Annotated in this window: 55 protein-coding genes (2 of these 55 running past the window's edge); 26 read left to right on the forward strand and 29 right to left on the reverse strand. The window is 64.3% G+C overall.

What is annotated here, in order from left to right:
• The 6 genes in view from AC1D0I_RS00300 to AC1D0I_RS00325 are tightly spaced (at most 29 nt apart) and all read left to right on the forward strand, a layout consistent with a single transcriptional unit that may run on beyond the window.
• Positions 1-944: the 3' portion of an ABC transporter ATP-binding protein gene (locus tag AC1D0I_RS00300; protein WP_477392308.1), read on the forward strand. It extends 130 nt beyond the left edge of the window; the window shows 944 of its 1074 coding nt (coding positions 131-1074); its start codon lies beyond the left edge, outside the window; its stop codon occupies positions 942-944.
• Between the two features lie 12 nt (positions 945-956).
• Positions 957-2231 (forward strand): glycosyltransferase, encoded by a 1275-nt coding sequence (locus tag AC1D0I_RS00305; protein ID WP_477392310.1) that lies wholly within the window; start codon positions 957-959, stop codon positions 2229-2231.
• Positions 2228-2578, forward strand: a complete 351-nt coding sequence (locus AC1D0I_RS00310) for a cupin domain-containing protein (RefSeq protein WP_477392312.1) — start codon at positions 2228-2230, stop codon at positions 2576-2578. The genes AC1D0I_RS00305 and AC1D0I_RS00310 overlap by 4 nt, the downstream gene beginning before the upstream one ends.
• 18 nt (positions 2579-2596) lie before the next feature.
• The gene (locus AC1D0I_RS00315; protein WP_477227587.1) at positions 2597-2938 is read left to right on the forward strand and encodes a cupin domain-containing protein; all 342 of its coding nucleotides are present in this window, start codon (positions 2597-2599) and stop codon (positions 2936-2938) included.
• Positions 2939-2967: 29 nt separating this feature from the next.
• A complete protein-coding gene (locus AC1D0I_RS00320) occupies positions 2968-3312 on the forward strand; it encodes a cupin domain-containing protein (protein WP_477392314.1) in 345 nt (114 codons plus the stop codon).
• A 20-nt stretch (positions 3313-3332) separates the two neighbouring features.
• The gene (locus AC1D0I_RS00325; RefSeq protein WP_477392316.1) at positions 3333-4841 is read left to right on the forward strand and encodes an aldehyde dehydrogenase family protein; all 1509 of its coding nucleotides are present in this window, start codon (positions 3333-3335) and stop codon (positions 4839-4841) included.
• 41 nt (positions 4842-4882) lie between these two features.
• Here the strand turns inward: AC1D0I_RS00325 and bla are convergent, their stop codons facing one another.
• The gene (gene bla / locus AC1D0I_RS00330; protein WP_477392318.1) at positions 4883-5770 is read right to left on the reverse strand and encodes a class A beta-lactamase; all 888 of its coding nucleotides are present in this window, start codon (positions 5768-5770) and stop codon (positions 4883-4885) included.
• A gap of 104 nt (positions 5771-5874) precedes the next feature.
• Between bla and AC1D0I_RS00335 the strand changes: the two genes are divergently transcribed.
• Positions 5875-6798 carry a LysR family transcriptional regulator gene (locus AC1D0I_RS00335; RefSeq protein WP_477392320.1) on the forward strand — a complete coding sequence of 308 codons (924 nt, stop codon included), beginning with the start codon at positions 5875-5877 and terminating at the stop codon, positions 6796-6798.
• Here the strand turns inward: AC1D0I_RS00335 and AC1D0I_RS00340 are convergent.
• From AC1D0I_RS00340 to AC1D0I_RS00360, 5 genes are all read right to left on the reverse strand, one after another.
• The gene (locus AC1D0I_RS00340) at positions 6742-7503 is read right to left on the reverse strand and encodes an SDR family NAD(P)-dependent oxidoreductase (protein ID WP_477392322.1); all 762 of its coding nucleotides are present in this window, start codon (positions 7501-7503) and stop codon (positions 6742-6744) included. The two genes, AC1D0I_RS00335 and AC1D0I_RS00340, sit on opposite strands and share 57 nt — an antisense overlap.
• 10 nt (positions 7504-7513) lie before the next feature.
• Positions 7514-8326 (reverse strand): ABC transporter permease, encoded by an 813-nt coding sequence (locus AC1D0I_RS00345; RefSeq protein WP_477392324.1) that lies wholly within the window; start codon positions 8324-8326, stop codon positions 7514-7516.
• A complete protein-coding gene (locus AC1D0I_RS00350; RefSeq protein ID WP_457150210.1) occupies positions 8326-9189 on the reverse strand; it encodes an ABC transporter permease in 864 nt (287 codons plus the stop codon). The genes AC1D0I_RS00345 and AC1D0I_RS00350 overlap by 1 nt, the downstream gene beginning before the upstream one ends.
• 64 nt (positions 9190-9253) lie before the next feature.
• On the reverse strand, positions 9254-10417 hold the full coding sequence (locus tag AC1D0I_RS00355; RefSeq protein ID WP_477392326.1) for an ABC transporter substrate-binding protein: 1164 nt from the start codon (positions 10415-10417) through the stop codon (positions 9254-9256).
• Positions 10398-11534: an ABC transporter ATP-binding protein gene (locus AC1D0I_RS00360; protein ID WP_477392327.1), complete on the reverse strand. Its 1137-nt coding sequence runs from the start codon at positions 11532-11534 to the stop codon at positions 10398-10400. The genes AC1D0I_RS00355 and AC1D0I_RS00360 overlap by 20 nt, the downstream gene beginning before the upstream one ends.
• A 114-nt stretch (positions 11535-11648) precedes the next feature.
• Between AC1D0I_RS00360 and AC1D0I_RS00365 the strand changes: the two genes are divergently transcribed.
• Positions 11649-12455 (forward strand): helix-turn-helix transcriptional regulator, encoded by an 807-nt coding sequence (locus tag AC1D0I_RS00365; RefSeq protein WP_477392329.1) that lies wholly within the window; start codon positions 11649-11651, stop codon positions 12453-12455.
• Positions 12456-12459: 4 nt separating this feature from the next.
• On the opposite strand, the gene AC1D0I_RS00370 is transcribed toward AC1D0I_RS00365, so the two are convergent.
• The 8 genes from AC1D0I_RS00370 to AC1D0I_RS00405 all read right to left on the reverse strand — a co-directional run bounded on the left by AC1D0I_RS00370 (position 12460) and on the right by AC1D0I_RS00405 (position 22376).
• The gene (locus tag AC1D0I_RS00370) at positions 12460-14526 is read right to left on the reverse strand and encodes a 3-hydroxyacyl-CoA dehydrogenase NAD-binding domain-containing protein (protein WP_477392331.1); all 2067 of its coding nucleotides are present in this window, start codon (positions 14524-14526) and stop codon (positions 12460-12462) included.
• A gap of 165 nt (positions 14527-14691) precedes the next feature.
• Positions 14692-15639: an ABC transporter permease gene (locus tag AC1D0I_RS00375; protein ID WP_477392333.1), complete on the reverse strand. Its 948-nt coding sequence runs from the start codon at positions 15637-15639 to the stop codon at positions 14692-14694.
• 2 nt (positions 15640-15641) lie between these two features.
• Positions 15642-16622 carry an ABC transporter permease gene (locus tag AC1D0I_RS00380; protein ID WP_477392335.1) on the reverse strand — a complete coding sequence of 327 codons (981 nt, stop codon included), beginning with the start codon at positions 16620-16622 and terminating at the stop codon, positions 15642-15644.
• 1 nt (position 16623) lies between these two features.
• Positions 16624-18093 (reverse strand): sugar ABC transporter ATP-binding protein, encoded by a 1470-nt coding sequence (locus AC1D0I_RS00385; RefSeq protein WP_477392336.1) that lies wholly within the window; start codon positions 18091-18093, stop codon positions 16624-16626.
• 49 nt (positions 18094-18142) lie between these two features.
• Complete coding sequence (locus AC1D0I_RS00390) at positions 18143-19156, reverse strand: substrate-binding domain-containing protein (RefSeq protein WP_095084081.1); 1014 nt, start codon at positions 19154-19156, stop codon at positions 18143-18145.
• Positions 19157-19250: 94 nt separating this feature from the next.
• Entirely contained in the window at positions 19251-20141 is an 891-nt protein-coding gene (locus AC1D0I_RS00395) for an SMP-30/gluconolactonase/LRE family protein (RefSeq protein WP_477392338.1), read from the reverse strand.
• Between the two features lie 214 nt (positions 20142-20355).
• Complete coding sequence (locus AC1D0I_RS00400; RefSeq protein WP_477392339.1) at positions 20356-21090, reverse strand: response regulator; 735 nt, start codon at positions 21088-21090, stop codon at positions 20356-20358.
• On the reverse strand, positions 21090-22376 hold the full coding sequence (locus tag AC1D0I_RS00405; RefSeq protein ID WP_095084078.1) for a sensor histidine kinase: 1287 nt from the start codon (positions 22374-22376) through the stop codon (positions 21090-21092). Before AC1D0I_RS00405 ends, AC1D0I_RS00400 begins: the two co-directional genes overlap by 1 nt.
• 152 nt (positions 22377-22528) lie before the next feature.
• Between AC1D0I_RS00405 and AC1D0I_RS00410 the strand changes: the two genes are divergently transcribed.
• The 7 genes from AC1D0I_RS00410 (at position 22529) to AC1D0I_RS00440 (ending at position 31528) form a co-directional block, all read left to right on the forward strand.
• Entirely contained in the window at positions 22529-24961 is a 2433-nt protein-coding gene (locus tag AC1D0I_RS00410; protein ID WP_477392341.1) for a glucan 1,4-alpha-glucosidase, read from the forward strand.
• Between the two features lie 34 nt (positions 24962-24995).
• Positions 24996-26009: a phosphogluconate dehydrogenase (NAD(+)-dependent, decarboxylating) gene (gnd, locus tag AC1D0I_RS00415; RefSeq protein ID WP_095084076.1), complete on the forward strand. Its 1014-nt coding sequence runs from the start codon at positions 24996-24998 to the stop codon at positions 26007-26009.
• 22 nt (positions 26010-26031) lie between these two features.
• Entirely contained in the window at positions 26032-27408 is a 1377-nt protein-coding gene (zwf, locus tag AC1D0I_RS00420) for a glucose-6-phosphate dehydrogenase (RefSeq protein WP_477392343.1), read from the forward strand.
• A gap of 14 nt (positions 27409-27422) precedes the next feature.
• The gene (locus AC1D0I_RS00425) at positions 27423-28127 is read left to right on the forward strand and encodes an ROK family protein (RefSeq protein ID WP_095084074.1); all 705 of its coding nucleotides are present in this window, start codon (positions 27423-27425) and stop codon (positions 28125-28127) included.
• Between the two features lie 214 nt (positions 28128-28341).
• Positions 28342-28803 (forward strand): Ros/MucR family transcriptional regulator, encoded by a 462-nt coding sequence (locus AC1D0I_RS00430; RefSeq protein WP_095084073.1) that lies wholly within the window; start codon positions 28342-28344, stop codon positions 28801-28803.
• Between the two features lie 122 nt (positions 28804-28925).
• The gene (locus tag AC1D0I_RS00435) at positions 28926-30026 is read left to right on the forward strand and encodes an aminotransferase class I/II-fold pyridoxal phosphate-dependent enzyme (protein ID WP_477392345.1); all 1101 of its coding nucleotides are present in this window, start codon (positions 28926-28928) and stop codon (positions 30024-30026) included.
• Positions 30027-30289: 263 nt separating this feature from the next.
• A complete protein-coding gene (locus tag AC1D0I_RS00440) occupies positions 30290-31528 on the forward strand; it encodes an MFS transporter (protein ID WP_457150194.1) in 1239 nt (412 codons plus the stop codon).
• Positions 31529-31531: 3 nt separating this feature from the next.
• Here the strand turns inward: AC1D0I_RS00440 and AC1D0I_RS00445 are convergent, their stop codons facing one another.
• From AC1D0I_RS00445 to hemC, 6 genes are all read right to left on the reverse strand, one after another.
• On the reverse strand, positions 31532-32248 hold the full coding sequence (locus AC1D0I_RS00445) for a glutamine amidotransferase (protein ID WP_477392347.1): 717 nt from the start codon (positions 32246-32248) through the stop codon (positions 31532-31534).
• 17 nt (positions 32249-32265) lie between these two features.
• Complete coding sequence (locus AC1D0I_RS00450) at positions 32266-32745, reverse strand: tellurite resistance TerB family protein (RefSeq protein ID WP_477392349.1); 480 nt, start codon at positions 32743-32745, stop codon at positions 32266-32268.
• A 36-nt stretch (positions 32746-32781) separates the two neighbouring features.
• Entirely contained in the window at positions 32782-34383 is a 1602-nt protein-coding gene (locus tag AC1D0I_RS00455) for a heme biosynthesis HemY N-terminal domain-containing protein (RefSeq protein WP_477392350.1), read from the reverse strand.
• Between the two features lie 10 nt (positions 34384-34393).
• Positions 34394-35878 carry a COG4223 family protein gene (locus tag AC1D0I_RS00460; RefSeq protein ID WP_477392352.1) on the reverse strand — a complete coding sequence of 495 codons (1485 nt, stop codon included), beginning with the start codon at positions 35876-35878 and terminating at the stop codon, positions 34394-34396.
• Positions 35879-35989: 111 nt separating this feature from the next.
• A complete protein-coding gene (locus AC1D0I_RS00465) occupies positions 35990-36706 on the reverse strand; it encodes a uroporphyrinogen-III synthase (protein ID WP_477392354.1) in 717 nt (238 codons plus the stop codon).
• 1 nt (position 36707) lies between these two features.
• Complete coding sequence (hemC, locus tag AC1D0I_RS00470) at positions 36708-37634, reverse strand: hydroxymethylbilane synthase (protein ID WP_477392356.1); 927 nt, start codon at positions 37632-37634, stop codon at positions 36708-36710.
• A gap of 100 nt (positions 37635-37734) precedes the next feature.
• Between hemC and tsaD the strand changes: the two genes are divergently transcribed.
• Genes tsaD through AC1D0I_RS00500 form a run of 6 tightly spaced genes read left to right on the forward strand, consistent with a single transcriptional unit; the run spans position 37735 to position 41772 of the window.
• Positions 37735-38823, forward strand: coding sequence for a tRNA (adenosine(37)-N6)-threonylcarbamoyltransferase complex transferase subunit TsaD (gene tsaD, locus AC1D0I_RS00475; protein WP_477300159.1), 1089 nt, complete (start codon positions 37735-37737; stop codon positions 38821-38823).
• Positions 38820-39851 (forward strand): NAD(P)H-dependent glycerol-3-phosphate dehydrogenase, encoded by a 1032-nt coding sequence (locus AC1D0I_RS00480; RefSeq protein ID WP_477300160.1) that lies wholly within the window; start codon positions 38820-38822, stop codon positions 39849-39851. Before tsaD ends, AC1D0I_RS00480 begins: the two co-directional genes overlap by 4 nt.
• Positions 39852-39888: 37 nt before the next feature.
• Positions 39889-40185 carry a YciI-like protein gene (locus tag AC1D0I_RS00485; protein WP_095084062.1) on the forward strand — a complete coding sequence of 99 codons (297 nt, stop codon included), beginning with the start codon at positions 39889-39891 and terminating at the stop codon, positions 40183-40185.
• Positions 40186-40227: 42 nt separating this feature from the next.
• The gene (locus tag AC1D0I_RS00490) at positions 40228-40653 is read left to right on the forward strand and encodes an EVE domain-containing protein (RefSeq protein ID WP_095084061.1); all 426 of its coding nucleotides are present in this window, start codon (positions 40228-40230) and stop codon (positions 40651-40653) included.
• A 53-nt stretch (positions 40654-40706) separates the two neighbouring features.
• On the forward strand, positions 40707-41306 hold the full coding sequence (locus tag AC1D0I_RS00495) for a class I SAM-dependent methyltransferase (RefSeq protein ID WP_477392819.1): 600 nt from the start codon (positions 40707-40709) through the stop codon (positions 41304-41306).
• 49 nt (positions 41307-41355) lie between these two features.
• Positions 41356-41772 (forward strand): DUF1761 domain-containing protein, encoded by a 417-nt coding sequence (locus AC1D0I_RS00500; RefSeq protein ID WP_095084059.1) that lies wholly within the window; start codon positions 41356-41358, stop codon positions 41770-41772.
• A gap of 137 nt (positions 41773-41909) precedes the next feature.
• On the opposite strand, the gene gcvA is transcribed toward AC1D0I_RS00500, so the two are convergent.
• Entirely contained in the window at positions 41910-42824 is a 915-nt protein-coding gene (gcvA, locus tag AC1D0I_RS00505) for a transcriptional regulator GcvA (protein WP_477392358.1), read from the reverse strand.
• Positions 42825-42954: 130 nt separating this feature from the next.
• Between gcvA and AC1D0I_RS00510 the strand changes: the two genes are divergently transcribed.
• The gene (locus AC1D0I_RS00510; RefSeq protein WP_477392360.1) at positions 42955-43206 is read left to right on the forward strand and encodes a hypothetical protein; all 252 of its coding nucleotides are present in this window, start codon (positions 42955-42957) and stop codon (positions 43204-43206) included.
• 149 nt (positions 43207-43355) lie between these two features.
• Here the strand turns inward: AC1D0I_RS00510 and AC1D0I_RS00515 are convergent, their stop codons facing one another.
• A complete protein-coding gene (locus AC1D0I_RS00515; protein WP_477392362.1) occupies positions 43356-43871 on the reverse strand; it encodes a L,D-transpeptidase family protein in 516 nt (171 codons plus the stop codon).
• Between the two features lie 165 nt (positions 43872-44036).
• On the opposite strand from AC1D0I_RS00515, the gene AC1D0I_RS00520 reads away from it, so the two are divergent.
• Together AC1D0I_RS00520 and AC1D0I_RS00525 are read left to right on the forward strand one after the other, a co-directional pair.
• Complete coding sequence (locus AC1D0I_RS00520; protein ID WP_023760937.1) at positions 44037-44720, forward strand: response regulator transcription factor; 684 nt, start codon at positions 44037-44039, stop codon at positions 44718-44720.
• 119 nt (positions 44721-44839) lie between these two features.
• Positions 44840-45295 (forward strand): Crp/Fnr family transcriptional regulator, encoded by a 456-nt coding sequence (locus tag AC1D0I_RS00525; protein WP_095084055.1) that lies wholly within the window; start codon positions 44840-44842, stop codon positions 45293-45295.
• A 66-nt stretch (positions 45296-45361) separates the two neighbouring features.
• Here AC1D0I_RS00525 and AC1D0I_RS00530 read toward each other — a convergent pair whose 3' ends face one another.
• The 3 genes from AC1D0I_RS00530 to AC1D0I_RS00540 form a co-directional block, all read right to left on the reverse strand.
• Entirely contained in the window at positions 45362-46168 is an 807-nt protein-coding gene (locus AC1D0I_RS00530; RefSeq protein WP_477392363.1) for an exodeoxyribonuclease III, read from the reverse strand.
• 298 nt (positions 46169-46466) lie between these two features.
• Positions 46467-47147, reverse strand: coding sequence for an outer membrane lipoprotein carrier protein LolA (locus tag AC1D0I_RS00535; RefSeq protein WP_477392821.1), 681 nt, complete (start codon positions 47145-47147; stop codon positions 46467-46469).
• Positions 47148-47273: 126 nt separating this feature from the next.
• Positions 47274-49946, reverse strand: coding sequence for a DNA translocase FtsK (locus AC1D0I_RS00540; RefSeq protein ID WP_477227825.1), 2673 nt, complete (start codon positions 49944-49946; stop codon positions 47274-47276).
• A 215-nt stretch (positions 49947-50161) separates the two neighbouring features.
• Here AC1D0I_RS00540 and AC1D0I_RS00545 point away from each other — a divergent pair, with 215 nt between their 5' ends.
• A complete protein-coding gene (locus tag AC1D0I_RS00545) occupies positions 50162-50533 on the forward strand; it encodes a hypothetical protein (RefSeq protein ID WP_477392365.1) in 372 nt (123 codons plus the stop codon).
• 329 nt (positions 50534-50862) lie between these two features.
• Here AC1D0I_RS00545 and AC1D0I_RS00550 read toward each other — a convergent pair whose 3' ends face one another.
• From AC1D0I_RS00550 to tesB, 3 genes are all read right to left on the reverse strand, one after another.
• Positions 50863-52218, reverse strand: a complete 1356-nt coding sequence (locus AC1D0I_RS00550; RefSeq protein ID WP_095084052.1) for an ammonium transporter — start codon at positions 52216-52218, stop codon at positions 50863-50865.
• Positions 52219-52249: 31 nt separating this feature from the next.
• The gene (locus AC1D0I_RS00555; RefSeq protein WP_095084051.1) at positions 52250-52588 is read right to left on the reverse strand and encodes a P-II family nitrogen regulator; all 339 of its coding nucleotides are present in this window, start codon (positions 52586-52588) and stop codon (positions 52250-52252) included.
• 218 nt (positions 52589-52806) lie between these two features.
• Positions 52807-53682, reverse strand: coding sequence for an acyl-CoA thioesterase II (gene tesB / locus AC1D0I_RS00560; RefSeq protein WP_477227558.1), 876 nt, complete (start codon positions 53680-53682; stop codon positions 52807-52809).
• A 99-nt stretch (positions 53683-53781) separates the two neighbouring features.
• Between tesB and AC1D0I_RS00565 the strand changes: the two genes are divergently transcribed.
• Complete coding sequence (locus AC1D0I_RS00565) at positions 53782-55041, forward strand: ubiquinone biosynthesis hydroxylase (protein WP_477392366.1); 1260 nt, start codon at positions 53782-53784, stop codon at positions 55039-55041.
• Positions 55042-55094: 53 nt separating this feature from the next.
• Here AC1D0I_RS00565 and AC1D0I_RS00570 read toward each other — a convergent pair whose 3' ends face one another.
• Positions 55095-55590: the 3' portion of a hypothetical protein gene (locus AC1D0I_RS00570; protein WP_095084049.1), read on the reverse strand. It continues 32 nt past the right edge of the window; 496 of the gene's 528 nt are visible here — the last part of the coding sequence; the start codon falls outside the window, past its right edge; it ends in the stop codon at positions 55095-55097.

Below are 55590 nucleotides of genomic sequence, written 5' to 3' on the forward strand. Positions count from 1 at the left end.
GCGGCAAGACCACGCTGCTGCGCATGCTGGCCGGTTTCGAAACGCCGAATGACGGCCGCATCCTGCTGGATGGCCGCGACATCGCCAGGACCCCGCCCAACAAGCGGCCGGTCAATCTGATGTTCCAGTCCTACGCGCTGTTTCCGCATATGAGCGTCAGGGCCAATGTCTCCTACGGCCTGGAAATGGAGCGTTTGCCGGCTAGCGAAATCCGTTCCCGAGTCGATGCCATCCTGGCGACGACCGAACTCGTCCCCTTCGCCGACCGCAAGCCGGAGCAATTGTCGGGCGGACAGAAGCAGCGTGTCGCGCTCGCCCGGGCTCTGGTCAAGCGGCCCCGGCTGCTGCTGCTCGACGAGCCGCTCGGCGCCCTCGACAAGAAACTGCGCGGCGCCATGCAATTGGAATTGAAGCGCCTGCAGCACGAGGTCGGCATTACCTTCGTCATCGTCACCCACGATCAGGAAGAATCGCTTGTCATGGCCGACCGCATGGCCGTGCTCAAGGACGGCAGGCTGCTGCAATGCGACACCCCGCATGCGGTCTATGAGCATCCGGCCGGCCGTTTTGTTGCCGACTTCATCGGCGTGATGAATTTCGTGCCGGGCAAGGCCGCCGCCGATGGCGTGATGGCCGGCAATGGCACGCTGATCGCCGGCAAGGTACCCGCCACGCTTGCGCCCGGTGCGTCCGCTGTCGCCTCGGTGCGGCCCGAGCGCATCCGGCTTTTCCCGTCGGTGGAAACCGCCAACCGCACCACCGGCGCGGTCGAGGCATTGGCCTATCAGGGGCTCGACCTGCAACTGCATGTCCGCACCCCCCTGTCGCCAAAACCGTTCCTGGTGCGCGTCACCGCCGATGCCGCGGACCGCCGGCCGGTCTCGTCGGGCGACCAGGTCGAACTCGGCTGGGATGCCGCCGATGTCAGAATTTTCGCAGAGTGAAGGAGAAGCTTGATGGCGCAGAAGACGATCGCGTTTTTTCCAGAAGCGGCCTATGGCCCGGCGCTCAATTCCGTCGGCATCGCCCAGGCCGTCGAAGCGCGTGGACACAAGGCCGTGTTCCTCTCCGATCCCGGCTTCGTCGACGTCTATAAGGGCTACGGCTTCGAAGCCCATCCGGTGAACCTGTCCGAACCGATGCCGCCCGAGCAGATGGCCAAGTTCTGGGAGGACTTCATCAATGGCCACATCCCGAATTTCCGCAAATCGCCCTATGACCAGGTCGACAATTACGTCAAGGATTGCTGGACGGCGATCGTCGACAGCGCCAAATGGGCGCAGAAGGATCTGCCACGCGTTCTGGCTGACATCAAGCCGGACGTCATCTGCGTCGACAACGTCATCCTGTTCCCGGCAATCAAGCAGTTCGGCAAGCCGTGGGTGCGCGTGATCTCCTGCTCGGAAAACGAGATCGAGGACGAGGACATCCCGCCGCATCTGTCCGGCTGCGGCGAGAACGACCATGCCGGCCACCAGCGCTACCGCGACCATTTCAACGCGGTGATCAGGCCGATCCATGACGACTTCAACGCCTTCCTCACCGCCAACGATGAGGCGCCCTATCCGATCGGCCAGTTCTTCGAAGCCTCGCCCTACCTGAACCTGCTGCTTTATCCCGAGGCGGCAAAGTTCAAGCGCCGCCATCCGCTCGACCCGGCAAAATTCCAGTATCTCGAAGGCTGCGTGCGGCAGGAGAAGCCCTACACAGTGCCGACCTTCGCGAAAAACAATGACGGACCGCTGCTCTATGTTTCCTTCGGCAGCCTCGGCGCCGGTGATGTCGACCTGTTGAAGCGCATCATCGCGACGCTGGGCAAGACGCGCTACCGGGCGTTGGTCAATGTCGGCGGCTACAAGGACCAGTACACGGACGTGCCCGGCAACGTCATCGTCGAGAGCTGGTTCCCGCAGCCCTCGGTCATCCCACAGGTCGATGCGGTGATCCACCATGGCGGCAACAACTCATTTACCGAGTGCCTCTATTTCGGCAAGCCGGCCATCATCATGCCCTATGTCTGGGACGGCCACGACAACGCCACCCGCGTCGAGGAAACCGGCCACGGCTTCGGCATGCCGCGCTACGACTGGAACGATGCCGAGCTCGTCGCCAAGATCGAGGCCTGCCTGACCGATCCGGCGATGAAGGCCGGGCTGGCGAAGACCTCGGCGCAGATGCACGCGCAGAACGGCCCGGAAAAGGCAGCTGGGTTGCTGGAGGCGCTGCTATGAGCTCCTCCGCACCACACCTCCATCAGGCCTCGACCCGCACCGATCTCGTCGACTGGGGCGCCCAACCGGATGCACTGGACGGCGCGTCCCATTCCACCGGCAGGCTGGTGCACAAGGGGCCGAACAACCAGCCGGAATCCGGCATCTGGGTCTGCACGCCCGGCCGATGGCGCCTTAGCATCCCGCGCGATGAATTGTGCCATTTCGTCGCCGGCCGCGCGACCTACAGGTCGAATGTCGGCGAAGTGATAGAAGTCAGTGCTGGAACCGTGGTCATGTTCCCGGCCGGCTGGGCGGGCGAATGCACCGTGCATGAGACCATGCGCAACGTCTACATGCTTGCCTGATCCTCGGAGCTTCACGATATGCCGACACCGCACTGGCAAAACGCCTCGACAGTGGACCTGGACGATTGGGGCGCGGGCACCAACACGCTCGCCGGCGCGCCGCGCGCCGCGGGCAAGATCCTGTCGCAGAACCCGGACGGATCGAGCGAATGCGGCCTGTGGTCATGCACATCGGGCACGCGAAAGGTCACCTTCCCTGCCGACGAGTTCTGCCATTTCCTGTCGGGACGCGGCAGCTATGTCCATGAGAACGGCGAAGAGGTTCCGGTCGAGGCCGGCACGCTTGTGTTCTTCCCCGCCGGCTGGACCGGCATCTCCATCATCACCGAAACGCTGACCAAGGCCTTCATGTGCCGGTGAGCACCAAGGCCACCCCAGGGAAAATCGATATGACAACACCGATCATGAAGTCCCCGCTCGCTATTACCGACCTCGTCGACTGGGGCGTCATCCCGACGATGATCGAGGGCGAATCCCACACTTCGGGCAAGCTGCTGTACAAAGGGCCTGAAGGCCGTTCCGAATGCGGCCTGTGGGTGTGCACTCCAGGCAAATGGCACTGCCACGTCACCCGCGACGAGTTCTGCCACTTCCTCGAGGGCCGCTGCACCTATGTTCATGAATCCGGCGAGATCATCGAGATCGAGCCGGACACGGCGGCGTTCTTTCCGCAGGACTGGAAAGGCGTCTGCACCGTCCATGAGACCATCAAGAAGGTCTACATGATCCGCTGAGCGGATCTGAGAGGATGTCCATGCATTTCGCCCCTGACCGGCCGGCCTTCTTCGTCAATCCGGACTACCGGCCGATGACCGCCGCGAACAAACCGGTGATCGATCCGGCAACGCTGGAGACAGTTGGGGCCATCGCGTCGGCCAGCGATGGCGAGATCGACGCCGCGCTCACCGCCGCGACCAAGGCGCAGGCCACCTGGAAAAGGCTCGACGCCAAGAGCCGCGCCAGGCACCTCCATGCCGTCGCCAATGCCATCGAAGCGGCCGACTTCACGCATTGCGCCGAGCTGATGGTGCGCGAGATGGGCAAGCCCTATCCGGAAGCCATCGGCGAGATCGCCAACTGCGCGCCGATCTTCCGCTATTATGCCGAGATGGCACGCGACGATGCCGGCAAGATCGCCGGCACGACGCAGGCCGGGTCGTTCCAGTATGCGCGCTACGAGCCCTATGGCGTCTCCGTCCACATCATGCCTTACAATTTCCCGATCTTGCTGATGTGCTGGACAGTCGCGGCATCGCTCGCCGCCGGCAACGCCTGCGTCATCAAGCCGGCCGAGGCGACGACGCTGTCGACGCTCGATTACATGACCGTGTTCCGCTCGCTGCCGGAGGGGATGGTCTGCTGCCTGCCCGGCGGCGCTGCCACCGCGCAAGCGCTGATCGTTTCCGACCGCACCCACGCCGTCGCCTTCACCGGCTCGGTCGCCGCCGGCAAGGCGGTGGCGATGGCTTGTGCCGAGCGCATGAAGCCATGCGTGATCGAAGCTGGCGGCAGCGATCCGCTGATCATCAGCCAACACGCCCCGCTCGATGTCGCCGCGTCCGGCAGTGTCACCGCCGCCTTCCACCTCACCGGCCAGGTCTGCACCTCGGCCGAGCGCTTCTTCGTCGTCGACGCCGTGCATGACCGCTTTGTCGACCTGTTCGCCGAAAGGACACGCGCGCTGCGCATCGGCAACGGCATGGACAAGACCGAGATCGGCCCGCTGGTCAGCGAAGGCGCGCGGGCGAAGGTGATGCGCCTCGTCGACGATGCCATTCGCAACGGCGCCACGGCCGTCACCGGCGGCCGCATTCCGCCAGCGCACAACACCGGCTGGTTCTACGAGCCGACCATCCTCACCGGCGTGACCCCTGATATGGCCATCGTGCGCGAAGAATGCTTCGGGCCGGTCGCCGCGATCTGCCGGGTCCGGGATTTCGACGAGGCGATCCGGCTTGCCAATGACAGCCCGTTCGGGCTTGGCGCCTCGGTGTTCACCACCGATCTGGCCGAGGCGCATGAGGCCGCCGAGCGGCTCGAGGCCGGCATGGTCTGGGTCAACAACCCGCTGATCGACAATGACGCCTTGCCCTTCGGCGGCTGGAAGGCCTCGGGCCTCGGCCGCGAACTTGGCCGCCAGGGCCTCGACGCCTTCCGCCGCTCGAAGATGGTGATCATCGACCACAAACCGACGATCCAGGACTGGTGGTATCCCTACCCCGACAGCTGGTTCCGCGAGACCGGTGGCCGCAAACATGTATGAGGGCAGCGGCGCGGCAACACCGCGCCGCCCGATACAAGGATTTACGCCGCGATCGCTTCGACCAACGCGCGCGAGACATGGGCAATGACGGCGTTGCGTTTGGCCAGGCTCTGTGTCGTGCCCGTCAGGTAGACCGACATCAAAATCGGGTTGCCGGAAGTCTGCCAGATGACGGCTGCGTCGTTGGTGCTGCCGCGCGCGCCGGTTCCGGTCTTGTCGCCGCATGTCCAGCCTTTCGGCAGTGCCGCCCTTATGCGCTCGTCGCCGGTCTTGTTCGCCACCAGCCAATCGACAAGCTGCGCCCGGCCCTTCTTCGACAGGCTGTTGCCGATCGTCAGCCGTTCGAAATTGTCGGCCATGGCCAGCGGCGAGGTCGTGTCGCGCGCGTCACCCGTCAACGACTCGTTCAACTCCGGTTCGATCCGGTCCAGCCTGGTCACCTTGTCGCCGATCGAACGCAGATAGGCTGTGAGCTGCGCCGGCCCGCCAAAGGACTCCAGCAACAGATTGGCCGCCCCATTGTCGCTGACTGTCACGGCGGCCTCGCAAAGCTGCGCCACCGTCATCTCGCCGCCGGCATGTTTCTTGGTCGTCGGAGAGTTCGCGATGACGGCGTCGTGCGGGATCTTGATGCTGCGGTCGAGCTGCTCGATGCCGCCATCGACGCGATGCAGGATGAACGCCGCCGCGAGTGCCTTGAAGGTGCTGCACATGGGGAACAGCTCGTCCTCACGATAGCCGAATTGCGCGGTCGTTCCGGAGATCCGGCAGGACACGCCGAGCCGGCCGCCGCTTTTCGCCTCGATCCGCCTTATTTTCGGCAAGACCCCATCAAATTTTGTCGGGCTCGTTGCCGCCTTCGCAATGGCGCCAACCGGGGCCGTCAAAACCACCGCGAGACCACTGATGAAACTGCGTCTGCTTGTCATGTCCACACTCTCTGTCGCCCCGCGCAGCAGAACTGGATCGGATCCGGCGCCATCGCAAACGAGTAAACATCGCCCCCGCCATAAGAAAAATTAGGGCTGGGATGATGAAGCGATCGCACCTCCCGTTGAATGGCTTGCGCGCCTTCGAGGCCTCTGCAAGGCATCTCAGTTTCACCGGCGCCGGTCTCGAACTGCGCGTCACCCAGGCTGCCGTCAGCCATCAGATCAAGGGCCTCGAAGAAGTCCTCGGCATCAGGCTTTTTCGCCGATTGCCGCACGGCCTCGCTTTAAGCGAGGAAGGCGAAGCCCTGCTGCCCGTGCTGAGCGATGCCTTCAACAGGATCAGCGTCACGCTCGATCGCTTCGAGGGCGGCCGCTTCAACGACATCGTCACCGTCGGTGTCGTCGGTACTTTCGCCTCGGGATGGCTGATCCCCAGATTGCCGGCATTTCACCAGGCCTATCCGGACATCGAGCTGCGCATCTCGACCAACAACAACCGGGTCAATCTCGCCGCCGACGGTCTCGACTTTGCCATCCGCTTCGGCGATGGCTCCTGGCAGGGCACCGAGAACACGCCGCTGTTGCCAGGCGGCTTCTCGCCGGCCTGCACCCCCGACATCGCCGCGCGTCTGCGCGACCCTTCCGATCTCGCGCGCGAAACGCTGCTGTGTTCCTACCGGGAAGACGAATGGCTGCGCTGGTTCGAGACGGCAGGCTGCCATTGCCCGCCGATCAAAGGCATCGTCTTCGACTCATCGGTCACCATGGCGAACGCTGCCGTCCAGGGCGCCGGAGTGGCGCTGCTGCCGGTTTCGATGTTCAGCCGCGAGCTCTGTTCGGCTGAGCTGGTGCAGCCTTTCGACTGCACGGTCGACGTTGGCCGGTATTGGCTGTCGGCGCGGCGCAGGCGCCAGAACTCGCAGGCAATGACCATCTTCGCCAACTGGTTGAAGGCCGAGACGGCTACTTCAGCCGATGCTTTCGCCACCGTCGATCACCAGCGCCTGGCCGGTCATGAAGGATGAGCGGTCGGAAACGAGGAACAGGATTGCCTCGGCGATCTCTTCGGCGCTGGCCCAGCGCCCCATCGGGATCTTGGTGCGGACATAATTTTCGATCGCCTCGCGCCCGCCCATCTGGGCGATGAACGGCTCGTTGAACGGCGTATCGACCCAGCCTGGGCAGAGCGCGTTGACGCGGACATTGTGGCTGGCATAGTCGAGCGACATCTGCCTGGTCATCGCCACCACCGCATGTTTGGACGTGGCATAGGCGATCATTTCGCGGTCGTAGAACACGCCCGAATTCGAGGCGGTGTTGAGGATGACACCGCCGCCCTGCGCAATCATCGACGGCATGACCAACCTGGCCGCGAGGAATTGCGCCCGGACATTGACCCGCCACGAGGCATCCATGCCGCCGACCTCGACTTCGGTCAGCGTGCCGCCGACCTGGATGCCGGCATGATTGTGCAGGATGTCGATACGCCCGTGCCTGTCGAGCGTGCCGGCAATGAGCTGCTCGACCGCCGCGTCATCCGCGACATCGGTGGCGAGCGCCTCGGCCCGGCGGCCCGCCGCGCGGATGTCGCAAACCGTTGCCTCGCCGCTGGCCCGGTCCCTGTCGGCGATGACCACCAGCGCGCCTTCCCTGGCCATGATCATGGCGCCGGCGCGCCCGATGCCGGAGCCGGCACCCGTCACCACGGCGATGCGGTCTTTGAGGATCATGGCGCGACTTTCAGTTGGATAGTTTGCGTTGGCGCAGCTGCCATTGGGCAAGCACCACAAGCAGCACGGAGGCGACGAGCACGATCGTCGCGATGGCATTGATTTCCGGTGTCACGCCGCGCCGGATCGACGCGAAGACATAGATCGGCAGCGTCGTCTGCGCACCGGCGACGAAGAAGGCGACGATGAAATCGTCGAAGGAAAAGGTGAAGGCGAGCAGGAAACCGGCAACCACCGCCGGCATGATCTGCGGAAGGACGATGCTGCGGAACGTCGTCAACGGCGTCGCGTAGAGATCGCTCGAGGCCTCGACCAGGTTGCGGTCGAGGCTGCCGAGACGCGTGCCGACAATCATCGTCACCAGCGCCATCGAAAACAGGCCGTGTGCCGCGATGATCGAGCCATAGCCGAGCGACAGGCGCGGCGGCTGGTCGTCGGGCCATATCGAGGCGAGGAACGGGTTGACGACTGCGAACAGCTGGACGAGTGCGACCAGCGTCGAGATGCCGATGACGACCCCGGGAACGACGATCGCGGCACCCAGAAGCGCATCGAAGACAGCGCGGGTCCGTACACTGACGCGCGCCAGGCCAAGCGCGGCCGCAGTGCCGCACAGCGCCGCCAGCGAGGCGCTGGTGGTAGCGATGAACAGGCTGTTCTTCAACGCTTCGACCAGGAACGGGTTGGCCAGCGCCTTGCCGTACCATTGCACGGAAAAGCCGGTGAACTCGCTCGCATGGTGCCCGGCGTTGAAGGAGAACAGCACCACCAGCGCGATCGGCAGATAGAGGAAGGCGAAGACGGCAATGACGAAGGCGCACATCAGATCAGATCCACCCGGCGGGCGCCCGAGACTCGGGTCGAAATGCGGTTGGCGGCAATCAACACCACCACCGAGACCAGCACCAGCGTGATCGCGATGGCCGAGCCGAACGGCCAGTTGCGCGACTGCAGGAACAGGTCGACCAGCGCATTGCCGATGAAGAACACCTTGCCACCGCCAAGCAGCGTCGGGATCAGATACTCGCCGAGCAGCAGGATCATCACCAGCGAGAAGCCGGTCATCACCCCCGGCAGCGACAGTTTCAGCGTCACGCCAAGGAACGTGGAGAGTGGCGTCGCACCGAGATCGGCGGAGGCTTCCAGCAGCCGGCGGTCGAGCCGCTCGAGGCTGACATAGATCGGCAGGATCATCAGCGGCAGATAGCCATAGACTATGCCAAGCAGCACGGCGCCCGGCGTGTTGATCAGCCTGATATCCTCGAAGCCGACATAAGCGAGCAGAGCCGGAATGCCGCGCCCGCCCAGCACATACATCCAGGCATAGGTCCGCATCAGAAGGCTGGTCCAGAACGGAATGACGACGAGCGCGAGCAGGATCAGCCGCCAGCGCTGCGGCGCCTGCAGGGCGAGGTAGTAGGCAACCGGATAGGCGACGAGAAGACAGGCGAGCGCGCCCATCGGCGCCAGCATCATGGTGTTCCAGAAGGCGGTCGCCCGCGCCGGAAGATTGGCATATTGCGCCAGCGTAAAGGCCGCCTGGTAGCCGCCTTCCGGCGCCCGCTCGCCAACGCTGAACACGGCGATGGCTATGAACGGCAGCACCAGGAAGACCACCAGCCACGCCGCTGCCGGACCGAGCAGCAAGGCGGTCAGCAGATTATGACGAAGTTTATTGCCGTGCATTGAAACCGCCCCGGTGCCGGCGGACATATGCCCGCCGGTCAATTGTCTGCATCAGGCCGGTCGCTCAGGCCGACTTGAAGCGGGCCATCAGTTCGGCCCGGCCGGGATCGGTCAGTGTTGCCGCTGCGCCGAACTCGAGCGGCGTCAACAGGTCCGCAGCCGGATAGAGGATCGGATTGTCGAGCACCTCCTTGGGCAGCAGCTTGTTGACCCGCGCATCGGTCGACGGCGCACCATTAGCCAGGTGCTCCTTGACCGCGACCTGCGGGTTCATCAGGTAGTTGAGCAGCGCGTAGCCGGCGGGCTTGTTCGGGGCGTCCTTTGGAATGGCATAGAAATCGGTCCAGATCTCGCCGCCTTCCTTGCCCAGCACATAGGCGATCTCGGGAATGTCGCGATGCAGCTGCGCACCGTCATTGGTCCAGCACATGGTCATCCAGGCATCACCCGCGCGCATTCCCGGCTGGTAGTCGGATGAGACCGCAAACAGATGCGGCTTGACCTTCAGCAGCAATTCCTCTGCCTTGGCGAGTTCCTCCTGCTTCAGCGAGTTGAACGAATAGCCGTAATATTTCAGCGCATTGCCGATCGTGGTCAGCTGGTAATCATGCACCATGGTGCGGCCATCGCCCTCCGCCATGGCAGTGTCCCAGAACTCCTTCCAGGTGGTCATCGGCTTGGTCAGCTTCTTGGTGTTGACGGCAAAGCCGGTGGTGCCCCAGTTCTTCGGCACGGCGTAGGTCGTCCCGTCGATCGTGCCTTCCGAGGTGAAGCGCGGATCTTCCTGCGAGCCGTCGAAATTCGGCAGTTTCGCCATATCGAGCGCCTCGATGATGCCGAGCTTCTGGTAGGTCGAGATCGTGTAGTTGGTCGGCACGAACAGGCTCCAGCCGGAGGCGCCGGCCTGCAGCTTGGCCAGCATCTCCTCGTTGGAGCCGAACACGTTGACCTCGACGGCAACGCCGGTGTCCTTCTTGAAATTCTCGAATGTCGCCGGGTCATGATAGTTCGGCCAGGTCGCGATCGACATGCGGTCGCCGAGGCTTTCAGCGGCAAAGGCCGGCGTCGGCATGATGCCGATCTCGCGCGCCATCACCGCCGTCGCAATGCCGAGGCCGGTGAGGCCGAGGAAGTCGCGGCGGCCGATCGAGCCGCGCTTGAGGCGCATCAGTTGGTCGACGAAATTTTCAGGGCTTATCGGCAGTCCATCACGATATGATTTCGACATTTTTGGTTACCCTCTGGTTGGTCCCGTTGTTCTTGGGGTCCGGAAACGCCAAGGGCGTTCCGGCGGCAAAGCCGATGGCGACGGGTTCACCCGGCTTGAAGAGATTGCCGTGGCCGATCAGGTGATCGGCCTTGGCGAGCAGCGTTCCGATGCCCTGGACCTCGATCGCGTATTCGGCGGTCGAGCCGAGGAAAATCCGGTTGCGGACGATGCCCTTGAACCGGCCGCTTTCGGGCGCGCCGAGACTGAGCGATTCAGGACGCAGGCTGACCGAGACGGTCTCGCCCTGCTGCAAGGCCGTCCGCTTGCGCGCCGCAATGACGGTGCCGTCGGCAAGCGCGATATCCACCAGCTCGCCCGACTGCCCGGCGACCTTGCCACTCAGCAAATTGGTCTTGCCGACGAAGTCGGCGACGAACAGATCGGCCGGCTCGTCATAGATCTCGCTCGGCTGTCCGAGCTGGACGATGCGGCCACCATTCATGACGCAGACAAAATCGCTCATCGACAGCGCCTCCTCCTGGTCGTGGGTGACCAATACGAAGGTGATGCCGATCTCGCGCTGCAGGTTCTGCAGCTCGATCTGCATGTCGGTGCGTAGCTTCTTGTCGAGCGCGGCCAGCGGCTCGTCGAGCAGCAGCACCGCCGGCTTGTTGACCAGTGCGCGCGCCAGCGCGACACGCTGCTGCTGGCCGCCGGACAGTTCATGGATCTTGCGGCGGCCATAGCCGGCGAGCCGCACCATGGCCAGCGCCTCGCCTGCCCTTGAGGCGATCTCGCGCGACGACAGCCGAGGCCGTGCCTGGCGCAGCCCGTAGGCGACGTTGTCCTCGACATCGAGATGCGGAAACAGCGCGTATTGCTGGAACACCATGTTGACAGGCCGCCGGTAGGGCGGCGTGCCGGCCATGTCCTGGCCGCGAATGAACACCTGGCCTTCGCTCGGCTGTTCGAAGCCGCCGATCATGCGCAGGCAGGTCGTCTTGCCGCAGCCGGACGGTCCGAGCAGGGCGACAAAGGCGGAAGGCGGGACGGCAAGATCGATGCCGCTGACCGCGGTCACCGCGCCATAGCGTTTGGTGACGCCGCGAAACTCGATGTCGGGCACGGCGGTCAAGGCTGCGGGCTCCAGCAACAGGGCGATTTCAGGACGCTACCAGAGCCAATGGCGGCTAGTATATACCTCGCAGGTGGTATATCTGATCTATTTTCTCGTTTAAGGGGGTATGGATTGTCCCGCAGCGACGAATACGGCCAGCTTGCAACGCTTGTCACCGCGACGCGGGAGACGAGCGGCGACCTCTTCGGCAAGGCGATGGTCGATTGGCTGCGCCAGCATGTCAGCTTCGACCACTGCGTGATCTTCGGCTATCGCGGTGCCGCACGCCCGCCGCTGCTGTTCGAGACCTTTTCGCCGGCCGAAAGCCATGTCTTCGTCGCGCTCTACCAGGAAGGGCCGTATCTGCTCGACCCGTTCCACCATGCGGCGGTGGAGCGCAAGGAAGGGTTCTGGCGCATGCGCGAACTCGCGCCGGACCGCTTCTATGCCAGCGAATATTTTCGCTCCTACTACAGCCAGACCAGGCTGGCCGAGGAGGTCGGCTTCTTCGTGCCTTTGCCGGGAAAGGACGCGCTAGTGTTGTCGCTGATGCGGCTGCGCGCGTCGGGTCCGTTTGGCACCGCCGATGCCAGGCTTCTGCGCGACATGGCGCCGGCGGTGATCAGCTTCGCCAGATTGCGCTGGCCTACCCTCCCGGCCGACGAACCGCCCGAGACAAAGCAGGACGAGACGATTGCTCCGGTCAACGAGTTCGATCGCGCCCATATCTGGCAGAGCCTGTCGCTGACGCCGCGCGAAAAGCATGTCGTCGACCTGGTGCTGCAGGGGCATTCAACCGAATCGATCGCCAGGGCGATGCGCATCGTGCCGGGAACCGTGAAGGTCCATCGCCGCAACATCTACCGCAAGCTCAAGATCAAGTCGCAGGCCGGCCTGTTCGCGCGCTTCGTCGAGATCATCGACGCACGGGTCCGGTAATTCCTTAGCCCCCGGTTTCCCAGGAACCGGTTTCGGCCATCCGCCTGAGCAATGGCGCCACCTTGAACACGTCCTTGCCCGTCCTCTGATGCCAATGGTCGAGCCGCTCGATGAGCTTGGCTGGACCTTCGAGGCCAGCCCAGAACATCGGCCCGCCCTTGCCGACGGGAAAGCCATAGCCGTTGGCCCAGACGACATCGATGTCGGAGGCGCGGGTGGCGATGCCTTCCTCCAGGATCTTGGCGCCCTCGTTGACCAGGGGATAGAGCGTGCGTTCGATGATTTCTTCCGCACCGATCGCGCGCGGCACGATGCCCTTCTCGGCCGCCTTGTCGCGGATCATCGCCTCGACTTGCGGGTCGGGAACCGGCGTGCGTGCGCCGGCCTCGTAGAGATAGAAACCACGGCCGGTCTTCTGGCCGAAACGCCCTTGTTCGCACAGCGTGTCGGCGATCACGGCCGTCTGGCCGCGCGCCTTGCGGTTGCGCCAGCCAATGTCGAGGCCGGCGAGATCGCCCATCTGGAACGGCCCCATCGGCCAGCCGAAATCGGTGAACGCCTGGTCGATCTGGCGCGGCGTTGCGCCCTCCAGCAGAAGCGCCTCCGACTCGGCGCCACGCGCCGCCAGCATACGGTTGCCCACAAAACCGTGGCAGACGCCGACGACGACAGCCACCTTGCCGATCCGCCGCGCCAGGCCGACGACGGTAGCCAGCGCATCGGGAGCGGTCCTCTCGGCGCGCACGATCTCCAAGAGCTTCATGACATTTGCCGGCGAAAAGAAATGCAGTCCGAGCACATCCTGAGGGCGTGAGGTCGAGGCGGCGATTTCGTTGATATCGAGATAGGAGGTGTTGGTGGCGAGGATTGCGCCGGGCTTGGCCACCGCGTCGAGCTTGCCGAAGACTTCCTTCTTGACCGCCATGTCTTCGAACACTGCCTCGACGATCAGGTCGCAATCAGCGAGATCGGCATAGTTGGTGGAGCCGGTGAACTGGGCCAGCCGCTGCCGCTTCGCATCTTCGGTCAATGATCCCCGCGTGACGGAGACGGCATAGTTCTTGTCGATCGTGCCCAGGCCGCGTTGCAGCGCCTCCTGGCTGGTCTCAAGCAAGGTGACGGAATAGCCGCCGTTGGCGAAAGCCATGGCGATGCCGCCGCCCATGGTGCCGGCGCCGATGATGCCGATACGCGCGATCCTGCGCTTGATGATATCTTTGCCGGGAATCTTTGCCGCCTCACGTTCGGCGAAGAACAGGTGGCGCTGCGCGCGCGACTGGTCGCTGGCGACGAGCTCGACGAACAGCGCGCGCTCCGCCGCCAGCGCCTCGTCGAACGGCAGCGTGACGGCATTGCGCACCGCCTGCGCACAGGCGATCGGTGCTTCGAGGCCGCGCGCTTTTTTGGCAAGGTCCGCCGCCTCGGCGTCGAAAGCCGCCAGGTCGGTTTCCCTAGGCCCATCATTTCGATCGCGCACCCGCGTGAAGGGACCACCTTTGCGGGCTATTTCCCTGGCGAAGTTCACGGCATGCGTGGTCAGATCGCCTTTGAAGACGGCGTCGACCAGACCGGCGGCATGCGCCTCTTCTGCCCCGATCAGCGAACCGGAAACGATCATCTTGAGCGCCTTCACCGCGCCGACAAGGCGCGGCAACCGCACCGTGCCGCCGCCGCCCGGCAAGAGACCGAGCTTGACTTCCGGCAGGCCGAGCTTGGCGCCGGCGTCGGCGACGCGGAAATGACAGCCGAGCGCCAGCTCTAGGCCGCCGCCCAGCGCGGTGCCGTGGATGGCAGCGATCGTCGGCTTGGCGATGGTTTCCAGCGTCGCCACGATGGCGCGCAGTTCGGGCGGCTGCACCGGCTTGCCGAATTCGGTGATGTCGGCGCCGGCAACGAACGTTCGGCCGGCACAGGCGATGACGATGGCCGCGACCGACGGATCATCCCGCAACCCAGCGAGAGCCTGCATCAGCGGTTCGCGAACATGAAAGCTCAGCGCATTGACCGGCGGATTATCGATGGTGACGATGGCGACATCGCCGTCGCGGCTGACCTTCAGGAAATCGGACACGCAAACCTCCCAGCATTGATGAGCGGCTTGCAGCCGCGCGCACGGGATTTACAGCGCCATGACGCGGATGGGAACCGGGTGCCGGCCTGGCACAATGATTACCGGCCTTGACGTACCCCTGATGCCGGCAGCCTCCGCCGCCACCACGCTGAGCGCCAATCGCAACTACCGCAGCGCCTTCTGCCCCCCAGCGGCCGTGATGACACCGACAATGATCAGCCCGGTCAGCAGCAGCCGCACGCCGGCGCTGACGCCGAACGTGTTGAGCATCGTCAAAAGCAGCACCAGGAACAGCGCCGCGCCCCAGACGCCCGGCACATTGGCCTTGCCGCCGGCCACCGAGGTGCCACCGATGACGACGACGGCGATCGAGGCCAGCAGATACTCGTTGCCGATATCGACATTGGCGCCACGGAAATAGCCGGCGAGCAGCGCCCCGTCGATGCCGCCGAGCGCCCCGGACAGCGTATAGGTGAGGAAGCGAATGCGGCCGACATTGACGCCGGCAAGCCACGCCGCGCGGATGTTCTGGCCGATCGCCAGCACCGAGCGGCCATAGATCATGCGCTGCAGCGCGATGGCCGCGCCGATGGTGAACAGCACGGTGAGGATCGCCAGCACTGGAATGCCCAGCACCTGCCAGTTGGCGAAATCGGCGAAGCCGGGCGGCGGCTTGATCTGCAGCCCGCGTCCGTAGCTGATGTCGATCGACTGGATGATGAAGCTGGCCGACAGCGTGGCGATGATCGGCGGGATGCGCAGCGCCCAGATCAGCAAATAGTTGGCGGCGCCGATCGCGGCACCCGTGGCGAGCGCCGCCAAAAGCCCGACCACGATCATGGCATCGTTGCCGTCCATCACCTTCATGGCGACGGCGCTGGCAAGGCCGATATTGGCCGGCAGCGACAGATCGACATTACCGGGCCCAAGCGTGATGACGAACATCTGGCCGACACCGACAATGACGGTGAACACCGCCAGCGACAGTGCTGCGGTGACCATACCGCCGGCGCCATAGCCGCCGGTGAAGGCGATCGTCGCCAGCCACACCAGCAAGGCACCGAGGAACGACCAGATCCAGGGTTTGGCAAGCAGTGGTTTCAATGCGGCCATGGCTACCTCTCCCGGCGGCTGATCAGCACGCGGGCCGCCAGGACGATGATCAGGATGGCGCCATTGGCGGCCACCTGCCAGTCGGGCGGAATGTGCATGAAGGTGAGCAGCGGCGAGGCGGCCAGCGCCAGCGTCAGCGCGCCGATCACCGCGCCGATCGGCGACACCCGGCCACCGACGAATTCGCCGCCGCCGAGGATGACGCCGGCAATCGCCAGCAGCGTGTAGCCATTGCCGATATTGGCATCGGCCGAGGTGGTGATGCCAATCAGCGCCATGCCGGACAGCACGCCGAACAGTCCAGCCAGCGCAAACAGCACGATCTTGGTCTTGAGCAGCGACCAGCCGGCGCGGCCGAGGGCGGCCGGATTGCCGCCGGAACCGCGCAAGATCACGCCATAGGAAGTACGCATCAGCCCGAAATGGACGATGAGGCCGATCAGCAGCGCCGCGATGATCGGGAACGGCACGAAAGGCGGCTTGAATGCCATGAACGCCAGCAGCCAGTCCGGCGCCTTGCCGCCGGGTTTGGGCAGGACGAGGATGGCCAGCCCTTGCCAGACGAAGCTCATGCCAAGCGTCACCACGATCGAAGGCAGGTTGCGCAGATGGATCAGTGCGCCGAGCAAGGCATAGACGCCGATCGACCCGAGCAGGATGGCGACACCGATCAGCGGCGCGTCCTTCAGCCAGGTCGCGGTAACGCAGCCGACAAAGCCGACGAAGGTGCCTATCGACAGGTCGAGTTCATTGCCGGCGATGACGAACATCTGCGCGATGGTCGCCAGGGCGATCGGGATCGCCAGGTTCAGCATCAGGCTGAAGCCGAAATAGCTGATGGCCCGCGGATTGAGCCAGGCGATGGCGAGCAGCACCAGCGCCAGCGACAGCGCCGGCAACAACCCGCGCAACAGGCGGGCACGGGCCAGCGCGCCACGCTCGGCGGAACTCCTGGCAGTGGCGTCGAGGCTGGCGGCCGTCATCTCAGGCCGCATCGCCGAACGAGGACTGGATGATCTTCTCTTCGGTCAATTCGTCGCGGCCCAGATTGGCGACGATGCGGCCGTTCTTGAATACATAGATGTGGTCGCAATTGTCGAGCTCTTCGGTTTCCGTGGTGTACCAAAGGAAGGTGCGGCCGCGGCGGGCCTCTTCCTGTACGAGGTCATAGACCTCCAGTTTGGTGCCTATATCGACGCCGCGCATCGGGTCGTCCATCAGCACGATCTGCGCGTCCGAGCCAAGCGCCCGGGCAAACAGCGCCTTCTGCTGGTTACCGCCCGACAGCGAGAAGATGTTGTTGTTCATGTCCGGCGTGCGGATGCCGATCTTCTTTTGCCAGACTGCAGCGAGCTCGGCCTCGCGCTGCGGCGAGATCAGCAGCCCGTTGCGCAAACGCGCCAGCGAGCGGATGCCGATATTCTGCGCAATCGACCATTGCGGGAAGATGCCGTCCGACTGGCGGTCGCCGGCCACCAGCGCCACCGGCGCGGTGACCTCGATACCGGCTCGGGCACGCGATGCAGCAGCGAAGATCGCCAGCAACAGGTCGGTCTGGCCATGGCCCGCCAGACCGGCCAGGCCGATGATCTCGCCGGCACGGGCGACAAGGTCGGTGCCGTCCTTCTGCACGGCGGGTCGCGCCCGCACCCGCAGCGCGCTGGCCCCTGGTTTGGCGTCGGCGACTTGCGCCGCGATCTTCTGGCGCGCTTCCGCCCCGCCCATCGCCGTCACCAGCCGGTCGCGGTCGAAGGCACCAGCGGCGTCGGCGACAACCACCTTGCCGTCGCGCATCACCACGATGCGGTCGGCGTTCCGCAACACCTCGCCCAGCACATGCGAGATCAGGATGCAGCTTTTGCCGCCGGCGACGAAGCGGCGCACGAAGGCCAACAACTGTCCTGCCGTGTGCGCGTCGAGCGACGATGTCGGCTCGTCCAGGATGACGAGGTCGAGCCTATCCTGGGTGACCGTGAAGGCGCGCGCCACCTCGACCATCTGGCGCCGGCCGATCGACAGGTCGCCGACGATGTCGGACGCCGAGATGCTGTGACCGGGAAAGATCTCGTCGAGCTTGGCGGCGATCAGTTCGGCCGCCTTGCGCCGCCAGCCGAAGCCGCGCAGCGAGGCATGGTTGATGCGCGTGTTTTCGGCAACGCTGAGATTGGGACACAACGACAGTTCCTGGAAGACGCAGCGTATGCCTAGTTGCTGTGCCCGCGACACCGAGTAATTGTCCTCGATACCGCCATGCACGCCGATCTGGCCGCTGTCGGGCACCAGTGTGCCCGCAACCATATGCATCAGCGTCGACTTGCCGGCGCCATTGTGGCCGACCAGCCCGACACATTCGCCGGGACCAACGTGGAAATCCACGCCGCCCAGCGCGCGAACGGCGCCGAAATGTTTTTCGGCGCCGTTCAGTCTGATGATGTCAGCGTTCCCTGCAACCATGCTCAACGATATCCGCTCGACGATACGGACGGCAACGCTTCTCCGACACTCACTTGATATTGGCTTTGATGGCCGCGATCGCGTCCTCTTGCGTGTATTCGTGGCTGGCAACGCCACCCTTGACGATCTTCGGCAGCTCGGCTTCGAAATCGTCCTGGGTGAAGGCCAGATACGGCACCAGCAGATCGTGCGGGATGTCGGTGCGGCCATCGAGCACCTGTTGCGCCACCCAGAATGCGAGCGACGACACGCCCGGCGCGATCGACGCCGACCAGGTCTTGTAGCCGTCCTTGTCCTTCTGTTCCTTCCACCACTGCAACTCATCCTGGCGGTTGCCCATGATGATGGTCGGGCGCGGCTTGCCGGCTGCGGCAAAGGCCTGCGCCGCGCCATAGCCGTCACCGCCCTGGTCGACGATGCCGACGACGTCGGGCAGCGACGGCAGGATGGTCGCGACCGCCTTCTGCGCCGTGGTCTGGTCCCAATCGCCGGTAACCGAACCGACGATCTTGAACTCGGGATGGGCAGCGACACCTTCAAGGATGCCGGCATGGATGGCGTCGTCGATCGAGGTGCCGGCAAGGCCACGGATTTCCAGCAGATTGCCGCCCTTGGGCTGGAACTTGGCCATCTGCTCGACTTCCTGCTTGCCCATGTCCTTGAAGTCGACGACGACGCGATAGGCGCAAGGTTCGGTGACGGTGCCGTCGAAGGAGACGACGGTGATGCCGGCGTCACACGCCTGCTTGATGGCGCCGTTGAGTGCGTCCGGCGAAGCGGAGTTGATGACGATCGCGTCATAGCCCTGCAGGATCAGGTTCTGCACCTGAGCCGCCTGCGTCGGCACTTCTTTGTCGGCGGTCGTGAAGATATCGGCCGCGCCGACGACCTTGTCGGCGACCGCCTTCTTGGTGACGATGCCATAGCTGTCGAGCATCGCCTGCCGCCACGAATTGCCGGCGTAGTTGTTGGAGAAGGCGATCTTCTTGCCACTGGTGTCGGCAAGTGCGGTGCCCGAGGCGAGCATCGCCGCCAGAGCGCCCAAGACAAACAGTTTCTTCATGTCGTAATCCTCCCAGATGTTTACTGCTGCAGTTCCTGCCGGTTTTGACCCCGGCCTCACTCCCAATCTGATTTGAGCACGGACGGTCCCGAACTCAAAACAGTCTCAATCCCGGCACGCGCACCCGGAGCCGGTACAGCGACGTCGATGCGGCGATGTAGAGGCTTCTCAGATCATCGTCGCCGAAGGTGAAATTCGCGCAGTCTTCCGGCGTCCGGATGACGCCCAGAATGGCACCCGACGCGTCGAAGACATGGATGCCGCCGGGGCCGGTGCAGTAGACATTGCCGCGGCTGTCGATCTTCATGCCGTCCGGCGCTCCCGGCCCGTCGCCTTCGGTCACCGCCCACACCGCACCGCCGTTGAGGTCGCCATCCGCCTCGACGCCGAACACCCTGATATGTCCGCGTTCGGTGTCGTTGATAAACAGCCGCGACTCGTCCAGCGAGAAGCAAAGCCCGTTCGGCTGGACGAAATCGTCGGCCAGCAATGTCAGCCGGGCGCCGTCGCCGTCGATGCGGTAGACGCCCTGGAAAGACAATTCCTGTTGCCGCGGCACGCCATAGAATTCCACTCGGCCATAACCCGGATCGGTGAAGTAGATCGAGCCGCCGGTGGCAACGACGATATCGTTCGGGCTGTTGAGCTGCTTGTCCTGGTGGTGTGTGGCAAGAACGGTCACGCTGCCATTGGGTTCGGCGCGGGTCACCCGGCTCGTCGCGTGCTCGCAGGTGACCAACCGTCCCTGGCGATCCAGCGTATTGCCATTGGCCTTGTGGCTCGGCTCGCGAAACAGTTCGATCTCACCCGAGGCACTGCGGCGATACATGCGGCTTTCCGGAATGTCGGAGAAAACCAGCCACTTTTCATAGGGGTGCCACACCGGCCCTTCGAGGAAACCGAAGCCGCTCGCCAGCGTTTCGATCGTCGCATCGCCGACGACGTCGTCAAAGCCGGAATGGCGAGCTCGCGCCGACACCGACATCACTGGTGCCTGGCGGCGCGAACAGCCGTGCGAATTCGCATGGCGACGAATGGCATGAGCGCTTCCCTGACATGTTTTCTTATTGGGGATCGAAGGTAGTTGCGGCACCGGCGTGGCGATACGGGTCAAAGCGCACGCCCGACTGTGCAAATGCACAGTCGGGCCCAAGCAAAGGAAAAGTGTCAAACGGCTTTCCGAACCGCTCTGGCTGCGATCAGCGATCGGGCGAAGCCTGCGCCAGCCAGGCGTCGAGCCGGTCCTGCTCGCGGCGCAGCGCGTCGATGTTGATCAGGCCGCGCGCCATGGCGAGATAGATCGCCCGCGTCCGCGAGTTGAACACGGATGCATCGCCGGCGCCGTCCTCCGGCGGCACGATACAGAGCTTGTCGTAGACATGCTTGATGCGGCTCTGCGCGCCGCGGATCGACAGGCCGCGGCGTGCGGCGATCGCCCGGTCGGTCAGGCCAAGCGCGATGTCGATCAGGCTTTCATATTCGCCGTCGGTGATTCCTTCGAACTTGTCCTGGACGCGGTGCTGGATGCCGCGAATCTCGCGGTCGATGATGCAGTGGCCCTCGCGGAAAACGCCGCGCAAGGCCGAGCGCATGCCTTCCTCCGTTGCCGATTTCAACACATAGCCATAGACCGAGCCCGGCGGCACGATACGCGCCACACCGCGCACATAGGCCTCGTCGGCGAAGTTCGACCAGAATAGGATGTGCGTGCCGGCGCGGCGGTTCCAGATCGCCCTGGCAACCTCGATCCCGGTCGCCTTCGGCATCTGCAGGTCGAGGACGACATGCGGCGGTTCGCGCTCGGCCGCCAGGTTGATGGCGTCCTCGCCGTCGCTCGCTTCGATCACCTCGACGTCGCCGGGCCACAATTGCTCGACGGTGCGCCGCGCGAAGGTGCGGTGCAATCCGTCATTTTCGGCGATCATCACAAGCATCACATGGCCTCCGACACGGCGAGCTGGCCGGGCGCCGCTGCAGCCGCCGCAACCGGCAGCTCCCGCGACGGCCGGCGGTCGATCTCCACTACGACACGGGTGCCGCCGCTCTTGCGGCCGGCCTGCCCGATGCGCAGCCGCGCACCGATCAGCGCGGCGCGCGTATGCATGTGGCCAATGCCGCCATGGGCGGCCGGATCGACAGTGCCGCAGCCCTGGCCGTCATCGGTAACGATAACCCGCAGCACGCTTGCGGTAGACGCCAGCAGCACATCGATGCGGCGCGGCGCGGCGTGGCGAACCGCGTTGTTGATGGCTTCCTGCACGATCCGGTAGAGTGCCGTGCGGACGGGCTCCGGCAGATTGTCGGCGCCGCCGTCGCTGGTGTCGGCGATGCGCACGGCGATGGGCGGTTTGGCTCTGGCGACACTGCGGTTGAGATGCGCTTCGACCGCATCGCGCAGGCCGAACAGTTCGAGCACGCTCGGCCGCATGTCGTCGACGATGTGGCGCAGTTCCGTTAGACAGCCGGCGACCTCCTGCTCAAGGTCGGCAAGCTGCGCCGCCCGCGCCACGCCCTGGCCGCGCAGGGCCGAAAGCTGGCGTGCGATGCGGGCGAGGTCGGCTAGCGTCTGGTCATGCAAGTCCATCGCCATGCGCCGGCGTTCCCGCTCCATGCCCTCGGTCAGTTGCGAGGCGCCGACGCGCAGCAATTCGACGCGGTTGCGCGCCTCGCTCTCGGCAAGCATGGCGCGGCGGGCCTCCTCGGTCTGGATCAGCGCAAAGATATAAGGCGCGATCAGATCGGCGCATTGCTGGGCGACCGCGACATCGGCAAGCGTGTAGCAGCCGACCTCGTGCCGGCTGATGTTCAGCGCCCCGATGATGCCGCCGCGCGCCCTGAGCGGCACGACGATGCGGCTGCGCAGCTTGGCGGCGAAGATCGGTCCGTCGATGGCCGTGGCGAAATGGAAGCGCTCGTCGCGCAGCGCGTCGTCGGAGAGCAGATATGCCACCTCGCCCCACAGCACCGAGCGAATCGGGCTGACTTCGGTCGGCAGCGGATGCTGGGCAAGCTCGCTCCAGCTGGTGTGGAAGCCGGCTTCATAACAGGCATGCCTGCGCCCATCATGCGACAGCACCGCCAGATCCATATGGTCGTGCGGAATGAGCGTGCCGATCTCGATGGCTGTGGCACGAAACGCCGTGCCGGGATCGATATGGCCGGCAAGCGCCGCCGAAATCGCCAGCAACCGGTCGATCAGGACCAGGGACACCTCCGGCATGGCTTCGCGATCCTCCCGTGCCGGGAATAGTGGACGCTACGCGGCGCCCCTGTCAACGAGGGCGCCATTGGCCGTGGCGATCAACTTGCGGTGCAACGATTGAAAAGGGTTCGCGTCCTGGTCTAGGGAAAGGGCCAGGAGATCGCAATCGAATGCCAGTGACGCCAACCGTTGCTCCGGGCGCCCCGGGAATTCCGGCTCGCTGGACGTCAAGCGCCAAGAGTGGCGTTGGAACGTCCCTTTCGCCAAACGGCCATATCTGGTTCACGATCAGCCATGGCATTCTCAACGAGATCTACTATCCGCACCTCGACAGAGCCTGCACGCGCGACCTCGGCCTGATCGTCACCGGCCCCGACGGCTATTTCTCCGAAGAAAAACGCGATGCTGTGCACGCCGTCGAGCCATTCGAGGACGGCGTGCCGGCCTACAGGCTGGTCAACACCGCGACTGACGGCGCCTACCGGATCGAAAAGCGCATCCTCGCCGACCCGGCGCGGCCCGCTTTGCTGCAGGAAATTACCTTCACAGCGCTCAAGGGTGCCGCAGGCGACCATCGCGTCTACGCCTTGCTGGCGCCGCATCTCGTCAATGCTGGCATGGGCAACACCGCCTGGGTCGGTGACCACAAGGGAAAACCTGTGCTGTTCGCCTCGGGGCGCGGCACCTGCCTGGCGCTGGCATCGTCACTGCCCTGGCGCACCGGCTCGGCCGGCTATGTCGGCGTCTCCGACGGCTGGCAGCAGCTCCACAATACCGGCGAGCTCGATCCGGCCTGCCAACGGGCCGAGGACGGCAATGTCGCGCTGACCGGCGAGATCGGCTTTACCGCTTCGAAGACAACGGCCTTGCTGGCGCTGGGCTTTGGCGCGACATCGGACGAGGCGGCCGAAAATGCCTTCGCCAGCCTGCAGCAAGGCTTTGAGCCCGCCGCCAACGCCTACGTCGAGAGATGGCGAAAGTGGCAAAAGAGCCTGCTGCCGCTGGACCGGCATGGCGAATCCGGGATCAACTTCTATCGTGTCTCGACCGCGGTTCTGTCGACCCACCGGTCGATCGCCATACCGGGTGCGGCGGTCGCCAGCCTTTCGATTCCGTGGGGCTTCAACAAGGGTGACGACGACCTCGGCGGCTACCATCTGGTCTGGCCGCGCGATCTGGTCGAGACCGCCGGTGGTTTTCTCGCCGCCGGCGATGCCGCGTCGGCCCTGCAAATCCTCGACTTTCTCAGTTCCATCCAGCAACCGGACGGCCACTGGCCGCAGAACGCCTGGCTCGACGGGTCGGCCTATTGGCCAGGCATCCAGATGGATGAATGCGCCTTCCCGTTGCTGCTGGCCGATGCGCTGCACCGCTCCGGGCACCTGCCGCAAGCCAGGCTGCTCGCCTTTCAGTCGATGATCGAGCGCGCCGCCGGCTATGTCGTGCGCAACGGACCCGTCACCGGTGAGGACCGCTGGGAAGAGGATGCCGGTTACAGCCCGTTCACGCTTGCCGTCGAGATCGCGGCACTGCTTGCTGCGGCCGACCTGCTCGACGCCTGCGGCAAGCAGGTCGCCGCGACCTATCTGCGCGAGACCGCCGATGTCTGGAACGACCAGGTCGAGCGTTGGACCTATGTCACCGGCACGGCACTCGGCAGGCAGGCCCGCGTCGACGGCTATTACGTGCGCATCGCGCCACCCGACAGCGCCGAGGCCGGTTCGCCGAAGGATGGCTATGTCCCGATCAAGAACCGTCCGCCCGGCGATTCCGACCAGCCGGCCGAGGCGATCGTCAGCCCGGACGCACTGGCTCTCGTCCGCTTCGGCCTGAGGGCAGCCGACGATCCGCGTATCGTCGACACGGTCACGATCATCGATGCGCAATTGCGCTGCGACCTGCCGCAGGGGCCGCTCTGGTACCGCTACAATGGCGATGGCTATGGCGAGCATGAGGATGGCGCACCCTTCGACGGCACCGGCCAGGGCCGGCCGTGGCCGTTGCTCGCCGGCGAACGCGCCCATTACGAACTTGCAGCCGGACGCAAGGACAGAGCTGTAGACCTGCTGGCCGCGCTGGAAGGCTCGGCCGGGCTGGGCGGCCTGCTGCCCGAACAGGTCTGGGACGGCGCCGACATGGCCGAGCGCGAACTGCTGCACGGTCGCCCCTCGGGCAGCGCCATGCCGCTGGTCTGGGCGCATTCGGAGCATATCAAGCTGTTGCGCTCGGTGCGCGATGGCACGGTCTTCGACATGCCGCCGCAAGGCGTCAAGCGCTACATCGAGGACAAGACCGTGTCGCCGTTCAGGACATGGCGCTTCAACAACAAGATCCGCACGCTGCCGGCCGGCAAGACGCTGCGCGTCGAGCTCTTGGCCCCGGCGACGGTTCGCTGGAGTAGCGATCACTGGGCGACCGCCGCCGACAGCCAGACGATCGAGAACGCCTTCGGCATCCACCTTGCCGATCTGCCCACCGCCAGCCTCCCCGCCGGAAGCACGCTGATCTTCACTTTTTTCTGGCCCGAAGCCGGCGATTGGGAGAATGTCGACTTCTCCGTCATATCAGGCGATCAGGATAGCCAGTCGATCCTTCCTCGATAAACCCAGTAAATCTCCAGGAAACAGGGACGAAACCATGCAGATCGGAATGATGGGATTGGGCCGGATGGGCGCCAACATGGTCCGGCGCCTGATGCGCGACGGCCACGAATGCGTCGTCTACGACATCAACCCGGCCAGCGTCGCGGCTCTGGTGACCGACGGTGCTTCAGGAACTGCATCCATGGAAGAATTCGTCGGCAAGCTGGTCAAGCCGCGCTGTGTGTGGCTGATGCTGCCGGCGGCGATCACCGGCAAGATCATCGATCAGGTGGCCGCCCTGATGGAACCCGGCGACATCATCATCGACGGCGGCAATTCCTACTATCACGACGCCGTCGACCAGGCCGCGAAACTGGCCGCCAAGGGTATCCATCTTGTCGATGTCGGAACCAGCGGCGGTGTCTGGGGCCTTGAGCGTGGCTATTGCCTGATGATCGGCGGTCCCGACGTGGCGGTGCAGCACCTTGATTCGATCTTTGCCACGCTGGCGCCCGGTGCCGATGCCGGCTCCAATCCGCCCAAGGATGCCGGGACCGCACCCTTTGGCTATCTGCATTGCGGGCCGAGCGGTGCCGGCCACTTTGTCAAGATGGTGCACAACGGCATCGAATATGGCGTGATGGCCGCCTATGCAGAAGGCATGAACATCCTGAAGTCGGCCAATGCCGGCAAGCGGCAACGAACGGCGGACGCCGAGACCAGCCCCCTGGAAAACCCGCAATACTACCAGTTCGACGTCGACCTCCCTCAGGTGGCCGAGGTTTGGCGGCATGGCAGCGTCATCGGCTCCTGGTTGCTCGATCTCACCGCGGGCGCGCTGAAGAATGATCCGGGCCTGGCGAATTTCGGCGGCCGCGTCTCGGATTCCGGCGAAGGCCGCTGGACGCTGAAGGCGGCGATCGACACCGGCGTGCCGGCGCCGGTTCTGTCCTCGGCGCTGTTCGACCGCTTCTCCTCGCAAGGCGAGTCCGAATTCTCCGACAAGCTGCTCTCGGCAATGCGTTATGCCTTTGGCGGCCATGTCGAGAAGCCGAAGTCCGGCTCGTGACGGCGGCAGGGGAGACACGCCGATGAGCCCGGAACGGTCCGACACGCTGGTGCTCTTCGGAGCCACCGGCGACCTCGCCCACAAGAAGATATTTCCAGCCCTTTACCAGATGGTGGCCAAGGGCACGCTCACCGAACCGGTGATCGGCGTGGCGTTCGACGCCTGGGATCTCAAGCAATTGCAGGCGCGCGCCCACGACGGCATCGTCAATGCGCTCGGCAAGATCGACGAAAAATTGTTCGCCAAGTTCGCCTCCCTGCTGCGCTATGTCAGTGGCGACTACCGCGATCCGGCGACGTTCGAGAAACTCAAAACCGCGCTCGGCACCGCCCAGCGGCCGCTGCACTACATGGCGGTGCCGCCGACCATGTTCGAGACCGTCGTCCAGGGACTGGAGCAATCGGGCACGGCTCGTGGCGCGCGGCTGATGGTGGAAAAGCCCTTCGGCCACGATCTGCAATCGGCGCGCTGGCTGAACCGGGTCCTGCATCTGGTTTTCGACGAACAATCGATCTTCCGCATCGACCATTATCTCGGCAAGGAAGCGATCCAGAACCTGCTCTATTTCCGCTTCGCCAATTCCTTTCTGGAGCCGATCTGGAACCGCAACTTCGTCGAGAGCGTGCAGATCACCATGGCCGAAGATTTCGGCGTCGAGGGGCGTGGCCGCTTCTATGACAACGTCGGCTGCATCCGGGACGTCATCGAGAACCATCTGCTCAACATCCTGTTGCTGCTTGCCATGGAGCCACCCGTCGGCCGATCCGCCGACGATTTGATCGACGAGAAGGTGCAGGTGCTGCGGGCGATCCGGACCTTGGCGAAAGACGATGTCGTGCGCGGTCAGTTCACCGGCTATCTCGCCGAACCCGGCGTAGCGCCGAACTCACCGGTCGAGACCTTTGCGGCGGTGCGTTTCTTCGTCGACACCTGGCGCTGGCAGGATGTGCCGTTCTTCATCCGCGCCGGCAAGAACATGCCGGTGCATGTCACCGAAGTGGTGGTGCGGCTGAAGCGGCCGCCGCTCGACGTCTTCGATCCGATCAAGCCGGCCGACCAGAACTACGTTCGCTTCCGCATCGATCCGCAAGTGGTGATCGCCATCGGCGCCCAGCGCAAGGCGGCGGGCGACGACATGATCGGCGAACAGGTCGAACTGACGGCGCTCGACGACAGCAAGAGCGACATGCCGCCCTATGAGCGGCTGATCGGCGATGCCATGAACGGCAACGGCCAGTTGTTCACCCGCCAGGACGCCAGCGAAATGGCCTGGCGCATCGTCGGCCCGGTGCTCGGCGACACCACGCCGCCGCACGTCTATGAACCGCTCACATGGGGTCCGGCGGACGCGATGGCCGGGTTCGGGCCGCCCAATGGCTGGATCGATCCGGTAAAGTGAGTGGAGGTGGCGCAATGCCCAAAGCGGTGAAGCAACCGGCATCGGACGCTGAGAAGATCGTGCTTGCGATCGACATTGGCGGCTCGCATGTCAAGATTCTCAGCAGCGCCGGCGGCGTGGAGCGGCGCGCCGACTCCGGGCCCGGCCTGACGCCGCAGCAGATGACCGATACGGTAAAGAAGTTAGCCGAGGGCTTGTCCTACGACGTCATCTCGATGGGCTACCCCGGCCCGGTCAACCACAACAGGCCACTCACCGACCCTGCCAATCTCGGCAAGGGTTGGGCAGGCTACGATTTCGCCGCGCAATTCGGCAAGCCGGTGAAGGTGGTCAACGACGCGCTGATGCAGGCCATCGGCAGTTATGAAGGCGGCCGCATGCTGTTCATCGGGTTGGGAACCGGTCTCGGTGCCGCGATGATCGTCGACAATGTCGCCCAGCCGATGGAACTCGCCCATCTTCCCTACAAGAAGGGCAAGAGCTTCGAGGACTATGTCGGCGAACGCGGCTTGGAAAAGCGCGGCAAGAAGAGATGGCGCAAATATGTCTTCGACGTCGTCGACCGGCTCCGCGCCGCCATGCAGCCTGACTACGTCGTCATTGGCGGCGGCAATGTCGAAAAGCTCGATGAATTGCCCGCCGACAGCCGGCGCGGCGACAACACACGCGCCTTTGAAGGCGGATTTCGTTTGTGGCGCGACAAAGCGCTGATAGTCTGATATTGTTATTGTTTAATATAGTTGTTCAAAATAACGTGTGCCGCGGCATCAAGTCATTGCGCTGCGCAGATTTGCCGACTAGGAATCCCGCGCCACAACAACGCTGCCGTCCCGTGGATGCACAAAGGACGCCGTAGCATTTTGATTTTGCGCATGATCCTTTCCGGGAATCGAATCCGATTTTCAGGTCATTCGCTTTAGACGGAGAAATAGATTGACCGACGATAACGACAGCGCCCGTAAAGACATCGACCTGCTCGAGCTGACCGCTCACATCGTGTCCGCTTACGTCGAGAAGAACCGCCTGCCCGCTTCTGGTCTCGCCGATCTCATCGCCAGCGTCAGCACTTCGATAAGCGGGCTCGGCCAGCCGGTGGTCCCGGTGGCAGCTCCGCTGGTCCCGGCGGTCAACCCCAGGAAATCGGTGACACCGGATTTCATCATCTGCCTCGAGGACGGCAAGAAGTTCAAATCCCTGAAACGTCACCTCGGCGTGCATTTCGGCCTGACGCCGGACGCCTATCGCGCCAAATGGGGCTTGCCGGCTGACTATCCTATGGTCGCCCCCAACTATGCCGCTTCGCGTTCGCTGCTGGCGAAGTCGATCGGCCTCGGCCGCAAGGCCGCCGAAGTCGTGCCCGCCAAGGGCAGGGGCAGGAAGAAGGCCTCGGCCTGAGCAATTCGGTCCTGAGCCAACACTTAGGACGACTGGAACAGAAGCCTGCCGGCGAATCCGCCTTGGCAGGCTTCATGTTTTTGTGGCTTGGATGAACCGAACGGGGTCTTTTGGGGGAAGCCATGAACTACACCAGGATGGTGATCGAGAAAGAGGCGCCGGAAGAGTACGGCTACGACCGGATCCGCTACAATCTTTCCGAAAGTTCGATCGCCGACCAGAAACTCTCCGATATCGGCCTATCCTTGCCCGATCTCACGCTCTTCTACGGCGAGCATCGCGGCGACAAGGAATTGCGCGCGCAGATCGCCGCGCAGGACGCCGGCGTCTCGCCCGATGATGTGCTGGTCACCGCTGGTGCTGCTGGCGCCCTGTTCATCATCTCGACCTCGCTGTTGTCGCAGAGTGATCATCTGGTCGTCATCAGGCCCAACTACGCCACCAACATCGAGACCCCAAGGGCGATCGGCTGCGCCATCAGCTTTGTCGACCTGGCCTTCGAGGACGGCTTCGCCATCGATGTCGGCCAAGTCGCGGCCGCGATACGGCCGAACACCAGGCTGATCAGCGTCACCTGCCCGCACAACCCGACCGGCACGATGATGAGCCGCGCCGACCTCGACGCCCTGGTCGCGCTCGCCGAAAGCAGGGACTGCCATCTGCTGGTCGACGAAACCTATCGCGACCTCTCCTATGGCAAGCGCCTGCCGTCCGCGGCATCGCTGAGCCCGAAGGCGATCAGCGTCTCGTCGCTGTCCAAGGCCTTCGGCATTCCCGGCATCCGCATCGGTTGGCTGATCACCAGGGATGCGGAACTTCAGGAGAAATTCCTCGCCGCCAAGGAGCAGATCGGCATCTGCGGCAGCGTCATCGACGAAGGCATCGCGCGCGGCATGCTGGAGCGGCGGGACGTGTTCCTGGCGACGCTGCTGCCAGAAATGGCCAGGCGCCGCGACATCGTCCAGGCCTGGATCGACCGCGAGCCGCTGGTCGACTGGGTGCGCCCTGAAGGCGGTGTCGTCGGCTTCCCGCGCCTGAACGTCGATCCCGACTTCGACCTCGACCTGTTCTATGTGAACCTGCTGGAAAACCATGGAGCCTATGTCGGGCCCGGCCATTGGTTCGAAATGCCAAAGCGCTTCTTCCGCGTCGGTTTTGGCTGGCCGACGGAAGCCGAGTTGAGGAGCGGCCTCGACGCTATCTCCGCGGCGCTCAGGCAATAACGTCCTCGTGCAATCAACGGAACAGGGTGAAATTTCGTTGATCCAGCGCTGATTTTGGCGCACATCGCGCTGCGAACTTTGTTAGAAATTCCCTTGGCCGGAACAGCGCCCATCCGGGAAGTGCCCCGCCGGCCATCGCATCGGCCCGAAAATCGGTTCCGATTTTCGGAAAGCACGATGCGAAAACCAAAGTGTTGGAGCGTACTTTGTGCGTCCGATTGGACGCACGTCGCTCCAATGCCATCGCAACGGGGCCTCGATCCGTGACTGCCGCACAAACTTCGCCGGACCAGCGCTATGCCGCGTTCCGCCACCGCTCCTTCCTGAGCTATTGGGCGGCGCGTTTCCTCACCACCTTCGCCACCATGATCGTGTCGGTCGCGGTCGGCTGGCAGATGTATGACCTGACGAGGGATCCTCTTGATCTCGGCCTGGTCGGCATCGTCCAGTTCCTGCCGTCGCTGCTGCTGGTGTTGGTCACCGGTGTCGTCGCCGACCGCTTCGGCCGCCGCCTGATCATGGCGCTGGCGGTGGTGATGGAGGCGATCTGCGCGCTGACGCTGCTGTTCCTGACCCTGCATGGCATCAGCGGACCGCTGCCGATCTTCGTCGTGCTTGCCATGTTCGGCGTCGCCCGCGCCTTTTTCGGGCCGGCCTCGGCCTCGCTGTTCGCCAATCTCGTGCCACCTGAGGATTTCGCCAACGCCATCGCCTGGAACTCGTCGGCCTGGCAGACGGCGACCATCGTCGGCCCGGTCGCCGGCGGCCTGCTCTACGGCGTGTCGGCGGAAGTCGCCTATGGCACCGCCGCCGTGCTTATGCTTGCGTCCGGGTTGCTGATCTTCACCATCCCGAAGCCTTCGCAACGCACCGAGACCGAGAAGCCGACGCTGCAGAACCTGTTCGGTGGGTTCAGCTATATCTGGAGCGAGAAGATCGTGCTGGGCGCCATCTCGCTCGATCTGTTCGCCGTGCTTTTGTCGGGCGCCTCGGCACTGCTGCCGATCTATGCGCGCGACATCCTCCAGCTAGGCCCCTGGGGCCTAGGCCTGCTGCGCTCGGCGCCGGGCGTGGGCGCCATCTGCGTCGCCATCTGGCTGGCCGGCCACCCAATCCGCAACCATGCGGGGCTGATCATGCTCGGCTTCGTTGCGGCGTTCGGCGCCTTCACCGTGCTGTTCGGCCTGTCGACCATCACCTGGCTGTCGATCGCAGCGCTCGCCTTCCTTGGCGCTACCGACATGTTCAGCGTCTACATCAGGGAGACCTTGATCCAGCTGTGGACGCCCGACCATGTGCGCGGCCGAGTCAATGCCGTGAACCAGGTCTTCGTCGGCGCCTCCAACGAGGTCGGCGAATTCCGCGCCGGCACGATGGCGGCGTTGATCGGCACGGTTCCGGCCGTCGTGGTCGGCGGCGTCGGCGCGATCGCGGTCGCCGGGCTGTGGATCGTGCTGTTCCCGCAACTGCGCAAGGTGCGCCACCTCAACGGGCGAAACTGACGTCTATCGCAGCGCCGGTTTGCCGAAGATCGTGCGCAGGAATTCATCCAGCCAGCGCTTGAGATGCATGTCCCAGATCAGCCGGCCGCCGAGATGATCGCGGCCGGGCTGCGCCCCGGGCAACTCGAAGCGATGCGCGCCGCGCACCACCCAACGCTGCATCATCGCCCTGGTCAACTCGCCATGGAACTGGATGCCCCAGGCATTGTCGCCATAGCGGAAGGCCTGGTTGGGATAGGTCTCGGCCGTCGCCAGCAGCGTCGCGTCCCTGGGCAGTGAAAAACCCTCGCGGTGGAACTGATAGACCATCTCCGGCCAATGCATCAGGGTCTTGCCGGCTTCGGTCGCCTTCAGCGGATACCAGCCGATCTCGACCAATCCTTCGCCGTGACCTTCGACCTTGCCGCCGAGATGGTTGACCAGCATCTGCGCACCAAGGCAGATGCCTAGGAACGGCCGGTTCTCCTTGAGCGGTACTTCCAGCCAGGCAGTCTCGCGGCGGACGAACTCGTCCTCGTCATTGGCGCTCATCGGTCCACCGAACACCACCGTGCCGGCGTGGCCGTCCAGCGTTTCCGGCAGGGTATCGCCGAGCGGCGGGCGACGGATGTCGAGCTCGAAGCCTTCTTCCAGGAGCATGTGGCCGACACGTCCGGGGCTCGAATTCTCCTGATGCAGCACGATCAGGATTTTTGGCCTCGAACTCGTTTGGCGCGGCATGGGCAGGCGAAATCCGTCTATTCGTCGCTCGATGTTCCGGTGGCGCCGGGTGCCTGCTCCGCCGCCTTGCGACGTGCCTCGATGCGGTCGCGGCGTTCGACGCCGATCAGCTCGGCGACGCGCCAGACCGTGTTGTCCTCCAGCTCGTGCAGCTCGCCATCGGCGTAGACGATCTCCCACATCAGGCCGATGAAGGCCTTGCGCGCCTCAGCATCGAGATGGCGCTTCAAGACACTGGTGAAGGCATAGAGATCGATCGCCTCATTGTCGGCCCGCTCGCCGGCGGCGGCGAGCGCTTCGAGCTCGACGCCGCTGATCGAGTAGCTCTGGGCCAGCACCGCCTTGAACCGCTCCCACTCGACATCCTGGCGCACGCCATCGGCATTCATGACGTGATAGAGGAGCGCCGAAGCCGCAACGCGCGGATCGTCGCTGCTCGCATGCGTGCCGGCGCCGGCCGGCAAATCCCTCAGAAATGACAGAACGCGTTCAAACATATCCTATTCCTCAACGGCCCTCACGGCCGGCCCAACTCAAAACAACCGAAACCGGCGCGGCGATTTTTCCGCTTCCTCGTCCGGATCGACGCCGGGATCATCCGGCAGCCGCGCATGCTCCTCTGCCGGCTCGACGGCTTCCGCGTTGGTCGGCACCTCGGCGAAGGCGGCGGCCGTGATCGGCCGGACGTGATCTTCCTCGCGGCTTTCAGCCTGCTTGCCCGTCGAAATATCGCCGCCGGCGTCATCGATCACCTCGACCGGCCTCTCGCTCACCGGCTTTGCCAGCGCTTCGATAACCGGCACGGGGGCGGCCGGTGCATCATCATGGCTGTCGATCAGCTGGCCGAGCCGCTCCATCGGTGCACGCCACTCGAAGGCGTCGAGCCGGCCGGTGACCGGCGATACCGGCGCCCAGCGCTCCGAAACGACGCCGTCGGCGACCCAGGCCGGATCGCGGGGCGCCCGCACCGCCCTGGAAAGCAGCTGCCGCACCTTGCCCTGGTCGCCGGTATCGGCCTCCTCGATGTCGGCCAAAAGCAAATAGGCGCCCTCGCGGCGATCCATCCTGATCGCTGCCTCGGCCTCGCGGCGGGCAGTCGAAAAATCCAGTGCGTCGAGCGCTGCACGCGCCACCGTCATCGACGACTCGGCGTGGTTCTTCTTCATCTCCTGCAGCTTTTTCGCCCGGTTAAGGCGGTCGAGCACCGCATCGCCCGGCCGTGCATGGGTATAGAGCTCGGCGATCTCAGGATGCGGCTCGGCCCTCCACGCCGTCTCGAGGATTTTCGAGCCCTTGCGCACGTCGTTCTGCTTGAACAGCGCGGCAGCGGCGGCGACAGCGGCGGGGGCGAAGTCCGGCCGCAGCCGGTTGGCCTCGATTGCCGCGGTTCTGGCGGCAGTCGGATCGCTACCGGCAAGCGCCTGCGCCTTGGCCGTCAACAGCACGGCGCGACGGCGGTTGGCGGCATCGCGCTCGATCTGCCGTGTCGACTTCTGCGCGTCGACCAGTTTCAGCGCCCCGTCCCAGTCGCCGCGCGCGGTCAATTCTTCCAGCGTCGATTCGGCCGCCCAGGCCAGTTGCGGCGCCATCACGGCGGCGCGGCCGGCATAGTGCCTGGCGGCGTTGCGGTCGCCGAGCCGTTCGGCCTCGAGATAGAGCCCGCGCAGGCCGAGCAGCCGCATTTCGGGATCGTCGAGCATGCTCTCGAATTTCTGCCGCGCCCCTTCGTGATCGCCTTCGAGCAGCGACGCCTGCGCCTCGAGCAGATGGATCAGCGGCTCCTGGTCGGAGCGGATCAGCTTGGCCGCTTCCTTGGTTTTCTTGCGAGCCAGCGCGCCGTCACCGGCGCCGGCGGCGATCATGCCGGTCGACAGCGCCTGATAGCCACGGTCGCGGCGGCGCACGCGGAAATAGCGCGAGATGGTGTAGGGGCTGTTCCACAGCGACTTGATCAGCCACCAGAAGATCATCACCGCGGCGACGACGGCAACGACGGCCACTGCCGCCACCATCAGGCTGACCTGGTATTGGTAGCCGCTGAAAGTGACGACCATGTCGCCGGGCCGGTCGGCCAGCCAGGCAAAGCCCAGCCCGAGCGCGAAAACGACGATAAGGAAGGCCAAGAGGCGGATCATGGTGTTGCCCTCATGCCTTCATCGCGCCAGAGATCAGCGCGTCGACCTGTGTTTCGACCTCGATGCGTGCTTTCAGTTTGCCGGCAAAGTCGGCACCGGCCGCCTTCACGGCTTCGGGCAGCGTGTCATACTCGCTGAGCGCCTTGGCATAGTCGCCCTGGTTGACCGCCACTTCCATGCGCGCGACGGTTTCCGGCGCACCGGCACCTTCGACGGCGCCGATCGGCCGGACCTTGACCAGCGATTCGGCGCTCGACAAAAGGTTCTGCAGGAAACCGGCATTCTCATCGACAGGCGTCGCGGCGGCGACCATGGCATTGGCAGCGGCATCCGCTTGCGATGCGATCTCGGCGCGGGTCGGCACGCCTTTTTCAGCATAGGTGCGCAGTGTCGCGAGTTGCGGCGCATCCGGCGAAATCGCGGCAAAGGTTTCGAGTTCGGCCGAGAATGGCGCGCCACGGTCGAGCGCGGACTTGAGCGCCGACGCGGCGATGGCGAGCGCGATCTTGGGCTGTCCCGCCGCCGCCTCGACCTTGCCGGAAAGCTGCGACACCGACTGCTCCAACGCAGTGAGCCGGCCATCCAGCGCCGTCGTCGCTTCGCCGGCTGACTTCGCCTGCGCGTCGAGACCAGCCAGTTTTTCGTTGAGCGGGCCGAGATCGACCGGTGCCGTGCCGCCGGCCTTACCTAGGGCGGCGACCTCGGTTTCGATCTGCTTGATCTTGTCGCCAAGCGCTGCGAGCCCGGCGGTGTCGCCCGCTCCACCGGATTCGACCGCCGACTTCAGCGCCGCGACATCGGTCTTGACCTGATCCAGCGCCGACGACAGGCCATCGACCTTGGCCGACGCGTCGGTGTTGCCGCCCGATTCCTTCAGGCCGGCGATTTCGCGATTCAGCGCGGCGATCTCGCTGTTGACGCCGTCGAGCGATACGCCGGAACTGGACCCCGGCGCGCCGAGCAGCCCGGCATATTGTAGGCCACCCGCGCCGACCAGCGCGATGACGCCGCCTATGATGCCGGCGGCAATCCCATTGAGGCCGCCACGCTTTGCCGGTGGTGTTGGCGCCATTCTGTCGTCCCGTGTCTCGGTTCTCGCCTTGCTGTCGTCGGCCTGGGTACGCTTCGCCGACGCATCCTCGAAATTGTAGTCGAAGGCTTTGGTTTTGCTGGCCGGCGCCTCGGACCCTCCGGGATAGGCAGGTTCAGCTTCGCTGGCGCCCTTGGCTGCCGCTTCCGCGGCCGTCGCCGCTGGCTGTTCCGATTCGGCCTGGGCGTCTGCATGCTCCCAGGGCTCGAGATCGGTCTGGTCGGCATGCACCGGTTCTTCGGGAATCTCGGCCTGCGAGACGGCCTCCTCCGGCGCCTCTTCGGCGCCTGCCTGGGGCTTGGCGGCGTCCTCGTCGGCGATGCGCGAGACCGCGCCGGGCTCGAGATCGATGGTCACCGGCTCGCGGCGGCCTTTCGAGTGTCGCATCTTCGGCGTCTTGACCATGCTTGGGCTCCGCACAATTCGCTTCGTCTCAACGCCTGGCGGCGCATGATGGTTCAGAAAATGGTCTAGCACATCACCAAGCGGTGAAAAGGGGCGGTGTGATGACGCGGCTCAGGGCTGCGTCTGCAAAAGTGCCAGCAGCGTTTCCTCGTCGGGCTGCGCGGCTATGCGGATCCTCCCATCGGCGGTACCATCAAGCACTGCCGCAATGCGCGTGGAAAGGGCAAAAAACCTTGTCTTTTCAAAGAGCCCTTGCAGAGCGGGCCGCCTGGCCAGGATCTGCATCGCGGCGGCGGCCTTGGCTGAATAAAGCAGCACCGCATCGGCCGGTCGGCCGGACAGGCGCTCGAGGATGGCTTCATCGGAATAACCCACCGCGACCGTGTCATATGTCTCGACGGCATGGACCTGGACCCCTGCTACTCTCAGCCTCTGTTCGAACACCGGAAAGCGTACGCGTCCGCAGAGATAGACGATGATCATCCCCGAGAGACGACCGGCAAGACTGGCGGCAAGCGCCTCGGCATCGCCCGGGCCTTCGCTGACCGACAATATCCCCGCTTGGCGCGCGGCTTCCGCCGTCCTTGTTCCCACGGCATGGCAGGGCAGGCCGGCAAGCGCCGCGATGAGCTCCCTGGAAGCAAGCCGCACGGCATTGGCGCTGGTGATGGCCACCGCGACGGCATCGCCCGGAAGCAGTCCGGCATCGACCGGCAACGCCGCCGTTTCGGTCAAGGGCAGAAGAATCGGCTGGAACCCTGTCTCCTGAAGCCGCTGTGCCGTGCGCGAGGCGCCCGGTTCCGGTCTCGTCACCAGGACGCGAAGCATTTCAGAGCCAGCCGTCGAAGAACTTTTCGCCGGCCTTTGCCCGCACCATCCGGGCGGCTTCCTGGCCGATGCGGCCAGCATCCTGCGCCGGTCCCTGCAGATCGACCGTGTGCGACTGCGTACCGTCGGGCGAGATGATCAACCCGGCAAAAGACAGCTCTCCGGCCTCGATCGCCGCATAGCCGGCGATCGGCGTGCGACAGGAACCATCGAGCGCCGCCAGGAAGGCGCGCTCGCAGGCGAGCGCCTGGCCGGTCGGCACATCGTGGATGGCCGCCAGCATCTTTTCGACGTCGCCATCGCCGATGCGGGTCTCGATGCAGATCGCGCCTTGTCCCGGCGCCGGCGGAAAGATCTCGAGCGGCATCAGGTCGGTGACGACGTGGTCGAGCCCGAGCCGCTTCAGCCCCGCATAGGCCAGGATGGTGCCGGCGGCGACGCCTTCGTCGAGCTTGCGCAGGCGCGTCTGCACATTGCCGCGGAACATCACCACGTCGAGATCCGGCCGCATCCGGCGGATCAGCGCCTGTCGCCGCAGCGATGACGAGCCGACTTTCGCTCCATGCGGCAGTTCGGCAATGGTCTTCGCCGCCTTGCCGATAAAGGCGTCGCGCGCGTCCTCGCGCGGCAGGAAGGCGCTGAGTTCGAGACCTTTCGGCAGTTGCGTCGGCATGTCCTTCGACGAATGCACGGCGATGTCGATCCGGCCCGCCAGCAGTGCCTCCTCGATCTCTTTGGTGAACAGGCCCTTGCCGCCGGCCTCCGACAGCGGCCGGTCCTGGATGCGGTCGCCGCTGGTCGAGATGACGACGATCTCGAACGCTTCCGCCGGCATGCCATGCGCCGCCATCAGCCGCGCCTGCGTTTCATGCGCCTGTGCCAGCGCCAGCGGGCTGCCGCGTGTTCCGATTCTCAAGATTGTTTGCATGGCGTGCGGTCCGTGATAACCCCCGGGCAGACCGAGGCCTTTCTGGGCTTTCTCCTAATGGGGAAAGCGCTGACAGACAATCTCTAGGGACAGCGACGAATTGATCCGCGTTCTGGGCATTGAGACGAGTTGTGACGAGACCGCTGCCAGCGTCGTGGCGCTGGACGGTGACGCTGCGCCAAAAATCCTGTCCAACATCGTGCTCAGCCAGATCGAGGAGCATGCCGCCTTTGGGGGCGTCGTGCCGGAGATCGCGGCGCGCGCCCATGTCGAAGCGCTGGACGGCATCGTCGAGGCAGCCCTCGCCGATTCGGGCACAGCACTTGCAGATATCGATGCGATCGCCGCCACTGCCGGCCCCGGTCTGGTCGGCGGGCTGATTGTCGGGCTGATGACCGCCAAGGCGATCGCCGCGGCGGCGAACAAGCCGCTGATCGCCATCAACCATCTCGAAGGCCATGCCTTGACCGCAAGGCTGACCGACGGGCTCGATTTTCCCTATCTGCTGCTCCTGGTCTCCGGTGGCCACACGCAGATCCTCGCCGTGCGCGGCGTCGGCGACTATCAGCGCTGGGCAACCACCATCGACGACGCGCTCGGCGAAGCCTTCGACAAGACCGCAAAGATGCTCGGCCTGCCCTATCCCGGCGGACCCAATGTCGAGAAGGCCGCCCAAACCGGGGATGCGTCGCGCTTTGCCTTTCCGCGTCCGATGAAAGGCTCGGCCCAGCCCGACTTCTCCTTTTCCGGCCTGAAGACCGCCGTGCGCCAGGCGGCGACAGCCATCGCGCCTTTGAGCGACCAGGATGTCGCCGACATCTGCGCTTCGTTCCAGGCAGCGGTGGCCGATGCGCTGGCCGACCGTGTCGCGCGTGCGCTGGCGCGCTTTCGCGAGACGTTTCCCGGCACCAAAAATCCGGCCCTGGTGGTTGCCGGCGGCGTCGCCGCCAACCGCACCATCAAGGCGACGCTGGAGCGGCAGTGCGACGAGGCCGGCTTCACCTTCGTCGCGCCACCGCTGAAACTGTGCACCGACAATGCGGCGATGATCGCCTGGGCCGGCATCGAACGGTTGCGCGAAGGCATGGCGCAGGAAAACGGTTTCGACTTCGTGCCGCGCTCGCGCTGGCCGCTGGACAGCATTTCGACGCCGATGGTCGGCTCCGGCCGGCGCGGAGCCAAGGCATGAATGGCCGGGAGATGAACAGCCAAGACAAGGAAAACCCGGGCAAAAGCGGCTGGCGCGTCAGCGTGCTTGGCGGTGGCGCCTGGGGCACAGCGCTGGCGCTGGCCATGCTGCGTGCGGGCCATTCGGTGCGGTTGTTCGCCCGCGACCCCGAAACCGTCGCGGCGATCGATCGCGGCGAGAACCCGCGCTATCTGCCCGGCATCGCCATCGCGCCCGGCATCGACGCGACGAGCGACATCAAGGCGGCACTCACTGGCGCCGATTGCGTGCTGGCGGTGACGCCGGCGCAATCGCTGCGGGCAACGCTGGCGGTCGCGAAAGGCCATGTGCCTGCCGATATCCCGCTCGTCCTCTGCGCCAAGGGCATCGAGCGCGACACCGGCGCCTTGCTGTCGGCGATTGTCGGCGAGATCCTGCCGCAAAATCCGGTCGCCGCTCTATCGGGTCCAAGCTTTGCCACCGATGTCGCCCGGGGCCTGCCGACTGCGGTGGTCGTGGCCGCCCGCGACGAGGCATTGGCCGCGGACCTCGCCGCCCGCTTTTCGGCGGAGAATCTGCGCTGCTATTCGAGCGACGACCTCATCGGCGTCGAGATCGGCGGCGCCTTGAAGAACGTCTTCGCCATTGCCGCAGGTGCTGTCACCGGGGCGGGGCTCGGCGCCAGTGCCCAGGCCGCCATGGTGACGCGCGGCTTCGTCGAACTGCGGCGCATCGGTGCCGCCTTCGGCGCCAGGCCCGAAACGCTGATGGGCCTGTCCGGCCTTGGCGACCTGCTGCTCACCTGCTCGTCGACCCAGTCGCGCAACTTCGCCTATGGGCTGGCGCTGGGGCAAGGCAAGCCGCTTGCCGGATTGCCGCTGGCGGAAGGCGTGCCGACGGCGGCGATCGCCGCCCGCATCGCCACCGAGCGCAACATCGACGCGCCGATCATTGCCGCCGTGGCGGCCATACTGGACGGCACCATCACCATCCGGCAGGCTGTGACAGCCTTGATGACCCGGCCGCTCAAGACCGAAACCAACGATTGATCCCCACGACATCGATCCCACGACCAGGAGAAAGACCATGCTGTTTGCTTTGATTTGCAAGGACAAGCCCGGGAGCCTGCAGGTGCGCCTCGACACGCGTCCCGAGCATATCGCCTTTCTCGAAGGGTTGAACGGCGACAAGAAACTGGCTTTCGCCGGTCCCTTCCTTGACGCCGAAGGCAAGCCCAATGGCAGCCTCGTCGTCGTCGAGGCGCCGGACCTGGCAGGGGCACAGGCCTTGTCGGCCGCCGACCCGTACGCCAAGGCCGGACTGTTCGACAGCGTCGAAATCCGCCAGTGGAACTGGACGTTCAACAAGCCGGCGGCTAGTTAATTCCGGTCGCTGGCGGATGCACGCCAAGGAGGAGCAAAAGAAATGAACTACTGGCTGTTCAAATCCGAACCCTCGGTCTTCTCCTTCGAGGCGCTGAAGGCGAAGGGCAAGGCCGGCACGCAATGGGATGGCGTGCGCAACTATGCCGCGCGCAACAACATGAAGGCCATGCAGATCGGCGATCTCGGCTTCTTCTACCATTCCAACGAGGGGCTGAACGTGGTCGGCATCGCCGAAGTCTGCGCGCTTGCCCATCCCGACACCACGACCGACGACCCGCGCTGGGAATGCGTCGACATCCGTGCCTTCAAGGACGTGCCGAACCCGCCGACGCTGGAAGAGGTCAAGGCCAATCCAAAGCTTGCCGAAATGGCGCTGGTGCGGCTCGGGCGGCTTTCCGTGCAGCCGGTGACGCCGGCGGAGTGGAAGGAAGTCTGCCGCATGGGCGGCCTGACACCCGCTCCGTGACGGCGCTCACGCCAGACAGCGCGAAACAATTCATCCTCGACAACACGGCGCTGATGGCGCCGCCGCATGTGCCGGAAATCCTGCTTTATCTTGCCGACGAGGCGCATGATTTGTGGCAGCGGACGGAGGATGAGCTGGTCGAGATCGGCCTGCCGCCGCCCTTCTGGGCCTTCGCCTGGGCCGGCGGCCAGGGCCTTGCCCGCTACATCATCGACAATCCGGCTATGGTGCGGGGAAAGCGTGTGCTCGACTTCGCTTCCGGCTCCGGCCTTGTCGCCATCGCTGCGGCCAAGGCCGGTGCTGCCGGCGTGATCGCAACCGATATCGATCCTTTCTGTGCAACCGCGATCCGCCTCAATGCGCAAGCCAACGATGTCGGCATCGAGTTCCTCGGCACCGATTGCATCGGCACCGATGCCGGCTGGGATGTGATCCTGGCCGGCGACGTTTTCTACGACAATTCCTTCGCCGTCCGGCTGATGCCGTGGTTCGCAACGCTGAAGGCGCGCGGCGCCGAGATCCTCGTCGGCGATCCCGGCCGGTCGTATATGCCGAAGTCGGGACTGGAACCACTGGCGGTCTATGAAGTGGCCGTCACCCGGGCATTGGAGGATTCACTGGTCAAGCGCACCACCGTCTGGCGGTTTGCTTGACGCCTTCGCCGAACAGGCGTTCCATCAGATTTGCATTGGAGGGGGACGCATGGATTTTGAAGCAGTGAACTGGCTGGCGGTGATCGCCGCCGCCGTCGTCGCATGGTTGTTCGGCGCCGCCTGGTACATGGGCCTGAGCAAGCCGTGGCTGAAGGCCGCCAGGCTCGATCCCGCAACAATGAAGAAATCACCGCTGCCCTTCGTCATCAGCTTCATCGCCGAACTGATCATGGCCTACATAATGGCCCTGGTAGTCGGCGCGATGACCGGCGGCGAGCCGACATTGCTCGCCGGACTTGTCTTCGGCTTCGTGCTTTGGCTGGGCTTCGTCGCCACGACGCTCTCGGCCAACCACCGCTACCAGGACTTCGGCTGGGACCTGACCCTCATCGATGGCGGCCACTGGCTCGGCGTGCTGCTGATCATCGGCGTGGTCATCGGCTGGTTCGGCGCGGCGGCAGGCTGAATGAACAGGGAATAGGGCAGTAGGGGAAGCGAAGGCGGTACCGACGCCTATCCTTACTGCCTTACTGCCTTACTGCCTTACTGCCTTACTGCCTTACTGCCTTACTGCCTTACTGCCTTACTGCCTTATTCCGTGATTCACGTCTTTGCCACTTCCTCGATAATCCATTCGCGAAAGGCGGCGATGCGCGGATCGTCGGCAGTGCTCTCGGGATAAACCAGGAAATAGGCGAATTCGGCTCCCACCCGCAGGCCCAGTTCAAAAGGCTGCACCAGCCTGCCTTCGGAGAGGTCGTTTGCCACCATGGCGAAATCGGCGAGTGCGACGGCATTGCCCTCGATCGCCGCCTGAACGGCATCGGTGGAGTTCCTGAACACGATGGTGCGGCTGTCGTCGAAATCGCTGATGCCGGCCGCCGCCATCCACATCCGCCAGTTCGGCCATGTCACGCCTTGCCGCGCCCATTCGATATGGGCAAGCGTGTGGTTGAAGAGGTCACGCGGCTCGCGCAGCGGCGGACCGTACGTCAGCAGGCCAGGGCTGCACACCGGGATGATGATGTTGTCGAACAGGCGATGGGCGCGGAGGCCCGGGTACTTCCCGACGCCGAACCGGATGCCGACATCGACGTCGTCGAGGTCGAAATCCCGCACCTCGTAGGCGATGTCGAACCTGAGCTCGATATTGGGGTGATGCCTGCGAAAATCGTCGACGCGCCGCATCAGCCATTTTGAAGCGAACTGCGCGTCAAGCGTTACCTTCAGCAGTGTCGTGCCGCGGGTCAGCTTGCGTGCCCGCGAGACGGCCCGGCCAAGCAGGTCGAGTGCATCGATCGATGCCTCGAACAGCACCGTGCCCGCCGCCGTCAGCCGGATGGTGCGGCTGGTGCGGGTGAACAGCACGATGCCCAGTTGATCCTCGATTTCCTTGATCTGATGGCTGACCGCTGCCGGCGTCAGGCCGAGCTCGTCGGCGGCACGCGTGAAGTTGAGGTGTCGGGCGGCAGCTTCCAGCGTCCTCAGCGCTCGCGTTCCAGGCAGCAGGCGGGACATGCCATCCTCAAATAAAACTTGACGATCTCAAAAGAACTACTCGTTTCTCATTTAAATTTCAATGCGGCATGATCCACCCATCGCAACACCATCAAACCGGATTTGATATCCGGATGAAACGGATCACCCCATGTCCCACATTGTCTTGAATGCGCCGGTATCCACCCCGGCCTGGCTTAGCGCGGTGCTTGACTGGTTTCGACATGCCAGGGTCGCCATCCGCCTCGCCCGCCACGATATAGCCCACCAGAGCGTCGAGAACCTCTCCGATCGCCAGCTGCGCGACATCGGCGCCGAGCGCCGTGACGTCGCCCGTGCCATGGACCGGGAAATGGGCCGGTTGGGCCTGCTCGACATCGGCTGGCAGAAGCCGAACGGTTGATCGCTCGAAGGGCTGTTGAGATTCAGGGCAGGCCAAGTCGAAAATGACCGGTTCCGAGAACCGGAGCGGAGCGTACTTGACGTACGTGAGCGCCGGAAGCGCAGGAAATCGTCATTTGCAGGCCGTCATCACGTGAATTTCAATGGCCCTTACCTAACTACCCTCATCACAGTCTTGTCCGACAACAGCGGCAGCAGCCGCGCCATTGTGCGCGCGGTCACCGCCACACACCCTTGAGTCGGCGTGAAGCCGGGGCGCGCCAGATGGAAGAAGATGGCGCTGCCGCGCCCGCGCCGGCGTGGCGCCAGGTTCCAGTCGAGCACCAGGCAGGCGTCATAGAGGCGGTCGTCGCGCCGCATGCGTTCGTGGCTGGCGCCATAGGGAATCTTGACCGGCCTGTTATAATTCCGGTCGTCAGGCACTTCGCACCAGCCCAGATCAGGCCCGATCTGCGTCATCGCCAAACGGGTCTTGCGGCCGCTGGAGAACTGATCTCCCCGGAAATAGCCCGACACGATCCGCATCGGGCCAAGCGGCGTGGCGCCGTCGCCTTCACGCTTGTCGGCCGAGATGCCGCCCCGCCCCAGCGCACACGCAAACACCGTTCTGCCGGCCTGCAGCAGGCCCTGGCTTGGGTTTCCGGGCCTCGCCCGCACGGTCAGCACGCGCAGCTCTTTTCGCAAAATTGCGCCGGCTGCATTGCTATCGCGTTTTTTCTTGTATGATCGTGCCACGGAACAAATCACTGTGATCGGCTGTTGTGCTGGTCAGCTTCCGCATAAAGAGACAGCGGTCAACTGAATTTTCTTTTCAAAACAACGGATTGATCCATGACTTCACGCACCATTCTAATCGTCGACGACGATGACGACCTGCGCGGCACTCTGGTCGAGCAATTGTCCCTCTACGAGGAATTTGACGTGCTGCAGGAATCGACTGCGGCAAAAGGCGTTGCGACCGCGCGCGGCGGCCTCATCGATCTGCTCATCATGGATGTCGGGCTGCCCGACATGGATGGCCGCGAAGCGGTGAAGATCCTGCGCAAGGGCGGCTACAAGGCGCCCATCATCATGCTGACCGGCCACGACACCGATTCCGATACGATCCTTGGTCTCGAGGCCGGCGCCAACGACTATGTGACGAAGCCGTTCCGCTTTGCCGTGCTGCTGGCGCGCATCCGGGCGCAATTGCGCCAGCATGAGCAGAGCGAGGACGCCACCTTCTCGGTCGGGCCCTACACCTTCAAGCCCAGCCAGAAACTGCTGATCGACCCGCGCGGCGGCAAGGTGCGGCTGACGGAGAAGGAGGCCTCGATCATCAAATATCTCTATCGCGCCGACCAGAAGGTGGTGACACGCGACGTGCTGCTCGAGGAGGTGTGGGGCTACAATTCCGGCGTCACCACGCACACGCTGGAAACCCACGTCTACCGGCTGCGCCAGAAGATCGAGCGCGATCCTTCCAATGCGGAAATTCTTGTGACAGAAAGCGGTGGCTACAAGCTGGTTCCTTAAACATTTCATTATCCAATCAGCGGCCGGGCGGGACCGCATTCGGGTACGATCCATTTGGAGGGGGTTGTGGATCGTATCGCAGGGGAGGGAATGGACTGACCGTTCGGGGACACAGCTAGATGGCGTTGGATGACGACATTCGCATCCTGTCCGCCGTGAGGCTCTTCGAGGGCTTCACGCAGGAACAGTTGCGTCTGCTCGCCTTCGGCGCCGAGAACACAATATTGCTTGCCAACCACAAGCTTTACCGCGAGGACGACGAGGCCGATTCCGCCTATGTCGTGGTCAGCGGGCGCATCCTGCTCTATCGAGAGCAGAACGGCGAACGCATCCCGATACGTTCGGTCGGCCCCGGCGCGATCCTGAGCGAACTGGCATTGATCGCCGACAGCAACCGGCTGACCAGCGCGTCGGCCGAAATCGATTCGGAAGTGATACGGCTCAGCCGCAAGATGTTCCGCCGCATCCTCGAAGAATATCCGGAAATCGCGGTGAATCTCCACCAGCGTATCTCCGAGGAATTTCAGACACTGATCCGCCGTATCGAGGAACTGGCGCCCCGCTTCTCTGACTAGCGGCAGCGATGAGCTGGTCATCCCGCTGCCAGGACCTTAGGGGTAAGGTCTGGCCGCGACGTAGCTTTAATCGAGATCGAAGCGCGCTATGACCGGCACATGGTCCGACGGGCGCTCCCAGCCGCGCGCCAGGCGCAGGATCTCGTAGCCGGCAAAATCAGCCACCAGATTTGGCGACGACCAGACGTGATCGAGCCGCCGGCCACGGTCAGAGGCCTGCCAGTCCTGCGCGCGATAGCTCCACCAGGTGTAGAGCTTCTGCTCCTGCGGAATATTGAGCCGCATCAGGTCGACCCAGTTGCCGGCCAGTCGCATCGCCTCGAATCTTTCCGTCTCGACCGGCGTGTGGCTGACCACGTTGAGCAACTGCTTGTGCGACCAGACGTCGTGTTCGAGCGGGGCGATGTTGAGATCGCCGACAAGGACAGAGCCGGACACCTCGTCATGCTCGGCACGGATGGCATTCATCTCGGCGACGAAATCGAGCTTGTGCTTGAACTTCCTGTTGATGACAGGATCCGGTTCGTCGCCACCCGCCGGAACGTAGAAATTATGCAGCAGGATAGCCTTGCCGCCGGCCCGCACTGTCACCGACAGGTGCCGGCTGTCCTCTATCTCGCAGAAGCGGCGCCTTTCGACCACCTCGATCGGCCGCCGCGCCACCGTGGCGACGCCGTGGTAGCCCTTCTGGCCGTGGAAGGCGATGTGCTCGTAGCCGAGCTTGCGGAACGCCTTTTCGGGAAACAATTCGTCCGGAACCTTGGTCTCCTGCAGGCAGAGCACATCCGGCGCATGCTCGACAAGCAGGCGTTCGACGATCGGCATGCGCAGGCGAACGGAGTTGATGTTCCAGGTGGCAATGGAAAAGGGCATTCGGCAATCCAGGACAGCGTATAGCCAGCCAGAACCGACAGGCCCTGGCGGGCAAGACGCCTTTTGACGGAGTCAGTCCGGGAAACTGCCAGCCGCAAGCCGCAAAGACAAGCCGGCCCCCGCCCGGCGAGGCGCGACCCAGGGCTTTCCACAGCTATTGACGCGATTGGTCCTGGGGCGGTTCATCGTTTCACGGAAACGCAGAACCGCTCTATCTCCTTGTTCTGACACAATTCCCTAAGGGAAAGCGCTAGGCGCTTTCCCCGGCAAAACCGTTTCACACTTTTCCTTGAATGCTCTAGCGCGCCCTGGTGTTGACTTCGCGATTCGCGCTGTAGTCGATGGCGAAAGTGTCGGCGGCGAAGCTGACGCCTTCCTTGACGTTGAAGATCATCACCGTCGTGTCCTTGCCCTGTGCGTCGGTGATCGTCCACTGACGCAGCTCGTAGGATTTGGGATCGAACATCATCGTGATCTTCGAATTGCCGAACACCGATTTGTCGGCGAGCTGGATGGTGGTGAGGTCGTCTTCCTGCTTGACGCTTTTGACGCGGTCGCCGGAGAGATCGATCTTGTCGTCGAGCAGCAGCTTCAGCGGCGTCTTCGACAGCGGATAGAGATCGGAGGTGTTGAGCCTCTTGTTGAGGATGACCACCGACTTGCCGTCTGAAATCACCCGGAAATTTGACGCGCCGTCATAGTTGAAGCGGATCTTGCCCGGCCGTTCGAGGAAGAACTTGCCACCGGTCTGCTCGCCCTTGGGGCCGAACTGCACGAATTCCCCGCTCATCGATTTGACCGAGGAAAAATGGTCGGCGATCTTCTGTGCGGCCGGCGGCACGGCCGCTTGCGCCGAAGCCAGCAACTGGAAGCCGGGCATCACGTTGAAGGCCGCCGCCCCTGCAAACCCCAGGCCCAGCCCGAGCAACTGGCGCCGGGTGGGAGCAAAACTGCGGAGCGCTGAAGGATCGTTTTTCATGTCGGTCACTCTCATCTGATTCCTGAGTTGCCCTAGTGCTTGGACCCCCAGTTGGGCTGAAGTTTGGCGGGTCAGCCGCGCCTCATTCGCTTCAACGCCCTGAGCGGTTCAAGGTTGCCCACAAGGTCAGAACTTGTCCTCTTCGGTCGGCACCAGGATCTCGCGCTTGCCGGCATGGTTGGCCGGGCCGACGATCCCTTCCTTCTCCATTTTCTCGATGATCGAGGCGGCGCGGTTGTAGCCGATGCCCAGCCGGCGCTGGATGTAGCTGGTGGAAGCCTTGCCGTCGCGCAGCACCACGGAAACCGCCTGATCGTAAGGATCATCGGAATCCTCGAAATTGCTGTTGCCGCCGCCACCGCCCGAACCGCCCTTGCCCGACGGCTCGTCGTCGTCCTCGCCGTCGTCCTCGGTGATGGCGTCGAGATACTCCGGTACGCCCTGCAGCTTCAGATGCGCGACGATCTTCTCGACCTCTTCATCGGCGACGAACGGGCCATGCACGCGCTGGATACGGCCGCCGCCGGCCATGTAGAGCATGTCGCCCATCCCGAGCAGCTGCTCGGCGCCCTGCTCGCCCAGGATGGTGCGGCTGTCGATCTTCGACGTCACCTGGAAGGAGATGCGGGTCGGGAAATTGGCCTTGATGGTGCCGGTGATGACGTCAACCGAGGGACGCTGTGTCGCCATGATGACGTGGATGCCGGCGGCACGCGCCATCTGCGCCAGGCGTTGCACCGCACCTTCGATGTCCTTGCCGGCGACCATCATCAGGTCGGCCATCTCGTCGATGATGACGACGATATAGGGCATCGGCTCGAGGTCGAGATTCTCGGTCTCGTAAATCGCCTCGCCGGTCTGGCGGTCGAAACCGGTCTGCACGGTGCGCGAGATCTTTTCTCCCTTCTTGTCGGCTTGCTGCACTCGGGCGTTGAAACCATCGATGTTGCGCACGCCGACCTTCGACATCTTGCGGTAACGGTCCTCCATCTCGCGCACGGTCCATTTCAGCGCCACCACCGCCTTCTTCGGATCGGTGACCACCGGCGTGAGCAGATGCGGAATGCCGTCATAGACCGACAGTTCCAGCATTTTCGGATCGATCATGATCAGCCGGCAATCCTGCGGCGTCAGCCGATAGAGCAGCGACAGGATCATGGTGTTGATGGCGACCGACTTGCCCGAGCCGGTGGTGCCGGCGACCAGCACGTGCGGCATCTTGGCGATGTCGACGATGACCGCCTCGCCATTGATGGTCTTGCCCAGCGCCAGCGCCAGTTTGGCCTTCGTCGTTTCAAAGTCGCGGCTGGCCAGAATCTCGCGGAGATAAACGGTTTCGCGCTTGGCGTTCGGCAGTTCGATGCCGATGGCGTTGCGGCCGGGCACCACAGCGACGCGGCAGGCGATGGCGCTCATCGAGCGGGCGATGTCGTCGGACAGGCCGATGACGCGCGAGGATTTGATGCCGGGCGCCGGTTCGAGCTCATAGAGCGTGACGACGGGACCGGGGCGGACGGCGATGATCTCGCCCTTGACGCCAAAATCCTCCAGCACGCCCTCGAGCAGGCGGGCATTCTGTTCCAGCGCGTCCTTGGACAGGCTGGCATCCCGCACCACGTTCTTCGGTTCGGACAGGAAATGCAGCGACGGCATCTCGAATTTTTCTGAGCCGATCAGCGATGTCTGCGCCTCGCGCTGGACGCGGGCGCCTGGAGCCGGACGCGGCGCCGGCGCCTCGACGCGGGTGGCGGCATCGGAGCGGAACTGCTGCACCCTCGCGGTCGGCGCCGAACGGCGTTGCACGACGGGCTCATCGTCGAAATCGGCATCTTCGCCATTATCGAAGCGATCGCCGAAGACATCGTCATCATCCAGATCGACCGAAACACTGCGGTCATTGACCATGGCGGCGAAGAATTCGGGCTCAACGCGGGCGCGACCGTCCGGGCTCATCCGCGATTCGGCGAACTCGGCCGATTCGACCCGTTCGGCGGCGCGCCGCCAGCCGCTCGCGCGCGGCTCCATCTCCGGCTCGTACTCCTCCCGCTCCTGCCTGCGGCGCACGGCGCGGCGGTGCATCCAGGCGCGCAGCGACAGCCACCAGTGGGTGATGGCGCCAAGCGCCAGAATGCCTTCGTCGCCTTCATCCTCGTCATTGTCGAACAAAAGGTCGTCCTCACGCGGATCGACGGCAGGCTCGTCCTCCATCACGGCGAAGCCATTCTTGCGTCCGATCAGCGCCGAACCGTGGGCAAAGAGCCACAGCGCGGGTGCGGCCAGCAAGATGGCGATGATGCTGGCGAACAGCCCGGTCGGATAGCCGCCGATCACAATCCCGGGGATCTTAAGCACCATGTCGCCGAACACGCCGCCGAGGCCGGTGGGCAGCGGCCAGGTCTTGGGCGGCACCACGCAGCCGGCCATTGCCGCGGCGAGCAGGGCGAAGCCAAACCAGGAAAGCCCGCGCCTGGGCAACCTGTCGACGCCGCGCGCGGAAAACAGCAGAAAGCCCCAGATCACGGTCGGAACCAGCGCAGCAACCGCGGCTAGGCCGAAGAACTGCATCGCCAGGTCGGAGAACACGGCGCCGGCATAGCCCATGGCGTTGGTGACGGTGTTGTTCGTCGCGTGCGAGAAGCTCGGATCGGCGACATTCCAGGTGGCAAGGCTGGCGACGCCGAATGCGGCCAGCACGAACAGTCCGGCGCCGACCAGCCGTCCGACCTGGCGCCGCGCGAACGCCTGGATGCCGTGCCCCGTATCGGCCAGCGCGAGCGGTGCTGAAGCCCCTGAACGCATGCTCATCCCCGTCTGTCATTGCTTCGTGCGGGTGCGTGGCGCACTCCGGCAGATTCGGGTCTCAGACTATCGGCGGGAAGGTTAAGGGCGCATTAACTATAAGAGTTTGAGATGATCAAACCTCGTTACCGACGGTTGAGCCGCTTGCTGCCCGAGGAAAGCGACCTGAGAAGGGGCCGTGACGTTGCCGCAGGGCCACCAATTTGGGTAGAGGCATGCAATCTGTCATCCTTCGCGTGGCGGTTCTTGGCTGGGCAGGGCTCAGTCTTCTGCTCGCTTTTCACTGGTTTGTCGAACTCGGCATGGTGGGCTTCCCGGACGGCTACGTGACGCCCTATGCAAGAGCGACCGGCCCGCTGCTGCACACCCTCGCCACCGCCTGTCTGATGCAAGGCCTGTATTTTCTGTACAGGGGTCTTTTCGGCAAGGGATTTGGGTTGCTGGGGCTCGGCCTGCAGATTTTCATCGCGGCCGTCCTGACGGTGGCGCCTGTGATGATCGTCAGGAACTGCCCTCATTCCCAGTCATGCAGCAGGGCCTATGAGACGCTGACAAACACCATGATGGACGACGGCGCCGGCGGATAGGGCTGCCGCCGGAACGGTTTGTCGGGAGATCCTGCTTAAGTCAGCACGACGATCGTCCCCACAGGTCGGGACCAGAGCGGTCGATGCTTCCTAAAAGAACTTCGTCACGTGAACATGATTGCCGGAATTCCGTCACCGGAAGAACGGACCAAAAAAGAGGCCCGGAACGTGTCCGGGCCTCAATGCGTGACCTCCTTTCGGGAGCGTCACGACGGGATCTTTCAAGGCAATTCCAGGAAAATGTGCGGTGGTTTTCCGCTCGGAATTGCGTAGGCAGGTAAGGGGGCCGGCGGGAGGAGGGTTCCACCGGCCCCTTGGCTAAGCTGGCCTTACGGCACCACTTCGCCATGCTGGGAGATGTCGAGGCCCTCGACCTCTTCCTGGGTCGTCGGACGCAGGCCGACTAGCGCCTTGACGATGTAGAGGATCACGAAGGTGGCGATGGCCGTCCACACGATGGTGACGGCGACGCCGTAGATCTGCTTGCCGAGCGAAGCACCCGACGACAGGCTGTTGATCGCCGGATCGGCGAGCACGCCGGTGAGCAGGGCGCCGATGATGCCGCCAACGCCGTGCACGCCGAACGCATCGAGCGAGTCGTCATAGCCGAACATGTGCTTGACCTTGACCGCCGAGAGATAGCAGACGACGCCGGCAACGATGCCGACAATGAAGGCGCCGGTCGGGTTGACGAAGCCGGAAGCCGGCGTCACCGCGACCAGGCCGGCAACGGCACCCGAGATGATGCCGAGCACGGAGGGCTTCTTAGCGACGATCCATTCGGCGAACATCCAGGCCAACGCTGCTGCTGCGGTGGCAACCTGGGTGTTGAGCATGGCGGCACCGGCGAGGCCGTCGGCAGCCAGTTCCGAACCGGCGTTGAAGCCGAACCAGCCGACCCACAGCAGGGAAGCACCGATCACCGAATAGACCAGGTTGTGCGGCGCCATGTTGGTGGTGCCGTAGCCTTCGCGCTTGCCGAGGACCAGCGCGCAGACCAGACCGGCGACACCGGCGTTGATGTGGACGACCGTACCGCCGGCGAAGTCGAGCACGCCAGCCGTGCCGAGGAAGCCGCCACCCCAGACCCAATGCGCGATCGGCACGTAGACGACCAGCAGCCAGAGCGCCATGAAGATCAGCAGCGCCGAGAATTTGAAGCGTTCGGCGAAGGCGCCGGCAATCAGCGCCGGGGTGATGATGGCGAAGGTCATCTGGAACATCGAGAAGACGAATTCAGGAATGTTCGCGACGCCCGGCAGCCACAGCGAGGCTGTGGTGATGCCGTGATGGAAAAATTTCGAGGTGCCGCCGAGATAGGCATTCATGCCGCCACCGTCGGAGAAGGCCAGCGAATAGCCGAACATGAACCACAGCACCGTCACCAGGCAGGTGATGGCAAAGCTCTGCATGATGGTGGCGAGCACGTTCTTCTTGCGCACCATGCCGCCGTAAAACAGTGCCAGGCCCGGAATGGTCATCATCAGCACCAGCGCCGTCGAGGTCAGCATCCAGGCGGTGTTGCCGGTGTCGAGCACCGGGGTGGGGGCAGCAGCCGGTGCAGCCGCGGCCGCGGCGGGAGCCGCTTCCTGCGCGAAGGCGGCGACCGTGCCCAATGCTGCGAGAGCGAGCGACCCTAAAAGGGCGGCGCGTCCCGTCGTCTTCAAGGTGGAAGGAATATTCATTGAACTCTCCATTGGAATACGTGTTCGCCGCTCAGAGCGCGTCGGTGTCTGTTTCGCCGGTGCGGATGCGCACCGCCTGATCGATGCCGAAAACGAAGATCTTGCCGTCGCCGATCTGGCCGGTCTTGGCGGCCGCGGTGATAGCCTCGACGGCCTTGTCGACCACGTCGGCACTGACCGCGACTTCGATCTTGATCTTCGGCAGGAAACTGACCGCGTATTCCGCTCCGCGATAGATTTCCGTATGTCCCTTCTGACGCCCGTAGCCTTTGACCTCGGTGACGGTCAGGCCCTGGATGCCTACGGCGGTAAGCGCTTCACGCACCTCGTCGAGCTTGAACGGCTTGATGATTGCCATCACGATTTTCATAAGGTTTCACCCTTTGCTGTTGCGGTCCCCCGCGTTTGCACGACTTCACCGAACCCAAAGAGCCGGAGAGTGCCCGACAAGGATTCAAGCTCCGTGCCAATTGCCGAAGCAGGGTGTTAACCCGTTGTAAACAAAGGAATTGAGGCCGCCAAAGCGACGACGTGCCCGCAACAGCGGCACATCACTTGCTTAAAAATTAGGCAATTTTCTCAAAATGCCTACTCTGCAGGCGATCGCTTGAGCCGGATCAGCCCTTCCTGGGCAACCGAGGCGATCAGCGTGCCATCGCGGGCAAACAGCGAGCCGCGCGTAAAGCCGCGCGACCCCTGAGTCGACGGGCTGTCTTGCGTGTAGAGCATCCAGTCGTCGAGCGGATGGCTGCGATGGAACCACATGGCGTGATCGAGGCTTGCCGCCTGGATGTCGCGATCGAAAATGGCGCGGCCATGCGCGAAGGTCGATGTGTCGAGCAGCGTCATGTCGGAAAGATAGGCCAGCACCGCCGCCTGGATGGCGCGATCCGCCGGCACCGGACCGGTCGTGCGGATCCAGATGTTCTGCTTCGGCTCCAGCTTTTCACGACTGGTGTAGTGCTTCAGCATGACCGGCTTCATTTCGATCGGCCGGTCGCGTTCCCAGTAGCGCTTGATGCCTTCGGGCACCGCCTCGCCGAATTTGCCGAGCAATTCGCGCTGCGACAGCAATGTGTCTGGCGCCGGGACGTCCTGCGGCATCGGCACCTGGTGTTCGAGGCCGACCTCGTCCTGCTGGAACGAGGCTTCCAGCGAAAAGATCGCCTGGCCATGCTGGATCGCCACCACGCGGCGCGTGGTGAAGGAGCCGCCGTCGCGGATCCGGTCGACCTCGTAGACGATCGGCACCTTGGTGTCGCCGGGCCGCATGAAATAGCCGTGAAGCGAATGCACGTGGCGATCTGGGTCGACTGTCCGCTGTGCCGCCACCAGCGCCTGGGCGATGGTCTGCCCGCCGAACACGCGCTGCCAGTCGAGCAAGGGGCTGCGACCACGATACAGATTGTGTTCCAGCTTCTCGAGGTCGAGAATACCGAGAAGCTCGTCCATGGCAGCCGTCATATTTTCGCACCCTTGCCGCAGAAGTGTTATGGCGGTTTCCGACAGGACGGACAGGCAGTCAAGGGCGCAAGCCCGGTCGGCGTGGAAGGAGCGAAGAAGATGGAACGCAAGACCGACGCAAAAAACAGATCCGGGCTCGATGTTCTGGTCGCCGGTGCCGGCTATGTCGGCTTGGCCAGCGCCGTCTCGCTGAAGCAGGCGCGTCCGGGCCTTGCCGTCGCTCTGGTCGATGCCGCACCCGCCGGCGCCTGGCAAAGGGATGGCCGCGCATCGGCCATTGCCGCCGCCGCCTGCCGCATGCTCGACCAGCTCGGCGTGTGGGCCGAGATCGCGCCGCAGGCCCAGGCGATCACCGAGATGATCATCACCGATTCGCGCACCTCCGATCCGGTGCGCCCGGTCTTCCTGACCTTCGACGGCGAGGTCGCACCGGGCGAACCCTTTGCCCATATGGTCGCCAACCGGGTACTGAACGGCGCCTTGCGGGCCAGCGCCGAGAAACTCGGCATCGACATCATCGAAGGCGTCGCCGTGCAGGGTTTTGACACCAACGGCGCCGGCATCACCGTGCATCTTGCCGACGGTGCGACGCTGAAGGCCCGGCTGCTGGTTGCCGCCGACGGCGTCAACTCGAAGCTGCGCGACATGGCCGGCATCAAGACGGTGAAGTGGGAATATGGCCAGTCCGGCATCGTCTGCACGGTGGCGCATGAACGCCCGCACAATGGCCGCGCGGAAGAACATTTCCTGCCGGCCGGCCCGTTTGCCACGCTGCCGCTCAAGCCCGGCGAGGACGGCACCAACCGTTCGTCGATCGTCTGGGTCGAGCGCACGCATGATGCCGAGAAGCTGGTTGCCGGTGACGATCTCGTCTTCGAGCACGAACTCGAACAGCGTTTCAGCCTGAAGCTTGGCGAGATCCGCGTCGCGGACAAGCCGCGCGCCTGGCCGCTCGGCCTGACCATCGCGCGCGCCTTCGTCGCGCCGCGCATAGCGCTGGCCGGCGACGCCGCCCACGGCATCCACCCGATCGCCGGCCAGGGCCTCAATCTCGGCTTCAAGGATGTCGCCGCTCTGGCCGAAGTGATCGTCGAGGCCGACCGCCTCGGCCAGGACATCGGCGCGCTCGACGTGCTCGAACGCTACCAGCAGTGGCGGCGCTTCGACACCGTGCAGATGGGCATCACCACAGACGTGCTGAACCGGCTGTTTTCCAACGACATCGGCCCGCTGCGCGCCGTCCGTGACATCGGGCTCGGCCTGGTCGAGCGCATGCCGCGACTGAAGGAGTTTTTTATCCGCCAGGCATCGGGATTGTCCGCCGGGACGCCGCGCCTGCTGAAGGGCGAGGCGATCTGACACCGACATGCCAGGGTGTGTTGAGATTCAGGTCAGGTGGCCTCAGCCGAACATCAGTTGACCTCGAAGCCCAGCTTCTGCCGCAGCCGCAATATCCTCTGGTCGGCGATCTCAAGGCGTTTCTCGCCACCTTGCGCGGCGCGGTTGACCATCTGCAGCAGATCGTTTCGCTCGGCCACATCGAGCCGTTCGCGCAGGAACGGCGCCAGCTTGTCGATGACGATCGTCGTGTCGTCGATCTGTGACGCGGCCCATTTGGCGTAAATCACCGCCTCGTCCGTCTTCTTCTTGTCGGCGATCTCCGAAATCACCGCGCGAATGACCGCCTCGCGCTGCGGCAGCACAGGCCCATCCTCGGAAACGATGGCGGTAATCAACGTCGCGGCCGCCACCACCGGATCGTCGATCGCCGTCAGCGGCGACAGGGCCGCCTGCTTGCGCAGCTTCTTGCGGCGCACGGAGCCCTGGACCCGACCGATGACATCGGCAACGTCACGCGCTGCCTCGTTCATCGCCTTCATCCGGTACCACCAGAACGCCGCTGCGCCC

The organism is Mesorhizobium sp. P2_D1 (assembly GCF_056404455.1).

What these genes read in the sequence shown, in the direction of transcription:
- AC1D0I_RS00550 (WP_095084052.1), bottom strand. Translation starts at nt 52,218, where the DNA reads ATGAATATTCCTTCCACCTTGAAGACGACGGGACGCGCCGCCCTTTTA.
- bla (WP_477392318.1), bottom strand. Translation starts at nt 5,770, where the DNA reads ATGACAAGCAGACGCAGTTTCATCAGTGGTCTCGCGGTGGTTTTGACG.
- AC1D0I_RS00435 (WP_477392345.1), top strand. Translation starts at nt 28,926, where the DNA reads ATGAACTACACCAGGATGGTGATCGAGAAAGAGGCGCCGGAAGAGTAC.
- AC1D0I_RS00450 (WP_477392349.1), bottom strand. Translation starts at nt 32,745, where the DNA reads ATGTTTGAACGCGTTCTGTCATTTCTGAGGGATTTGCCGGCCGGCGCC.
- AC1D0I_RS00340 (WP_477392322.1), bottom strand. Translation starts at nt 7,503, where the DNA reads ATGATCCTCAAAGACCGCATCGCCGTGGTGACGGGTGCCGGCTCCGGC.
- AC1D0I_RS00310 (WP_477392312.1), top strand. Translation starts at nt 2,228, where the DNA reads ATGAGCTCCTCCGCACCACACCTCCATCAGGCCTCGACCCGCACCGAT.
- AC1D0I_RS00485 (WP_095084062.1), top strand. Translation starts at nt 39,889, where the DNA reads ATGCTGTTTGCTTTGATTTGCAAGGACAAGCCCGGGAGCCTGCAGGTG.
- AC1D0I_RS00545 (WP_477392365.1), top strand. Translation starts at nt 50,162, where the DNA reads ATGCAATCTGTCATCCTTCGCGTGGCGGTTCTTGGCTGGGCAGGGCTC.
- AC1D0I_RS00345 (WP_477392324.1), bottom strand. Translation starts at nt 8,326, where the DNA reads ATGTGCGCCTTCGTCATTGCCGTCTTCGCCTTCCTCTATCTGCCGATC.
- AC1D0I_RS00465 (WP_477392354.1), bottom strand. Translation starts at nt 36,706, where the DNA reads ATGCTTCGCGTCCTGGTGACGAGACCGGAACCGGGCGCCTCGCGCACG.
- AC1D0I_RS00500 (WP_095084059.1), top strand. Translation starts at nt 41,356, where the DNA reads ATGGATTTTGAAGCAGTGAACTGGCTGGCGGTGATCGCCGCCGCCGTC.
- AC1D0I_RS00305 (WP_477392310.1), top strand. Translation starts at nt 957, where the DNA reads ATGGCGCAGAAGACGATCGCGTTTTTTCCAGAAGCGGCCTATGGCCCG.
- AC1D0I_RS00490 (WP_095084061.1), top strand. Translation starts at nt 40,228, where the DNA reads ATGAACTACTGGCTGTTCAAATCCGAACCCTCGGTCTTCTCCTTCGAG.
- AC1D0I_RS00525 (WP_095084055.1), top strand. Translation starts at nt 44,840, where the DNA reads ATGGCGTTGGATGACGACATTCGCATCCTGTCCGCCGTGAGGCTCTTC.
- AC1D0I_RS00460 (WP_477392352.1), bottom strand. Translation starts at nt 35,878, where the DNA reads ATGGTCAAGACGCCGAAGATGCGACACTCGAAAGGCCGCCGCGAGCCG.
- gnd (WP_095084076.1), top strand. Translation starts at nt 24,996, where the DNA reads ATGCAGATCGGAATGATGGGATTGGGCCGGATGGGCGCCAACATGGTC.
- AC1D0I_RS00350 (WP_457150210.1), bottom strand. Translation starts at nt 9,189, where the DNA reads ATGCACGGCAATAAACTTCGTCATAATCTGCTGACCGCCTTGCTGCTC.
- AC1D0I_RS00335 (WP_477392320.1), top strand. Translation starts at nt 5,875, where the DNA reads ATGAAGCGATCGCACCTCCCGTTGAATGGCTTGCGCGCCTTCGAGGCC.
- AC1D0I_RS00380 (WP_477392335.1), bottom strand. Translation starts at nt 16,622, where the DNA reads ATGACGGCCGCCAGCCTCGACGCCACTGCCAGGAGTTCCGCCGAGCGT.
- AC1D0I_RS00400 (WP_477392339.1), bottom strand. Translation starts at nt 21,090, where the DNA reads ATGCTTGTGATGATCGCCGAAAATGACGGATTGCACCGCACCTTCGCG.
- AC1D0I_RS00455 (WP_477392350.1), bottom strand. Translation starts at nt 34,383, where the DNA reads ATGATCCGCCTCTTGGCCTTCCTTATCGTCGTTTTCGCGCTCGGGCTG.
- hemC (WP_477392356.1), bottom strand. Translation starts at nt 37,634, where the DNA reads ATGCAAACAATCTTGAGAATCGGAACACGCGGCAGCCCGCTGGCGCTG.
- AC1D0I_RS00385 (WP_477392336.1), bottom strand. Translation starts at nt 18,093, where the DNA reads ATGGTTGCAGGGAACGCTGACATCATCAGACTGAACGGCGCCGAAAAA.
- AC1D0I_RS00320 (WP_477392314.1), top strand. Translation starts at nt 2,968, where the DNA reads ATGACAACACCGATCATGAAGTCCCCGCTCGCTATTACCGACCTCGTC.
- AC1D0I_RS00555 (WP_095084051.1), bottom strand. Translation starts at nt 52,588, where the DNA reads ATGAAAATCGTGATGGCAATCATCAAGCCGTTCAAGCTCGACGAGGTG.
- AC1D0I_RS00565 (WP_477392366.1), top strand. Translation starts at nt 53,782, where the DNA reads ATGGAACGCAAGACCGACGCAAAAAACAGATCCGGGCTCGATGTTCTG.
- tesB (WP_477227558.1), bottom strand. Translation starts at nt 53,682, where the DNA reads ATGACGGCTGCCATGGACGAGCTTCTCGGTATTCTCGACCTCGAGAAG.
- AC1D0I_RS00535 (WP_477392821.1), bottom strand. Translation starts at nt 47,147, where the DNA reads ATGAAAAACGATCCTTCAGCGCTCCGCAGTTTTGCTCCCACCCGGCGC.
- AC1D0I_RS00530 (WP_477392363.1), bottom strand. Translation starts at nt 46,168, where the DNA reads ATGCCCTTTTCCATTGCCACCTGGAACATCAACTCCGTTCGCCTGCGC.
- AC1D0I_RS00520 (WP_023760937.1), top strand. Translation starts at nt 44,037, where the DNA reads ATGACTTCACGCACCATTCTAATCGTCGACGACGATGACGACCTGCGC.
- AC1D0I_RS00425 (WP_095084074.1), top strand. Translation starts at nt 27,423, where the DNA reads ATGCCCAAAGCGGTGAAGCAACCGGCATCGGACGCTGAGAAGATCGTG.
- AC1D0I_RS00315 (WP_477227587.1), top strand. Translation starts at nt 2,597, where the DNA reads ATGCCGACACCGCACTGGCAAAACGCCTCGACAGTGGACCTGGACGAT.
- AC1D0I_RS00445 (WP_477392347.1), bottom strand. Translation starts at nt 32,248, where the DNA reads ATGCCGCGCCAAACGAGTTCGAGGCCAAAAATCCTGATCGTGCTGCAT.
- AC1D0I_RS00495 (WP_477392819.1), top strand. Translation starts at nt 40,707, where the DNA reads ATGGCGCCGCCGCATGTGCCGGAAATCCTGCTTTATCTTGCCGACGAG.
- AC1D0I_RS00410 (WP_477392341.1), top strand. Translation starts at nt 22,529, where the DNA reads ATGCCAGTGACGCCAACCGTTGCTCCGGGCGCCCCGGGAATTCCGGCT.
- zwf (WP_477392343.1), top strand. Translation starts at nt 26,032, where the DNA reads ATGAGCCCGGAACGGTCCGACACGCTGGTGCTCTTCGGAGCCACCGGC.
- AC1D0I_RS00540 (WP_477227825.1), bottom strand. Translation starts at nt 49,946, where the DNA reads ATGCGTTCAGGGGCTTCAGCACCGCTCGCGCTGGCCGATACGGGGCAC.
- gcvA (WP_477392358.1), bottom strand. Translation starts at nt 42,824, where the DNA reads ATGTCCCGCCTGCTGCCTGGAACGCGAGCGCTGAGGACGCTGGAAGCT.
- AC1D0I_RS00395 (WP_477392338.1), bottom strand. Translation starts at nt 20,141, where the DNA reads ATGTCGGTGTCGGCGCGAGCTCGCCATTCCGGCTTTGACGACGTCGTC.
- AC1D0I_RS00390 (WP_095084081.1), bottom strand. Translation starts at nt 19,156, where the DNA reads ATGAAGAAACTGTTTGTCTTGGGCGCTCTGGCGGCGATGCTCGCCTCG.
- AC1D0I_RS00405 (WP_095084078.1), bottom strand. Translation starts at nt 22,376, where the DNA reads ATGCCGGAGGTGTCCCTGGTCCTGATCGACCGGTTGCTGGCGATTTCG.
- AC1D0I_RS00325 (WP_477392316.1), top strand. Translation starts at nt 3,333, where the DNA reads ATGCATTTCGCCCCTGACCGGCCGGCCTTCTTCGTCAATCCGGACTAC.
- AC1D0I_RS00480 (WP_477300160.1), top strand. Translation starts at nt 38,820, where the DNA reads ATGAATGGCCGGGAGATGAACAGCCAAGACAAGGAAAACCCGGGCAAA.
- AC1D0I_RS00510 (WP_477392360.1), top strand. Translation starts at nt 42,955, where the DNA reads ATGTCCCACATTGTCTTGAATGCGCCGGTATCCACCCCGGCCTGGCTT.
- AC1D0I_RS00355 (WP_477392326.1), bottom strand. Translation starts at nt 10,417, where the DNA reads ATGTCGAAATCATATCGTGATGGACTGCCGATAAGCCCTGAAAATTTC.
- AC1D0I_RS00375 (WP_477392333.1), bottom strand. Translation starts at nt 15,639, where the DNA reads ATGGCCGCATTGAAACCACTGCTTGCCAAACCCTGGATCTGGTCGTTC.